General features: G+C 58.6%; 47 protein-coding genes, 1 tRNA gene, 1 pseudogene and 2 riboswitches (1 of these 51 running past the window's edge). Of the genes and pseudogenes, 23 read left to right on the top strand and 26 right to left on the bottom strand.

Going from position 1 to position 57,671, the window contains the following annotated elements:
* On the bottom strand, window positions 1-1,165 hold the 5' portion of the coding sequence (locus ACEN2J_RS12580) for a type I secretion system permease/ATPase (RefSeq protein WP_442106286.1). 572 nt of this gene lie to the left of the window's left edge; only the first 1,165 of its 1,737 coding nucleotides appear in the window; the start codon lies at window positions 1,163-1,165; its stop codon lies beyond the left edge, outside the window.
* Window positions 1,166-1,853: 688 nt separating this feature from the next.
* On the opposite strand from ACEN2J_RS12580, the gene ACEN2J_RS12575 reads away from it, so the two are divergent.
* From ACEN2J_RS12575 to ACEN2J_RS12565, 3 genes are all read left to right on the top strand, one after another.
* Window positions 1,854-2,066, top strand: coding sequence for a hypothetical protein (locus tag ACEN2J_RS12575; RefSeq protein WP_442106285.1), 213 nt, complete (start codon window positions 1,854-1,856; stop codon window positions 2,064-2,066).
* 131 nt (window positions 2,067-2,197) lie between these two features.
* A complete protein-coding gene (ftsH, locus tag ACEN2J_RS12570) occupies window positions 2,198-4,168 on the top strand; it encodes an ATP-dependent zinc metalloprotease FtsH (RefSeq protein ID WP_442106283.1) in 1,971 nt (656 codons plus the stop codon).
* A complete protein-coding gene (locus ACEN2J_RS12565) occupies window positions 4,165-5,979 on the top strand; it encodes a PHA/PHB synthase family protein (protein ID WP_442106281.1) in 1,815 nt (604 codons plus the stop codon). The genes ftsH and ACEN2J_RS12565 overlap by 4 nt, the downstream gene beginning before the upstream one ends.
* A 365-nt stretch (window positions 5,980-6,344) precedes the next feature.
* Here the strand turns inward: ACEN2J_RS12565 and ACEN2J_RS12560 are convergent.
* Window positions 6,345-6,434: transfer RNA gene (locus ACEN2J_RS12560), tRNA-Ser, on the bottom strand.
* Between the two features lie 203 nt (window positions 6,435-6,637).
* Here ACEN2J_RS12560 and ACEN2J_RS12555 point away from each other — a divergent pair.
* Window positions 6,638-7,153 (top strand): chemotaxis protein CheD, encoded by a 516-nt coding sequence (locus tag ACEN2J_RS12555; RefSeq protein WP_442106280.1) that lies wholly within the window; start codon window positions 6,638-6,640, stop codon window positions 7,151-7,153.
* A gap of 20 nt (window positions 7,154-7,173) precedes the next feature.
* Here ACEN2J_RS12555 and cobF read toward each other — a convergent pair whose 3' ends face one another.
* The 7 genes from cobF to cbiE all read right to left on the bottom strand — a co-directional run bounded on the left by cobF (window position 7,174) and on the right by cbiE (window position 13,342).
* A complete protein-coding gene (gene cobF, locus ACEN2J_RS12550; RefSeq protein WP_442106278.1) occupies window positions 7,174-7,923 on the bottom strand; it encodes a precorrin-6A synthase (deacetylating) in 750 nt (249 codons plus the stop codon).
* Window positions 7,924-7,983: 60 nt separating this feature from the next.
* Complete coding sequence (locus tag ACEN2J_RS12545) at window positions 7,984-8,652, bottom strand: energy-coupling factor ABC transporter permease (RefSeq protein ID WP_442106276.1); 669 nt, start codon at window positions 8,650-8,652, stop codon at window positions 7,984-7,986.
* Window positions 8,653-8,685: 33 nt separating this feature from the next.
* A riboswitch (cobalamin riboswitch) is annotated at window positions 8,686-8,901 on the bottom strand.
* A gap of 83 nt (window positions 8,902-8,984) precedes the next feature.
* Window positions 8,985-9,707 carry a uroporphyrinogen-III C-methyltransferase gene (gene cobA / locus ACEN2J_RS12540; protein WP_442106274.1) on the bottom strand — a complete coding sequence of 241 codons (723 nt, stop codon included), beginning with the start codon at window positions 9,705-9,707 and terminating at the stop codon, window positions 8,985-8,987.
* The gene (locus tag ACEN2J_RS12535) at window positions 9,704-11,026 is read right to left on the bottom strand and encodes a cobyrinate a,c-diamide synthase (protein WP_442106273.1); all 1,323 of its coding nucleotides are present in this window, start codon (window positions 11,024-11,026) and stop codon (window positions 9,704-9,706) included. The genes cobA and ACEN2J_RS12535 overlap by 4 nt, the downstream gene beginning before the upstream one ends.
* On the bottom strand, window positions 11,023-11,808 hold the full coding sequence (cobM, locus tag ACEN2J_RS12530; protein ID WP_442106271.1) for a precorrin-4 C(11)-methyltransferase: 786 nt from the start codon (window positions 11,806-11,808) through the stop codon (window positions 11,023-11,025). Before cobM ends, ACEN2J_RS12535 begins: the two co-directional genes overlap by 4 nt.
* Window positions 11,805-12,161 carry a cobalamin biosynthesis protein gene (locus ACEN2J_RS12525; RefSeq protein ID WP_442106270.1) on the bottom strand — a complete coding sequence of 119 codons (357 nt, stop codon included), beginning with the start codon at window positions 12,159-12,161 and terminating at the stop codon, window positions 11,805-11,807. Before ACEN2J_RS12525 ends, cobM begins: the two co-directional genes overlap by 4 nt.
* Window positions 12,158-13,342 carry a precorrin-6y C5,15-methyltransferase (decarboxylating) subunit CbiE gene (gene cbiE / locus ACEN2J_RS12520; RefSeq protein ID WP_442106269.1) on the bottom strand — a complete coding sequence of 395 codons (1,185 nt, stop codon included), beginning with the start codon at window positions 13,340-13,342 and terminating at the stop codon, window positions 12,158-12,160. The genes ACEN2J_RS12525 and cbiE overlap by 4 nt, the downstream gene beginning before the upstream one ends.
* Here cbiE and ACEN2J_RS12515 point away from each other — a divergent pair.
* Window positions 13,341-14,084 carry a cobalt-precorrin-6A reductase gene (locus tag ACEN2J_RS12515; RefSeq protein WP_442106267.1) on the top strand — a complete coding sequence of 248 codons (744 nt, stop codon included), beginning with the start codon at window positions 13,341-13,343 and terminating at the stop codon, window positions 14,082-14,084. The genes cbiE and ACEN2J_RS12515 overlap by 2 nt on opposite strands.
* Here ACEN2J_RS12515 and cobJ read toward each other — a convergent pair.
* The 7 genes from cobJ to ACEN2J_RS12480 are packed head-to-tail and all read right to left on the bottom strand — an operon-like array spanning window position 14,060 to window position 22,044.
* Window positions 14,060-14,794: a precorrin-3B C(17)-methyltransferase gene (gene cobJ / locus ACEN2J_RS12510; protein WP_442106266.1), complete on the bottom strand. Its 735-nt coding sequence runs from the start codon at window positions 14,792-14,794 to the stop codon at window positions 14,060-14,062. The two genes, ACEN2J_RS12515 and cobJ, sit on opposite strands and share 25 nt — an antisense overlap.
* Complete coding sequence (locus ACEN2J_RS12505; RefSeq protein ID WP_442106264.1) at window positions 14,791-15,516, bottom strand: precorrin-2 C(20)-methyltransferase; 726 nt, start codon at window positions 15,514-15,516, stop codon at window positions 14,791-14,793. The genes cobJ and ACEN2J_RS12505 overlap by 4 nt, the downstream gene beginning before the upstream one ends.
* Before the next feature lie 2 nt (window positions 15,517-15,518).
* Entirely contained in the window at window positions 15,519-16,148 is a 630-nt protein-coding gene (locus ACEN2J_RS12500; protein ID WP_442106263.1) for a precorrin-8X methylmutase, read from the bottom strand.
* The gene (gene cobG, locus ACEN2J_RS12495; RefSeq protein WP_442106262.1) at window positions 16,138-17,352 is read right to left on the bottom strand and encodes a precorrin-3B synthase; all 1,215 of its coding nucleotides are present in this window, start codon (window positions 17,350-17,352) and stop codon (window positions 16,138-16,140) included. Before cobG ends, ACEN2J_RS12500 begins: the two co-directional genes overlap by 11 nt.
* On the bottom strand, window positions 17,349-20,603 hold the full coding sequence (gene cobN / locus ACEN2J_RS12490) for a cobaltochelatase subunit CobN (protein ID WP_442106261.1): 3,255 nt from the start codon (window positions 20,601-20,603) through the stop codon (window positions 17,349-17,351). The genes cobG and cobN overlap by 4 nt, the downstream gene beginning before the upstream one ends.
* Before the next feature lie 3 nt (window positions 20,604-20,606).
* Window positions 20,607-21,641, bottom strand: coding sequence for a cobalamin biosynthesis protein CobW (gene cobW / locus ACEN2J_RS12485; RefSeq protein WP_442106260.1), 1,035 nt, complete (start codon window positions 21,639-21,641; stop codon window positions 20,607-20,609).
* A complete protein-coding gene (locus tag ACEN2J_RS12480; protein ID WP_442106259.1) occupies window positions 21,634-22,044 on the bottom strand; it encodes a DUF1636 family protein in 411 nt (136 codons plus the stop codon). Before ACEN2J_RS12480 ends, cobW begins: the two co-directional genes overlap by 8 nt.
* 84 nt (window positions 22,045-22,128) lie before the next feature.
* Window positions 22,129-22,335, bottom strand: a riboswitch (cobalamin riboswitch).
* A gap of 126 nt (window positions 22,336-22,461) precedes the next feature.
* Between ACEN2J_RS12480 and cobO the strand changes: the two genes are divergently transcribed.
* The 9 genes from cobO (at window position 22,462) to ACEN2J_RS12435 (ending at window position 31,212) form a co-directional block, all read left to right on the top strand.
* On the top strand, window positions 22,462-23,106 hold the full coding sequence (cobO, locus tag ACEN2J_RS12475; protein ID WP_442106257.1) for a cob(I)yrinic acid a,c-diamide adenosyltransferase: 645 nt from the start codon (window positions 22,462-22,464) through the stop codon (window positions 23,104-23,106).
* 12 nt (window positions 23,107-23,118) lie between these two features.
* Window positions 23,119-23,442, top strand: coding sequence for a Lin0512 family protein (locus ACEN2J_RS12470; protein ID WP_442106333.1), 324 nt, complete (start codon window positions 23,119-23,121; stop codon window positions 23,440-23,442).
* Window positions 23,443-23,781, top strand: a complete 339-nt coding sequence (locus tag ACEN2J_RS12465) for a Lin0512 family protein (RefSeq protein ID WP_442106256.1) — start codon at window positions 23,443-23,445, stop codon at window positions 23,779-23,781.
* A 4-nt stretch (window positions 23,782-23,785) separates the two neighbouring features.
* Window positions 23,786-25,249, top strand: coding sequence for a cobyric acid synthase (locus tag ACEN2J_RS12460; RefSeq protein WP_442106255.1), 1,464 nt, complete (start codon window positions 23,786-23,788; stop codon window positions 25,247-25,249).
* Between the two features lie 154 nt (window positions 25,250-25,403).
* Window positions 25,404-26,414, top strand: coding sequence for a BMP family protein (locus ACEN2J_RS12455; protein WP_442106254.1), 1,011 nt, complete (start codon window positions 25,404-25,406; stop codon window positions 26,412-26,414).
* Complete coding sequence (locus ACEN2J_RS12450; protein ID WP_442106331.1) at window positions 26,414-27,949, top strand: ABC transporter ATP-binding protein; 1,536 nt, start codon at window positions 26,414-26,416, stop codon at window positions 27,947-27,949. Before ACEN2J_RS12455 ends, ACEN2J_RS12450 begins: the two co-directional genes overlap by 1 nt.
* The gene (locus ACEN2J_RS12445) at window positions 27,939-28,988 is read left to right on the top strand and encodes an ABC transporter permease (RefSeq protein WP_442106252.1); all 1,050 of its coding nucleotides are present in this window, start codon (window positions 27,939-27,941) and stop codon (window positions 28,986-28,988) included. The genes ACEN2J_RS12450 and ACEN2J_RS12445 overlap by 11 nt, the downstream gene beginning before the upstream one ends.
* A complete protein-coding gene (locus tag ACEN2J_RS12440) occupies window positions 28,985-29,932 on the top strand; it encodes an ABC transporter permease (protein WP_442106251.1) in 948 nt (315 codons plus the stop codon). Before ACEN2J_RS12445 ends, ACEN2J_RS12440 begins: the two co-directional genes overlap by 4 nt.
* Window positions 29,932-31,212: an amidohydrolase family protein gene (locus ACEN2J_RS12435; RefSeq protein ID WP_442106249.1), complete on the top strand. Its 1,281-nt coding sequence runs from the start codon at window positions 29,932-29,934 to the stop codon at window positions 31,210-31,212. Before ACEN2J_RS12440 ends, ACEN2J_RS12435 begins: the two co-directional genes overlap by 1 nt.
* A 28-nt stretch (window positions 31,213-31,240) precedes the next feature.
* Here the strand turns inward: ACEN2J_RS12435 and ACEN2J_RS12430 are convergent, their stop codons facing one another.
* The 4 genes from ACEN2J_RS12430 to ACEN2J_RS12415 form a co-directional block, all read right to left on the bottom strand.
* Window positions 31,241-34,417, bottom strand: coding sequence for an ATP-binding protein (locus ACEN2J_RS12430; protein ID WP_442106247.1), 3,177 nt, complete (start codon window positions 34,415-34,417; stop codon window positions 31,241-31,243).
* A complete protein-coding gene (locus ACEN2J_RS12425; RefSeq protein ID WP_442106245.1) occupies window positions 34,417-38,499 on the bottom strand; it encodes a GMC family oxidoreductase N-terminal domain-containing protein in 4,083 nt (1,360 codons plus the stop codon). The genes ACEN2J_RS12430 and ACEN2J_RS12425 overlap by 1 nt, the downstream gene beginning before the upstream one ends.
* Entirely contained in the window at window positions 38,496-39,947 is a 1,452-nt protein-coding gene (locus tag ACEN2J_RS12420; RefSeq protein WP_442106244.1) for a hypothetical protein, read from the bottom strand. The genes ACEN2J_RS12425 and ACEN2J_RS12420 overlap by 4 nt, the downstream gene beginning before the upstream one ends.
* A gap of 135 nt (window positions 39,948-40,082) precedes the next feature.
* Window positions 40,083-40,772: a CbiX/SirB N-terminal domain-containing protein gene (locus ACEN2J_RS12415; RefSeq protein ID WP_442106242.1), complete on the bottom strand. Its 690-nt coding sequence runs from the start codon at window positions 40,770-40,772 to the stop codon at window positions 40,083-40,085.
* Window positions 40,773-41,138: 366 nt separating this feature from the next.
* Here ACEN2J_RS12415 and ACEN2J_RS12410 point away from each other — a divergent pair, with 366 nt between their 5' ends.
* On the top strand, window positions 41,139-41,546 hold the full coding sequence (locus tag ACEN2J_RS12410) for a GNAT family N-acetyltransferase (protein ID WP_442106330.1): 408 nt from the start codon (window positions 41,139-41,141) through the stop codon (window positions 41,544-41,546).
* 194 nt (window positions 41,547-41,740) lie between these two features.
* Here ACEN2J_RS12410 and ACEN2J_RS12405 read toward each other — a convergent pair whose 3' ends face one another.
* Window positions 41,741-42,094, bottom strand: coding sequence for a phasin family protein (locus ACEN2J_RS12405; protein ID WP_442106240.1), 354 nt, complete (start codon window positions 42,092-42,094; stop codon window positions 41,741-41,743).
* A 690-nt stretch (window positions 42,095-42,784) separates the two neighbouring features.
* On the opposite strand from ACEN2J_RS12405, the gene ACEN2J_RS12400 reads away from it, so the two are divergent.
* From ACEN2J_RS12400 to ACEN2J_RS12390, 3 genes are all read left to right on the top strand, one after another.
* Entirely contained in the window at window positions 42,785-44,578 is a 1,794-nt protein-coding gene (locus ACEN2J_RS12400) for a PHA/PHB synthase family protein (RefSeq protein WP_442106238.1), read from the top strand.
* A gap of 36 nt (window positions 44,579-44,614) precedes the next feature.
* A complete protein-coding gene (locus ACEN2J_RS12395) occupies window positions 44,615-45,013 on the top strand; it encodes a hypothetical protein (protein ID WP_442106236.1) in 399 nt (132 codons plus the stop codon).
* A gap of 87 nt (window positions 45,014-45,100) precedes the next feature.
* Window positions 45,101-45,691 (top strand): rhodanese-like domain-containing protein, encoded by a 591-nt coding sequence (locus ACEN2J_RS12390; protein ID WP_442106234.1) that lies wholly within the window; start codon window positions 45,101-45,103, stop codon window positions 45,689-45,691.
* Window positions 45,692-45,727: 36 nt separating this feature from the next.
* On the opposite strand, the gene ACEN2J_RS12385 is transcribed toward ACEN2J_RS12390, so the two are convergent.
* The 5 genes from ACEN2J_RS12385 to ACEN2J_RS12365 form a co-directional block, all read right to left on the bottom strand.
* Complete coding sequence (locus tag ACEN2J_RS12385) at window positions 45,728-46,759, bottom strand: YeiH family protein (RefSeq protein ID WP_442106232.1); 1,032 nt, start codon at window positions 46,757-46,759, stop codon at window positions 45,728-45,730.
* Entirely contained in the window at window positions 46,746-48,056 is a 1,311-nt protein-coding gene (hisD, locus tag ACEN2J_RS12380; protein WP_442106230.1) for a histidinol dehydrogenase, read from the bottom strand. The genes ACEN2J_RS12385 and hisD overlap by 14 nt, the downstream gene beginning before the upstream one ends.
* A gap of 185 nt (window positions 48,057-48,241) precedes the next feature.
* Complete coding sequence (locus ACEN2J_RS12375) at window positions 48,242-48,925, bottom strand: aspartate/glutamate racemase family protein (protein WP_442106228.1); 684 nt, start codon at window positions 48,923-48,925, stop codon at window positions 48,242-48,244.
* Entirely contained in the window at window positions 48,922-50,133 is a 1,212-nt protein-coding gene (locus tag ACEN2J_RS12370) for a DegT/DnrJ/EryC1/StrS family aminotransferase (RefSeq protein WP_442106226.1), read from the bottom strand. Before ACEN2J_RS12370 ends, ACEN2J_RS12375 begins: the two co-directional genes overlap by 4 nt.
* A 4-nt stretch (window positions 50,134-50,137) precedes the next feature.
* Complete coding sequence (locus ACEN2J_RS12365) at window positions 50,138-51,160, bottom strand: D-cysteine desulfhydrase (protein WP_442106224.1); 1,023 nt, start codon at window positions 51,158-51,160, stop codon at window positions 50,138-50,140.
* An 81-nt stretch (window positions 51,161-51,241) separates the two neighbouring features.
* Between ACEN2J_RS12365 and ACEN2J_RS12360 the strand changes: the two genes are divergently transcribed.
* The 5 genes and pseudogenes from ACEN2J_RS12360 to ACEN2J_RS12340 all read left to right on the top strand — a co-directional run.
* On the top strand, window positions 51,242-52,156 hold the full coding sequence (locus tag ACEN2J_RS12360; RefSeq protein ID WP_442106222.1) for a LysR family transcriptional regulator: 915 nt from the start codon (window positions 51,242-51,244) through the stop codon (window positions 52,154-52,156).
* 137 nt (window positions 52,157-52,293) lie between these two features.
* On the top strand, window positions 52,294-53,262 hold the full coding sequence (locus ACEN2J_RS12355; RefSeq protein ID WP_442106220.1) for a LysR family transcriptional regulator: 969 nt from the start codon (window positions 52,294-52,296) through the stop codon (window positions 53,260-53,262).
* 216 nt (window positions 53,263-53,478) lie between these two features.
* Complete coding sequence (locus ACEN2J_RS12350; RefSeq protein WP_442106218.1) at window positions 53,479-55,914, top strand: GcvT family protein; 2,436 nt, start codon at window positions 53,479-53,481, stop codon at window positions 55,912-55,914.
* A gap of 5 nt (window positions 55,915-55,919) precedes the next feature.
* Entirely contained in the window at window positions 55,920-57,038 is a 1,119-nt protein-coding gene (locus ACEN2J_RS12345) for a GlxA family transcriptional regulator (RefSeq protein WP_442106216.1), read from the top strand.
* Window positions 57,039-57,231: 193 nt separating this feature from the next.
* Window positions 57,232-57,671: pseudogene (locus tag ACEN2J_RS12340) on the top strand (hypothetical protein); the annotation flags it as partial.

Raw genomic sequence — 57,671 nt, 5'->3', positions numbered from 1 at the left:
CAAGCGGGCGCCAGACACCCGTCAACGCCTTGGCGAGCGTCGACTTCCCTGACCCAGAAGGGCCGATGACACCGACTGCCTGACCTGGTTCAAGCTGAAAGCTGACATTGCGCAGAATGGTTCCCTGCTCGCCGGGCGGCCCGACACTCAGGGCCTCGACTTCCAAAAGGGCGCGCGGGCGTGGCAAGGTCGTGCGCGGTTGCGATTGCGGAACGCGCGAGAGCAGGGTGGACAGCCGTTTCCAAGCTTCATGGTAGCGCTGCGCGACCGCCCATTGACCAACGAACACCTCGATCGGGGCAAGGGCCCTTCCCATCAAAATCGAGCCTGCGATCATCGCCCCCGCCGTCAACTCGCCTTGCAGGACCAACCATGCACCCAAACCCAGCATTCCCGACTGTAGGAATAGACGAAAGCTTTTTGTTATGGCGCCGAAGGCCCCGACCACACCACCCGCCGCGATTGCTTTTTGCAATGCCCTGCGCCGAGAGGCCTGCCAGCGGTCAAAACCAGCGTTGGACATCCCGAGCGCCTGTAGCGTCTCGGCTTCGTTCTTCAACTGGTCGGAAAGGCGTTCCGATTGCACCGATGCTTGGCCAGCATCTATCTGCGGTTGTCGCGACAGGACCTGGTTCAACAAGGTGACACAGATGAGCAATGCGCCGCCACCGACAGCGAGCCAGCCAAGATAGGGATGAAAGATGAAAACCGCCGCAAAGAATAAGGGTGTCCAAGGCAGATCCATCAGGGCAAGTAGGACGGGGGAGGCCAGAAATGACCGGATTGCTTCCAGATCCCGCTGCGCGACCACGGCCCCGGCATCATTCGGTGCGAGTGCCGAAATCTGCATCGAGGCGCTGAACACCCGTCGGTCGAGCCGTTCCTGAAACCGCGCGCCAACAATCGCCATCACCCGGCTTCGGACAAAATCCAGGATTCCCATAGTCAGAAACAAGCCAACCACAAGGATCGAGAGCGCGACAAGCGTCTCCTCAGAGCCGCTGCCCAAGACCCTGTCATAGACCTGCAACATATAGAGAGGCCCGGTCAGCATTAGCGCATTGACCACAAAACCGAACAAAATAGCCGCCCAGATCAGGGCGGACGCTTCCCGCCGCGCGGACCTAAGCTCTCTCGCGCCTTGCGTCAGCTTACCCTCGTCCAAACGGGCTCATCCTTTTGCTGTGCGTTGAACACGATGTGCCTACGGAGAAAACATTTGCAGAGCGTGACCCCAAATATGCGGCGTTCCGGCAGGTATTTTTTACAGCCTGCTGGCAACTGCCCCGAGGTTCGGTGGGCGTCCTGTTCACGTCTCGGGCAAGATAAATCTTCATGGTGCTCCCATAACTTTCGAGCGCGTTGATCCGGTGTCGGATTAAAAAGGGGGGCCGTCCTCGGGCGAAATGTTCGGCCTTTTGTTGCGTACACAGGACATCGAAAGCGGTGAGATCCTTGGCATTTGTGAGGCCAGCCAGCGCCACTACTATGTCTGTCACGCCATCTCCGTTCGTATCCGCCACAAGCTGGCTGCCAAACACGGGCGCCTCGGAATTGTCAGAAACACCCGTGAACGCGCCACCGCCGAGAGGCACACAAGAGCTGACCATCTACTCTGCCATAGGTCAACGCGTTGACATCACAGATCACATTCACGCCGCTGCTCCGAGCCTTTGAAGCAGGCTATCCACGCCAAAACCACCAGTCAAGGCGTTATTAAAAGCCCCGGCTTTACCGGAGGGTGTTATATCAATTGATCTGTTCGTCGGTAGGCGAGGTTTGCATCAGCGTAACGCCATTTCAGTGTTTCCCATTCGACTTATAGTTTGATCCTTTCGGCTGCAGCAGTGTTTGTGGAGATGTTTCCAGAACACGACCGTCTTTTCGGCTGTACAGTTGGTTTCATCTCGAGGGTTGGTTCTTTTATGGGCCTGACGCCGATGATCGAAAGCAGCTTGATCATGGTAACAGGTGGAGTGACCGAACTGGCATTTTATATGTCGGAAGCAGGGTTTGCTGCGGCCGCCACCCTCTGCCTCATACCGGGCCGCAGCGGCGAGCCATAGCGTGAATTGACGCAAAGCGCGCAATCTTTCCGGCTATGATCCGGAGCCAGCGTGGTTGCCTCAAGTCAGTTTTCTGATCTGCATCAATGCGCATCCCTCAAATTGCGTAAACTGTCCGTTGGGGCGATCAATTGTGGCGGTTTGGTTTCGTCGGCGCGGATATTGTAGGTAGCAGCAAGATGGATAATCACACGACACCTCCTGATAAGCCAAAGTTCGACCCGCGCATGCTGCCGGTTTGGCAGTTGGTTATTGCTGCTCTGATTATCGGCTCGTTCTTGTTCTCCATCGTTGAAAATCCATCGACATATCAGACCGTTTCTTACAGTGAAATCAAACAATTGATACGAGATGGGGGTATCGACCAAGCGACACTGGAGGCAACGGCCATCACTGGCCACCTGAAGGAACCGAGTGCCGAAGGGATGGAAACGGTTCGTGCGATCCTTCCGCAGCAGATCGACCCGACACTGCTGCCGTTGCTTGAGGAACAGGGCGTTGTGGTAACCGCAGAAGAGCCGCGTACGCCCTCCATACTTGTTTCTTTCCTGCCGTGGCTTTTGATTCTCGCCTTCTATTTCTGGCTCAGCCGCCGGATGGCGGGCGGTCTTGGCGGCGGCTTCGGTGCGGGAACACCGGGCGGCCTGAGGGATCTGATGGGAGGGCGCTCCGCCAAACCAGCGAAGAAGATCACCAACACCACCTTCGCCGATGTGGCAGGTCAGGACCAAGCCAAACGTGAAGTCTCGGAACTTGTTGAATTTCTGCGTGATCCTGAACGATTTCAGAATGTCGGCGCGACCGTGCCTCATGGCGTGCTGCTTATGGGGCCGCCGGGTACTGGGAAAACCCTGTTAGCACGTGCCTTGGCGGGTGAGGCTGAGGTGCCTTTCTTCTCAACATCGGGATCAGAATTTATCGAGGTTTTCGTCGGTGTCGGGGCGAGCCGCGTGCGCAAAATGTTTGAGGAGGCGAGAAAACAGGCACCCTCGCTGATTTTCATAGATGAGCTGGACAGCATTGGCCGCACCCGTGGCACGGGTGTGGGTGGGGGCCATGATGAGAGGGAGCAGACCCTGAACCAGATCCTTGCCGAAATGGATGGTTTTGGCGACCGCGAGGCCGTGGTGGTTCTGGCCGCAACAAACCGTCCGGACGTGCTTGACCCTGCGTTGCTGCGTCCCGGTCGCTTTGATCGGCACGTGACCCTTTCGCTGCCAGATAAAGTCGCCCGCCGCGCGATCCTTGATGTCCATGCGCGACACCTGTCTATGGATGGCGATGTAGATCTGGATCAGGTGGCGGCCGGGACCCCCGGATTCTCGGGTGCCGATTTGAAAAACCTGCTCAACGAGGCTGCGATAACAGCGGCGCGACGCTCTGCCAGAATGATCATCATGACTGATCTGGACGAGGCACGCGACAAGGTCATGATGGGGACTGTACGCACTTTGGCGATACAACCCGACGAAAAACATCGCCTTGCCGTGCACGAGTCAGGGCACACTGCGGTTGCGTATTACACCCCCAATGCAGATCCGCTTTACAAAGTATCGATCATTCCGCGCGGTCAAAGCCTTGGCAACACTCAGATGTTGCCGACCAACGAACGGCATACACTGCCCGAAGCACATTTGCGCGGTCAGTTGCGTACGCTCTTGGCTGGGCGGGCAGCAGAAAAGCTGCTGCTTGGGTCAGTCAGTTCCGGCGCGGACGACGATATCCGCCGCGCCACAGAAATTGCGCGCGCGATGATCTCGCGCTGGGGCATGGATCCGGAAATCGGCCCGGTTGATCTGCGTCAGAGCGTCGAACACCCTTTCCTTGGCCAACAGATGGCCCAGCCTCGCAGCTTTGCCGACGAGACGGCCGCTAGGGTTGATCAGGCGGTCATGGACCTTTTGCACACGGCCGAAAATGAAGCGCTCCATCTGATCGAATCCCATCGCGACGCGGTTGATCATCTTGTCGCCAGACTGGAAGCGGAAGAAACGTTGGATCTGGCCGCTATCAAAAGCTGCCTTGATCCGAAAATTCCCTCAAAGACCTGCCCCAAAACGACGGGCACAGCAGGCCAACCTGCATTGGAAAGTTCCGAATGACCAAAGGCAAAAAAGCAACCAAACCACAGCCCGAGGCACCTGCGCGGTCCCAATTGCCTGCGGTCATCGCATCCAGCCAGCAGGCTCGCCAGCATGAGAACCATCCACACGAAAATCTGGACCGAGCTTCTCGTGCGGCGGCTGCCATGATGACTGGGGGAATTTCGCCACATGCATTTATAGAAGCCTGGAGCGACTGGGCGCTTCACATCGCGCGTGCGCCGGGACGGCAACTTGAACTGGCCGAGCACGCACATGAAAACATAGCGAAACTGATGAAGCAGGCCATCAGTCCAAAGGCGGATGTCGCCCCCGCCTTCAGCCCCAAACCCTATGACCACAGGTTCCAGCATCCGGGCTGGGACAAGGCACCTTTCAATGCCTGGAGCCAGGGTTTTCTGGCGATGCAGGACTGGTGGGATTACGCGACCGACCATCTGCGCGGATTGCGACCCGAAGATGCTGACCGGACCCGTTTCATGGCACGCCAGATGCTTGACCTTATGTCACCATCCAACTTTCCGGCGCTCAATCCCGAGATCATCGAACAAACGCTGGCCTGCAAAGGCAAAAACCTCGCAGAAGGCGGCGCTCATTTTCTACATGATTACATGAGCACTATCGCGCAACGGCATGAGCCTGCGCCTGAAGGCTACCAGATTGGCAAAGATCTGGCCTGTACGCCCGGCGAAGTGGTGTTTCGCAACGATCTGTTCGAACTGATCCAATACGCGCCCCAGACCGATAAGGTTCAGGCCGAGCCGATCCTGATCGTGCCTGCATGGATCATGAAATACTACATTCTTGATCTGAGCCCGCATAACTCCATGGTCCGCTATCTGGTTGAGCAGGGCTACACTGTCTTCATGATCTCATGGTGTAACCCGACCTCGGATCAGGCGGACTTGTCACTGGAAGACTATCGCAAGAACGGCGTGATGGCCGCACTTGATGCGGTCAATGCCATAGTCCCCGAAAAACAAGTCCATGCCGTTGGTTACTGCCTTGGCGGAACAATGCTGGCGATCGCTGCGGCGACCATGGCGCGCGACAACGACACCCGACTGGCCTCGATAACCCTTATGGCAGCACAGATTGACTTTATGGAAGCGGGAGAGTTGCTCTTGTTTCTGGACGAAAGCCAGATCTCCTTTCTTGAAGATATGATGTGGGAGAAAGGCTATCTTGACCGCCCGCAAATGGCGCGTGCCTTTTCTGCGATACGATCCGAAGATCTGATCTACAGCCGCGCTGTGCGTCGTTATTTCCTCGGCAAGGAAGATTTGCCGACGGATATGGGGGTCTGGGTGACCGATACCACCCGTATGCCCGCCCGTATGCATTCGGAATATCTGCGTGGCTTGTTTCTGGAAAACCGGTTGACCGCTGGTCGCTTTGCCGTTGAAGGGCGGGTGATCGCGATGAAGGACATAGCGGCCCCCATTTTTGCCGTAGGCACCGAAACAGACCATATTGCGCCTTGGCGTTCCGTCTACAAGACGCAGCTGTTCACTGATGCCGATCTGACCTTTGTGTTGACCAGCGGTGGGCATAACGGTGGCATTATCAACGAACCCAGCGCCGAACGCGGCCACTTCAGGTGCTCCTTGCGACCTGCCGGTGCGCGCTATGTTGGTCCTGACGCCTGGTTTGAACAGAACACGGCCCTGCCGGGATCGTGGTGGCCTGCGTGGGTTGACTGGCTGAATGCAAACAGCAGCGGCGTCACGCAGCCACCCGCAACTGGCGCACCAAAGAAGGAGTATCCAGTGCTCGCGACAGCGCCCGGCACTTATGTATACCAGATGTGAGGGCTGCCCCAAAGTGACGGCGTCAAGAGAATGTTATGACAACATTTCCGCTTGCAAATCGCTCTATCAAACGCAGCGATGACAAAGACTAAGGCTTGCATTTTCAAGGGTATGCCCGCCATCACCGTGAATTACTGAAACTTACCCCAAAAGGAAGGCGAATACCTCCAACACGCAACCACCGCCGCCCCAGCCGGACCATCAACGGCCACATGCGCGCAAGGGCGCGACATTCTGACGCACCCCTGCCCATCCTATCGTGATGGAGTCGCCAACAAAACCAACACGGCCAGCGCCAAGAGGTTTAGGGGCTGGTTAGGGGCTGGGCCGTGATGTCCGGAATTATTTAATGATTTCAATAGTATTGGCGGATGGGGTGGGATTCGAACCCACGGTACGGTTCCCCGCACGCTAGTTTTCAAGACTAGAGCCTTAAACCGCTCGGCCACCCATCCTATACGTCGCCCTAATACCATGGCCATTGGGGATTTCAAGCCCAAGTCTCAGCATTCTTGCATAAGATCTGAGCGATAGTGGCTTTGATTTACTTTTGATTAGGGTGACTTGGTTAGGTTGGTGATCTTGGGGCATTGGATCAGCCTGCCTAAGCGTTTGGAATTCGGCAAACGCTGCCCTACCGCGCAAAGGAGTGCAGATGGTGAGTGAGGTTTTTAGTGTGCCCCGTGTCCTGCATGTGGTGCCGGGACAAGTTGCTGTATCGGCAAATCCGGATGTGACGTTTACAACCATCCTTGGGGCGTCCGTTGCAGTCTGTCTGTATGATCCTGCGGCAAAACTTGGGGGAATGGCGCATTTTCTGTTTCCGGACGGTCTGGCCTATTCCCCACAGGACAGGCGGTTTTGCAATCAAGCGATCTCAAACTTGATTGCGCAGATCGAAGAGAAGGCTGGAAATGTACGGCGCGTAAAAGTCAGCCTTTTCGGGGGTGCCAAGATCCATGACGGGCGGCGAGATATCGGCAAGCGCAACGCCGGTTCTGCGGTTGGTTTTCTTGCACGACATGATTTATCTATCGTGAAACAGGGATTAGGTGGCGATCAGGTGCGGCGTATTCGGTTTTCGCCGTCAACAGGGGCCTGTACCGAACGCTCAATGAGCGATGGTCTGCCGCATGAGGCCCTAGCCTCTTATAGCGGAGGGGGGCACGCGTAGCAAAAGCTGGTTTTCGCAGCTTAACCGGAACGATCCAAGATGTAGATATCCATGATCCAGCCATGCTCGGCACGCAACGCTTTGCGCGTTTCAATTATGCGTGGCGCAGTTTGTAAAAGCGGACCCGAGAGAATGGTCTCATGCGGCATACCCGCATAGGCGGCCCACCAGATCTGCGTATTATCTTGGGGCAGGCTTTGGAAAGAGCATTCGCCATCAAGCATGACCGCAATACGGTTAATGCCCGTTGGCCAACCGTTATCGCGGAGCTGCCGCCCTGTGGTTACAGTAAATGGTGCCGCTAGATCATTCAGTGCAATTGCATGCGCAGCCGTTAGGGCTTGTAGTGACGTGATGCCGGGGATGACTGTTATGTTCGGATTGGGAGACAGCCGCGCAGCAATGCGCAACGTACTGTCATAAAGGGATGGGTCCCCCCAGACGAGCAGTGCGACTGTATCCTTGGGGCCTTGGGTTCCTGCCAGTGCTTGGGCCCAAACTTCGGCGATGCGGTCATGCCAGTGTTCGACACGTTGAACATAATCAGGCAGGGCCTCATCACGTGTGGGCAGGTCAAATTCAACGATGCGGGTGGCTGGGTTGGTCAGCACCTCGGCACAGATGTCACGGCGCAGCGCGGCGAGGTCGGCTTTGCCATCGCCCTTTCGTGGAATCAAAATAACATCAACGGCGTTCAGTGCGCGAATTGCTTGCAGGGTTAGATGTTCGGGGTTGCCAGTGCCGATACCAATCAGGAAAAGTTGTTTCACCTTGGATGCTCTCATAAAAAAACAGCCCCTAAGGGGCTGCTTTTGTTGTCGTTTGTCAGATTAGGCTGCGTTGTGCAGGCGCGGTGTGACGAGATTGGAATCTTTAAGGTTTTTCGCAATTGCCAGAACAGCCAGATCAACCAGCGGCTCTAGCAAGATCACCGACATGTAAGCGATGCCGAAGGTCGCAACGCTGGCCAGATTGGCAGCAGCAAAACCGTTGCCAAGGATCGCCCAGAACGCCACCCAAGCCACAACACCAGCTTGATACGTGGTCGAAAGCATCAGCGCTTGCTTATAGCTCAGGTCAACATAGGCGGTGTTGGCCGAAATTGTGCGCGCAGCAATGGCCTGAATGGCGAACAGGGGCACCAAAAGGGTGGTCATGTTCATGCCATATTGCGGCAGATCGATCGGTGAGAAAAACATGCCTTGGAACAGCAGGCCAAGCGCAAGGCCAATCGCGGCCGGCGCGGCACCCAGCAGCAAGAACAGCGTCGAGCCGAGGATAAAGTGAACCTCAGACACGCCGACCGAGAAATGCGGCATAATTTGGAAAAACACAAAGACCGAAACGGTTGAGATCATCGCGCGGGCGGCAAGCGACAGCACACCCTTTTCGCGCAGCGACTCTGCGATCAGTTTTACGGAATAGGTCGCAGCTGCGGCAGCGGTGCCATAGCTGAACAAGATTTTGGCGCCGGTTACGATGCCTGGTTCGATATGCATGGTCAGTCTCCTATGCCGTCACACCCGACGGCGTTAATGTTTCTTGCGCAGGCCGGTCTCCTGACTCGCGGGTCGTTGCTGCTTTCCGCCTTCCCAACCGGAACCCCGGTCAGTGGCAATTTGGAAAGCCGCTCGCCGCATACAGTCGCGGGGGCGGTTGGGGTTTGGGCGCCGCATTTGGTCCGCCCGTTCCCATTCCCGTTTCAGTTCGGGCGCTTTGCGCCGATCGAACACCTTGCACTTTCATTTGCCGCCTTTGGGGCGGTTTGGTCAAGGTAAATTGCGGCGAACTGGTGCAGTTTCACGACCTCGGGGCGTTTGTGTCAATGAAACTATTCGCTTTCGGCCAATGGCCCGATCATAATAAGGGCAGGGCCGTCATTACCCTCATCGGCCACGATTTGGGCAAGTGTGCCAAGCGTGCCGCGCGTCAGGCTTTGATCGGGTTTTGAGACGTTTTGCGCAAGCAAAACCGGGGTGCTGGCGGCCATTCCATGCGCTTGTAATTGGGTCGCGAGTGCCGCGCTGGTGCGTTTGCCCATGTAGACCACTGTTGTCGCATCAGGGTCTGCCAGTGCCGCCCAGTTCAACCCTTTGGGCAATGCCCCTGTCACATCGGCACCGGTCAAAAACTGCACGCGCCGCGCGGTCAACCGACGGGTCAGCGGGATTTTTGCCGCCGCAGCGGCGGCCGAGGCGGCCGTCACACCGGGGATAATTTCGAAGGTGATGCCCGCTGCGCGCAAGGCAGTAATTTCTTCTTCCAACCGACCAAAAACGCCAGCATCCCCCGATTTCAGGCGCACCACGCGCGACCCGTTTTGTGCATGTTCGACGATCAGACGATTGACATGGTCTTGCTTGGCCGAGGGCTTGCCGGCGCGTTTGCCGACGCTAATCAAGTCTGCGCCTTGCCTTGCATGTTCTAATATCGGGCCGGACGACAGGTCGTCATATAAAACCACATCTGCGCTTTGCAGCCGTTTTAAGGCGGCGAGTGTCAGCAGATCAGGGTCGCCGGGGCCAGAGGAAACAAAAGAAACAAATCCGGTCATGTCGCGCGCCCGATCAAGTGGAAATAGGTTCCGGTTGCAATGCCACCTTGTGCCTGTCTGCGCAAGGAGCCGGTTTCAGGAACGATCGCGCCGCTTGCATCAAAGACCTCGGCCAAAGGCGTGTCGGGCTGTTCTAGAATCGTGGAATAGTGAAATTCATGCCCGCGCAGGCCGGTGCCCACAGCATGGCCGGGAATGGCATTGGCCAGCCGTGCCCGCCGGTAGCCAAGGTGCATTTTGCGCTTTGCATAAGATGTCACAAGGCCCAAAAGCCCCGCCATTTCATGCCGCACACCGTCCTTATCGATCAGCCCCGCGCCCATGGCCATGTAGCCGCCACATTCGCCATGCACAGGCTTTGTTTCAGCAAAGCGTCTGATTTTTTGTAGAAAAATCGTGGCCCCTGCAATTTTTCCTGCGTGCAGTTCGGGGTATCCGCCGGGCAACCAGCAACAGTCGGCGCTGTCATCGGGGCCCTCATTGCCAAGTGGCGAAAAGGGCAAGATCGTAGCACCTGCCTGACGCCAGCTTTCAATCAGATGCGGGTAGACGAATGAAAATGCGGCGTCACGCGCAAGGGCAATGCGCGTGCCTGGCGGGGGCGATTGCGGGCTCGGGTCTGCCGCAAATGAAGCCGTGTTTGCGGCCTCAATCAACGCCGCAATATCAACATGTGCAGCAATAAATGTGGCTGCGCGCTGTAGAATCGCCTCTAATTCCGGGTTTTCCTCGGCCTGAACCAGCCCAAGATGGCGTTCGGGCAGGGTGATGTCGGGGTTGCGCGGCAGCGCGCCAAAGACCCGAATGCCGACGGTTTCCATTCCCGCGCGCACCAGCGCTTCATGCCGGGGTGATGCCACACGGTTCAAAATTACCCCCGCAAAGGGCATTTCCGACCGCAGTTTTGCAAAGCCAAGCGCCACGGCGGCGGCCGATTGTGCCTGACCCGAGACATCCACAACCAGCACCACAGGCCAGCCCATCAATGTGGCGATATCCGCGCTGGCACCACTGCCCGTTTCGCCCGGCAGCGCCACACCGTCAAACAGGCCCATTGACCCCTCGGCCAAGATCAGATCGGCCCCGGCTGCATGGGTGAGCATGTGGCCAAGCGCGCCCTTGGGCATCGCCCAGCTATCAAGGTTAAATGAGGCCCGCCCTGCGGCTGCGGTGTGAAAGGCAGGGTCAATATAATCCGGCCCGCTTTTGAACGGTTGCACCGTGATACCTTGCGCCCGCAAGGCCGCCAGCAGCCCCAGCGTGACAGTGGTTTTGCCAGTGCCCGAGGCGGGCGCCGATATGAGTAAGCCTTTTATCATTCTGCGGTATCGGGAAAGCGCGGCTCGGTGCCGACAGGGCGATAGCGGCGGTCATAGTCACCTGCGTAAAGGCGGCTTTCATCAAAGCTTTCGGCCCCAATCGCACGCCCCACAAGGATAAGCGCCGTGCGCTCCATTTCTGCGCCAATAGCGGTTTCGAGTGTTTCCAACGTGGCCTTGACCACGCGCTGGTCTGGCCAGCTTGCCCGCCACACCACCGCCACGGGGCAATCGGGCCCGTAATGCGGGGTCAGTTCTCCAATCACGCGGTCCAGCACATGTACCGACAAATGGATCGCCAGCGTCGCCCCCGTCGCGGCAAAGGCCGACAGCGTTTCACCCGCAGGCATCGCACTGGCACGTCCCGAGGTGCGGGTCAAAATCACCGATTGCGCCACGCCCGGCAGGGTTAGCTCGGCCCCCAAGGCGGCGGCGGCGGCGGCAAAAGACGGCACGCCGGGCGTCACATCATAGGGGATGTCAAGGCTGCGCAAGCGCCGCAGCTGTTCGCCCATCGCCGACCATACCGACAAATCGCCCGAATGCAGGCGCGCCACGTCTTGGCCAGCGGCATGGGCGGTGGAAATCTCGGCCATAATCTCATCCAGCGACAATGATGCGGTGTTCACGATCCGCGCACCTTCGGGGCAATGGGCCAGCAACGCTTGTGGCACCAGCGATCCGGCATAAAGGCACACAGGGCTGGCGGCGATCAGATCACGCCCGCGCAGGGTGATCAGGTCGGCGGCACCGGGGCCTGCGCCAATGAAATGAACGGTCATGCGGTTTGTCCTTGTGCAAGGGCCATGGTCGCCGTGCCGTCGGGCGCGGTGATACGGCTTTGGATCAGTATAGACCCCGGTCCAGCAGCAGCAAGCGCCGCCGCCTCGGCCACCGAAAAGCGGCCATAGCGTTGGGGTTGGCGTGGGGCAGGGGTTTGGGCGCGGTTGGTCGCCAGCGCGTCCAATGCAATTCGGTGCAGCGGTTTTTGGAGGTCATGGCTAAGGGCAACAAGCGCCGGATGATCGGCTTTATCGGAGACCACGGCCAGCGCATCAACTTGGGCTGTCCCTAACAACCCGCGCAGGCTGGTCAACGTGACCGAGGCCCGAACGCCAAACCCTGCAACGATCATAGCGCCACGCTCCACTGCACCACGGGGCGTGCGGGTTGCCAGCCGCGCATTGTGCCAAGCGGGGCGGCGCTAGCCAGTTCAATCCGCAACAAGCTGCCGCCTTTGCGGGCGTGCCACTGGGCCAGCAGCATTTCCGTTTCCAACGTCACGCCGTTGATCACCAGCCGCGTGCCTTGGGGCAGCAGGTCACACAGCGCCTTGACAAGCGCCTCATTTGCGCCGCCACCTATAAATACGGCATCGGGTTGTGGCAGATCGTGCAGGCGGGTCGGATCTACTTTGCCCTCAACCAACGTCATCTGCTGCGCCAGCCCAAAGCGGGTGATGTTGGTGGCGATATTGGCGCAGCGCTGGGGTTTTGCCTCCATCGCCACAGCACGCCCCCCCGCAAGGCACCATTCGACCGATACTGAACCCGAACCCGCGCCGATATCCCACAGCAGCGCGGCTTTGCGCGGGGCGAGGGCGGCGATGGTGAGGGTGCGTATCGGTTGTTTGGTGATTTGGCCGTCATGGGCAAAGCTGTCGTCGGGCAGGCCGGGCGCATTGGCGCGGCCCGCGTTTTGGGCGATGTGCAGCGCCACAGCGACAGGCGCCTGTACATCCGTCAGATCAAACGCATTTGCGCGGGTATGGCGCACGCGTTGGTTCGGCCCGCCGAGGCGTTCCATGATGAACATTTCGGTTTTCTCGGCCCCCTGCGCCACCAGCCAAGCGGCCAGTTCGGCGGGTGCAGTACCATTTCGCAGCAGGCAAATGAGCTGGGCGTCTTTGTGCAGATGCCCCAAAAGCTGTGAAAAAGGCGCTGCGTGCAGGCCAAAACAGTGGGTCTCTTCAAGCCGCCAGCCCAAATGGTTGACGGCAAGTGCAAAGGTGGACGGTGACGGAAACGCGCGCCATTCATCAGAGGTAAGATGCGGGGTGATCGACCCGCCCGCGCCAAACCAGAACGGATCGCCTGACGCAAGGATAACCACCTTTTGCCCGCGCAGGGCCATCACAGGATCAACGGAAAACGGAATCGGCCAAGCCTGCCCGCGTGGGCCGGCATCTGCCAGTTCCAAGTGACGCGGGCCGCCAAAGATCACCTCTGCCGCGCCAAGCGCGCTGCGGGCATTGCTTGACAAACCGGCCAAGCCGTCTTCATTCAGGCCTATGATATGCAACCAAGGATCAGCCATGCGCATTCTCCTGCTGGGCGGCACGACCGAGGCATCCAGCCTTGCCGAGGCTTTGGCCGCGCGGGACATGGACGCGGTGTTTTCCTATGCCGGACGCACCGCGCAGCCCGCCGCCCAACGCTTGCCGATGCGTGTGGGCGGGTTTGGTGGTGTTGCAGGGCTTGCAGCCTATATTCAGGCCCACAGCATCACCCATATTGTCGATGCAACCCACCCGTTTGCCGCACAGATGAGCCGGAATGCGATTGAGGCCAGCCTTGCCTGCGGTGTTCAACTTTTGGCGTTGGAGCGCAAGCCGTGGCGCGCTGCGCAGGGGGATGATTGGTTGCATGTGCCGGATATTGCAGGCGCTGTTGCTGCCCTGCCCGATGCGCCCGCCCGCGTTTTCCTTGCGATTGGCAAGCAAACCCTTGCACCTTTTGTCGCAAAACCCCAGCATTTCTATCTGCTGCGCTTGGTTGATCGGCCCGATGCATTGCCCTTGCCCAACGCCACGGCGATCATCGCGCGTGGGCCGTTTGACGTGGCCGGCGATACGGCCTTGCTGCAAGCCCATGCCATCACCCATATCGTGGCCAAAAACGCCGGTGGCAGCGGTGCCGAGGCCAAGCTGACCGCCGCCCGCGCGCTGGGCGTGCAGGTGATCTTGATCGACCGTCCGGTTTTGCCGCCACGCCAAGTTGCGGGCTCGGTGGCCGAGGTGATGGCGTGGTTGGGTCATAGCGCGGAACGCGGCGTGTAAATATGCGGCCCGATGCGGCGGGTCTGTGAATTTCCGACCAGCACGACGGTGCGCATGTCGGCCATTTCAGGCGTCGCCTCGGCCAGAGTGACCGTGTTCAACGCCTCATCCGGTGTAGAAACCGCGCGGGCAAAGATAATCAGGCGTGAGGGCTCGCAGTGTTCGCGCAAAACCTCGAGCACACGGGCAAATTGATGCGGGCGGCTGGCCGAACGCGGGTTGTAAAACGCCATCGCGAAATCACCCTGCGCCGCCAATGCCACACGTTTTTCGACCGTGGCAAAGGGTTTCAGGTTATCGCTCAGGTTAATCGCGCAGAAATCATGGCCCAAGGGCGCACCCGCACTCGCCGCCGCCGCAAGCATCGCAGTGATGCCGGGCAGAATGCGAATATCGAGGCTAAGGAATTCAGGCCGCGCCTCTAACGCCTCAAAAATAGCCGATGCCATGGCGAAAACACCCGGATCACCAGACGACACCACGACCACGCGGCGGCCCTCGGATGCCATTTGTAAGGCATGCTGCGCGCGGTCAATTTCAACGCGGTTATCGGACGGATGCAGCGTTAGCCCTGCACGCGGGGCCACGCGGGCGACATAGGGAATATAGCCGACAACATCGGTCGCCTGCGCCAGTGCGGCGGCGACTTGCGGTGTCACCAATTCATCCGCACCGGGGCCAAGCCCTGCAACAACCAGCCAACCTGTCATTCTGCAATCTCCGGCCGCCGACCATGGCCATGAACCAGAACGATGGCAAAGTACGGCGTGTCACTGTCATGCAAATCGGCCAGCTTCATCACCCGTTGTTTGGGCATCGTGCCACGTTCGACCAGCCACGCCTCATCCAGCCGCCCTGCCTTTTCGAGTGCGCGGCGCACTTTGGGCAGGTTCCGACCGGTCTTCATAATCACCAGCGCATCGGCTTGGCCCATGTGACGCACCAAATCTTCCTCGGGCAGGGTGGCCATCAGAACGCTCATTACGTCATCCCCCCAAGTGATCGGCACGCCGGTCGCATTCCAACAGCCGGTCATGCCGGTGATGCCAGGGATGACGTCAATCTCTACCCGCCCCAGCAGGCGCGTATAAAGATGCATGAACGAGCCGTAAAAGAAGGGGTCACCTTCGCACAGCACCACCACCTCACCCGGCATGGCGGCAAGCCGTTCGGCCCAATCATCGTAGAAATGCGCCAAAAGGTCGTTGTATTCTGGGCTGTTAAACGGAATTTCGGTGGTGACTGGGTATTCCATCGCCAACTCGGTCGCATCTGCGCGCAACATGCCCTCAATAATCTGGCGGGCTTGGCCACGTTTGCCCGCTTTGCGGAAATAGGCAATCACTTGGCCGCCCCGCACCGCACGGTCGGATTTAACCGAGATCAGATCGGGGTCGCCCGGCCCAAGCCCTGCGCAGATGATACGGGCCATGGTTATTCCTTTCGGCTGGCGAGGGCATTGACCGCCGCCACGGTGATGGCCGACCCGCCAAGCCGCCCCGATACCACCAAAGATGGCACGGGCGGTGCCGTGATCAGCGCCTCTTTGCTTTCGGCCGCGCCAACGAACCCAACAGGGCAGCCGATAATCGCGGCAGGGCGGGGGCAGCTTGGGTCTTCTAGCATGTTCAGCAGATGAAACAGGGCGGTGGGCGCGTTACCAATGGCCACCACAGCGCCCGCCAGTTTGGGGCGCCACAGCTCTAACGCCGCCGCAGATCGGGTATTCCCCATGTCCGCCGCCAAGCCCGCCACAGCAGGGTCACGCAGGGTGCAAATCACCTCATTTTCGCGCGGCAGGCGTTTGCGGGTAATGCCTTCGGATACCATATGCGCATCGCACAGGATCGGTGCGCCGTCTTCTAATGCGGCCCGCGCGGCAATCGCCATCCCTTGCGAAAACTGGATGTAGTGTTCCAACCCAACCATGCCCGCCGCGTGGATCATCCGCACAGCGACAATCTCTTCCTCGGGGGTGAAACGGGCCAAGTCAGCCTCGGCGCGGATCATCGCAAAGGATTGCAGGTAGATGGCGGCGCCGTTGGTCTCATAACTATGTGGCATTGGGGCTCTCGAACAAAAGGTCGGGGTTTGCAGTCAGATCGGCGACGGAATGGGTGGTGCGGGGCCTAGCGGCTGCGGGCACATTGTGCAACGGGGCAAAGCCTGCGGCGGTGGCAACAAGCGTAAAGTCGGCGGCGGCCGGGTGCGCGCATCCTTTGGCACAGCCCGAAACATGCAGGGTTTTACCCACCGGCACATGCGGGGCCAAAGCTGTGGCCAAGACGCGGGTTTCCCCCAACGCCTGCGGGCAACCGGGCGCACCGGTGCAAGCGACCACGCGCAGCATAGGGTCATCGGGGCGGGTGATCAAATCGGGCAGGGCGGGTGGCACTGCCAAGCCCCCGATTAAAATCATGCGCCACGGCGTCAACCGCAAGTCGCCAAGTTTCGCAAGGCCAGCGAGCGTTTCCGCCTGCATTTGCCCAAACGCAAAACCCAAAAGCATGCCATTTGCGCAGGGCCCTACTTGGGGTGGCTGCGGGCTGGCTGGCCGCGCAGGCTGCGCTTGAAAGGCTGCGGGCAGGCGGCTGTGGCGATCTTTGGGCGACAGACCGGCGAAAACAGTTGCCATCCGTCCGCGCCCGTTTTGGATATGCCCAGTTTGGGTGAACCAATGGGCCAGCGCATGCGCATGCTCTGCGGCTTCTTTGGCCGAGGTCGCCAGCGCACCGGTGGAAAAACCCTCGGCGCGAATGAGTATCCCGTTTTCACCAGCCTCAATACGAATATCGGCGGGGGCACTGGCAAGCAGGTTCTCGGGGGTAAGGTCGATGGAAAAGCCGAACTTTCCGGGCAGCTGCGGCGCATCTGGCGCGGCAAGGGCGGCTTCCAAGGCCTGCGCGATCGCTTGCGTGTCGTCCTTAGCCCAAAACGGAGAGACCATGATGTTGCGGCGGGCTTCGACTTCGGCGCTGGCATCAAGACAGCCGAGCACGCGCAGCCCGTCGATCAGGGCAGGGTGGCTGGCGGGCGTTACACCCCGAATTTGCAGATTGGCGCGGTTGGACAAATCCAACAATCCGTTGCCATACTGTGCCGCTAGCGCGGCAATGCCCGCCGCCTGTGCCGCCGTCAACTTGCCACCACGCGGGCGCACCCGCACCACAAGCCCGTCACCCGACATCATCGGACGCAACGCACCGGGGCACCAGCCCTGAATGATTGGGCCATGCGTGGTTAGGGTTTGCATAACAGGCAAAATCAAGGCTGTGCCTCCAACGTGGCGGCGATAGAGTTGCGGCGCGTCAGCCACAGACCTGCGTCACGCAGCGCGGTAAATTTGGCCTGCATCGCGGCCAGTGCAGCGGGGTTTTCATGCTCCATAAAGGCCACCAAATCTTCACGGCCCAAAGTCGCCTCATGGTACAAATCGAACAAATGCGGCGGCACGGCGCGGGTGAGGTGCGCAAAGGACGCAAGGTGGTCAAGCGTGGCCGCCACCTCGGCCGCACCGCGGAAACCATGGTTCATCATCGAACTGGCCCAGTTGGGGTTGGCGGCACGGGCGCGGATAACGCGGGCGATTTCCTCGGCCAAAGTGCGGGCGCGCGGGGTATCGGTACGGGTGGCATCAATGTGATACAGGGCGGGCGCTTGGCCGCCAAGGGCTGCCACGGCGGCTGCAAACCCGCCTTCGTGCGCGGCGTAATCTGATGCCACCAACACATCGGTTTCCGCCAGATCCTGCACATGCGCAAAACCGTCAGCGGCCAAAACGCGGGCCTCAAGCGCCGCACGGGCGTGGCGGGCGGTGCCTGTCGCATCAATCGCCCATTCGGAGCCTTTCAGCCACGCCTCACCTGCGGCCGCACGGCCTGCATCGGAAAAATCCTCCAGCGCGTCGGTCATGCCCATGCCGTAAAGCCCCGGTTTGGGGCCGAAAACGCGGGGGGTGCGCTGGGTGTAGGGGTTATCCTCGGGAGCCTCATCACGTTGCGAAAGCGCTTCGGCGGCGGCTTCAAACATCTGCGCAAGGCCGGGGAAAATATCGCGAAACAGGCCCGACACCCGCAAGGTCACGTCAATGCGCGGGCGGCGCAGCAGCGCCAGCGGCGTGATCTCATATCCCGATACGCGTTCCGACCCGTCATCCCAGCGTGGGGCCACGCCTGCCAAATGCATCGCCATCGCGAATTCTTCACCACTGGTGCGCATCGAGGCCGAGCCCCAAAGGTCGATCACCAGCCCGCGTGGCCAATCGCCTTGATCCTGCAAATGACGGCGCAGCAATTCCTCGGCCAGTTTCACGCCTTGGGCATGGGCCGAACGGCTGGGCACGGCGCGTGGGTCAACCGAGAACAGGTTGCGGCCCGTTGGCAAAACATCTGTGCGGCCACGGTAGGGCGACCCAGACGGGCCGGGGGCCACACGGCGGCCCGACAGCGCGGTTAGCAGCCCGACCATCTCGCCGTTCGGGCCAAAGATGTGCAGACCTTCGCCGTACTGACTTTCTTTAATATCGCAGACAAACCGGTCAATCCGCGTGATCGCCTCGGCGGGCGAGGCATCGGGGGTAAGGCCCAAATCCGCCTCAACCCCTGCAGCCTGCGCCTCGGCGCGGACATCGGCGATCAGGCGGTTGCGGCGGGCGGGGTCCAGCCCATCGGCGGTGGAATATTCATCCAGCAGACGTTCCAGCCGGACCATCCCCGCAGGCGTTTCCGATTGCGCCATTGGTGGCGGCATATGGCCCAGCGTCACCGCACCGATGCGGCGTTTGGCCTGTGCTGCCTCACCCGGGTCATTCACGATGAACGGATAGATCACGGGCAGCGCGCCAGTCAGCGCCTGAGGCCAGCACTGCGCCGACAGCGCCACCGATTTTCCCGGCAACCATTCCAGAGTGCCATGCGCGCCGACATGTACTAGCGCGTGCAGGCCTTGGGCACGCAGCCACAGATAAAACGCCACATAGGCATGGCGCGGGGTGCGCGACAAATCGTGGTAATCGTCATCGCGGGTTGCCGCCTCGCCGCGTTCGGGTTGCAACGCGATCAGGGTGTGTTCGCGTTGGACAGCCTTGAATTGAAAGGCATTATCGCTGACGGTGGGGTCCGCGTCCGGGGCGCCCCATGCGGCGGCCAGATCATCTTGCAAGGCTTGGGGTAACGATTGCAGGGCGGCTTTATAATCGGCAACCGGCCAAGACAGGGTTTTATGCGTCAGGTCCAAACCAAGTTGGTCGCCCGTGGTTGCAGCATAGCCAGCAGCCTGAAGGCTGGCCAAAATCGCCTCGGTTGAGGCAAGTGCATCAAGGCCAACAGCATGGGCAAGCTGATAGGTTTTGCCCGGATAGGTGGACAGCACCAGCGCCAGACGGCGGGCTGGGGCGGGTGTTTGCGCCAGCCGGTGCCATGCGGCCACCTTATTTACCACGGCTTCAATCAGCGCTGGATCGGCACGGTGGGTAAAGCGGGAATATTGCAGATCAGGGTCGCGTGGGGTGGGGGCCTTAAAGCTGACCGCGCCGGTGAAAATGCGGCCGTCCACCTCGGGTAAGACCACATGCATCGCCAGATCGGCGGGCGACAGACCACGGTCGGCGCCCGCCCATTCGCGGCGGCGCGCGGTTGATAGGCCAACCTGAAACACCGGACAACCGGGCGCATCCAGCGGCGAGGTGCCATCGGCACCCTTGGCTGAAAAGGCGGTGGCGTTGATCACGGCAACAGGCGCTAGGGTGGTCAGCGATTGGCGCACCCATTCGGCTGAAACGGGTGCTTTCAGCGAATTGGCGAACAGGCCGATTGCATTGAAACCCGCAGCACGCAGACGGGTGATCAACGCATCCACAGGGCTGGTATCGGCCGAGGTCAGATAGCTGCGGTAAAAGGTAACGGCGACGGTGGGGCCATCGCCAATAGGCCCCGCCACCACGCCCAAATCAGGGTCATACCAGCCGCATTCCGGCATGGATTTGTCGCCCGCCACCGGCCCCGCATAAAGCCCTGCCGCCAGCGCCAACTGTGCCAATGCGGCTTGGGCCGCCACCGCACCGCCTGCCTCACACAGCGCAGATAGGCGGCGCAGGGTGGATACAGGCAGGGTAGAAAGATCGTCCAGCCGTGCATCTGGGCGACCATCAGCAGGCACAATCGCCAGCGCAATGTTACGGCGGCGGCAGAGGTCTTGGACCTGAGCCAACCCGTAAGGCCAATAGCTCTCGCCACCGATCAGGCGGATCAGAATGCCTTTGGCGCCGGATAGGGTGTTTTCGACATAAGTATCAACGGAAAGGGGGTGCCGCAGCGCCACCAGATTGGCCAAACGTGTCGGGGGCAGCTTGCTCTGCCCCTCCGCGTTTGCACCACTATTGGCTCTGTGCCAGCCTGCCGCGAAAGCGCCCAAGTCACTGTCGGAAAACGACAACACCACCAGATCGGCAGGGCTTTGCCCCACGTCAAACGGTGCGTCCGTTTCCTCTAGCCCGTGGCTTTCGCGAAAGACGACATGCATGGGTTAGCCCACCAGAACGGCGCGAATGGCGGCCTCATCGATATGGTCATGCTCGGCAATCACCACCAGCCGCGTTTGGCGCGGCATGTCGCCCCAAGGCCGGTCATACTGCGCTCGGATACGTTCACCCACGGCCTGCACCAGCATCCGCATCGGCTTGCCCGTCACGGCGACATAGCCTTTGACGCGCAGGATGTGCTGCTCACGTGCAAGGCGTATAATCGCGGCTTGCAGTGCGTCGGGGTCGGCCACTTCGGGCAGGTCGATCACGACAGATTCGAAATCGTCATGCTCGTGGTCATCATGGCCATCATGGTGGCTGGGGCGGGCGTCGATATCATCTTCGGCGGCGGAATTCAGGCCAAGGATAACGCGCGGGTCGATGATGCCATCGGTCATTGCGATCATCGGCACCTCGCGCGGGGTTTCCGCTGCAATCACGGCACGTGCGGCAGCAAGACCGGCCTCACCGGCCAAGTCGGCCTTGGACAGCAGGATGATGTCGGCGCAGGAAATCTGATCCTCAAACACCTCGGACAGTGGCGTTTCATGGTCAATGCTGTCATCAGCGGCGCGCTGGGCATCGACGGCGGCAACATCGGGGGCAAAACGGCCAGCGGCCACAGCCTCGGCATCGGCCAGCGCGATCACGCCGTCAACGGTGATTTTAGAGCGGATCGCAGGCCAATCAAACGCCTTAAGCAGCGGTTTAGGCAATGCCAAACCCGAAGTCTCAATCAAAACATGGTCGGGGCGTTGCGGCAGCGCCATCAGCGCCTCAATCGTCGGGATGAAATCATCGGCCACGGTGCAGCAGATGCAGCCATTCGCCAGCTCGACAATATTTTCAACGGGGCAGTTATCATCGGCGCAAGATTTCAGGATGTCACCATCCACGCCCACGGTGCCAAATTCATTGACCAAAACCGCCAGCCGTTTGCCTTGCGGGTTCATCATCAAATGCCGGATCAGCGTGGTTTTGCCCGAGCCAAGGAAACCGGTGATCACGGTGACGGGGATTTTAGCTAGATCAGACATTGGGGATTTCTTTCGTCAGGGTAAGAGGGGGAATGCGCGCGATGCAATTCTTGCGAAAGTGTTGCGATCTTTCGCGCCACGGGACTAGCCCATCTGCGGCGGCTTGATAACGGGCAGCGCCATCGCGCAGGGTTTCGACATCGGTTTCGGGGTTCAAATTGCCATATACATAGGTCCAGCGGTCACCACCGCGCAGCGCAACCGTGCAGCCGCGCGTGCAATTGGACAGGCATTCAACCGCATGCACGTTTACGCCTGCGGGAATCTCACCTGCCATCAGGGCGGCATAAAGCTGTGCGCCGGGGCGGTTTTCATCATCCATCGTGGCCAGCGGATCGCTGGATTTGCAGGTGGTGCAGATCAGCAAGTCTACATCTGTCGGCGCGGCTGTTAGGTCTGGCATCTCATCGGTCCTTTTTGGCAACAGGGACCGGGGTAAATGGCGGGCGCTTTCAGTTGCCCGACACCGGGGCACCCCGCCCGGAAACGTCTTGTCATTCTGCTGGCAGGTCTCCCGGCTTGCGGATGTCAGGGGTTAGCCTGTCGGTTGCCCCGCCTTCCCGCACCTTTCGGCCAGTGGCATTGGGCGACCTCTCCGGTCACGGTCGCGGGGGCGGCTGTGTTTGGGGCGGATCGCCTTGGCACATTCCCTTTTCACCCGATCAGATCGGGCACCAGCACGGCACGTTTGGCGTAAGTCGCAGGGCGGAGTCAAGCGTCACTGTGCCGCAAGCAGCGGTGCGGCTGGGCGGCTTTGGGTTGTAGTAGGGGCTGACTGGTGCCAATGATACGCCAAGCCGACTGAAAAGGACCCGCACCCATGACCGATACCGTACCCGATACCAAAGGCGAAAAGCCGCCCGTCGATAACGCCCGCCACGCCAGTAAAATGGCTAAGAAAAAGGCCGCGCGGGATAAGATTATGGCGACTAAAGAAGGTGATAAGGGGCTTGTCATCGTCCACACTGGCGCGGGCAAGGGCAAATCCTCGTCCGGTTTCGGGATGATCTTGCGCTGCATCGCGCATGAAATGCCCTGCGCCGTGGTGCAGTTTATCAAAGGCGCGTGGGATACCGGCGAACGGCGGTTGATCGAGGCGAATTTCTCAGACCTCTGCCAGTTTTATGCGATGGGCGAAGGCTTTACCTGGGAAACCCAAGACCGTGAGCGTGACGTTGCCGCCGCCCAAGCCGGTTGGGCCAAGGCCAAAGAACTGATCCTCGACCCTGAAATTCAGTTTGTCTTGCTGGATGAGATCAACATCGCCCTACGCTATGATTATCTGGATATTGCCGAGGTCGTGGCCTTTTTGCGCGATCACAAACCGCTGATGACCCATGTGGTTTTGACAGGCCGCAATGCGAAAGAGGAACTGATCGAACTGGCTGATCTGGTCACCGAAATGACGCTGATCAAGCATCCGTTCCGGTCCGGCATCAAGGCGCAAAAAGGTGTGGAGTATTAAGTGAAAAAACGCATGCTTACCGAGATGGGGATGGGCACATCCCTGCGCCGTCAGGACTATACCGAGGCCGCTGTGCGGGCGGTCAAAGATGCGCTTTGGCACAATTCAATCAATCTGGCCGAGCTGTTTGGCCGTGATAAATCGGATATGTTGATCGATCTGGAAATTGGTGTCCAGCAGCCTGACCGCGTGGACGCGAGTGCGCTCTCGGTCGTGTTCCCGTACGGGCAGGTCACCGTGTCGGTCGTCAAAGGCGGGCTGGATGTGCCGCGCGGTGATGGGGGCTTGCCTACTGTCATCGCCAACGCCGCCATTTCTGTTTCATTCGAGGTTTAGATGCAGCGCTTTATCATTGAAATGGGCATGGGCAACGACCAATACGGTCAAGATTACACCAAGGCCGCCGCCCGCGCGATTGAAGACGCGATCCGCCATTCCTCTATCCCGATGTTCGAGGCCATGGGCATCGCGCATGATGACATGGAGGTCCGCGTGACCATCGGCGTGCAAAACCCTGATGCTGTGGATTGTGCCGCGCTGGCCCAAAACCTGCCGCGCGGTAAGGCCAGCGTGACGGCCACGCATGGCGGGTTGAACATCACCAATCCCGATAACGGCAATGTGCTGGTCATCGCCACGGCGGCGGTCGAGGCCTTTTTGCCCAAGCAAGGCTAAGCAAATGCGCGCGCTGATGATCCAAGGGGCGGGCTCTAACGTCGGCAAGTCGCTGCTGGTGGCGGGCTTATGCCGTGCGGCCAAGCTGCGGGGCCTTTCTGTGCGCCCCTTCAAGCCGCAAAATATGTCGAACAATGCCGCCGTCACCGCCGATGGAGGTGAGATTGGCCGCGCACAGGCTTTGCAAGCCATGGCCTGCGGGGTGGAACCGATGGTCGATATGAACCCCGTGTTGTTGAAACCGGAATCCGAGGTGGGCTCGCAGGTCATCGTGCAGGGCCGCCGCGTGGCCACGGTCAAGGCGCGCGAATATTCGGCGCTAAAACCCAGCTTGATGGCGCCGGTTCTGGAAAGCTTTAACCGCCTGAAATCGCAGTGTGATCTGGTGATTGTCGAAGGGGCGGGCAGCCCTGCCGAGGTGAACCTGCGGGCCGGTGATATTGCCAATATGGGCTTTGCCGCCGCCGCAAAGGTGCCGGTGGTTCTGGTCGGTGATATTGATCGTGGCGGCGTGATCGCGCAGATGATCGGCACCCAAGCGGTGCTCGATCCCGCCGATAATGCCCTGATCGCGGGGTTTTTGATCAACAAGTTTCGCGGGGATGTGTCGCTGTTTGATGACGGCTACCGCTTGATCGCCGATCGCACCACTTGGCTCGGTTTCGGCGTGGTGCCGTTCTTTGCCGATGCCGCGCGCTTGCCTGCCGAGGATGCGCTGGACCTGCCGCGCGGCGGTGGCACGGGCGGCTATAAAATCGCCTGCCTTGCCTTGTCGCGCATCGCCAATTTCGACGATCTTGACCCGCTGGCGCAGGAACCGGGTGTCAGCCTGCGCATGATCCGCGCGGGTGAGGTGGTGCCGGGCGATATCGATCTGATTATCATCCCCGGCTCTAAATCTACGCGTGGCGATTTGGCCTATCTGCTCGCTCAAGGTTGGGATGTCGATATCGCGGCGCATGTCCGGCGCGGTGGGGCTGTGCTGGGAATTTGTGGTGGGTATCAGATGCTTGGCGCATGGGTGCGCGACCCGCACGGCATCGAAGGCGCGGCAGGCGATACGCCCGGTCTTGGCCTTTTGGACATCGAAACCGTAATGAGCCCCGATAAAACCCTGACCCGCATTTCCGCCACCCATGTGGAAACAGGTTGCCCGATTTCAGGGTATGAGATTCACATCGGCCGCAGCGAAGGGCCTGCACGGGCGCGGCCATTTGCAACCGTGAATGGCACGCCCGAAGGCGCGGTCTCAAACGATGGTCGCATCATGGGCAGCTATCTGCACGGCCTCTTTGCCGATGACAGCTTTCGCACGGCGTTTCTGGCGGCGCGTGGGGCGGCGGCGTCGACCATGTCTTATGGCGCGGCGGTTGAACAGACTCTGGATGCCTTGGCCGCGCATCTGGAGCAGAACATCGATGTTACGGGGCTGCTTGCCTTGGCTAAGCAGTCACCCGCGGGCGCTTAAAAATGACGCACTAAAATAGGAACCGCCCTCATTTTATGCGAAAATGCCGAGGGCTGGCTGCTAAAACAAAAGTTAACGTGCTTGCTTGTGGCGAATCGCATTCTCGCTTTACCATCTGGTCAAACATGAAAAACAAACAGGGATAGGATAAGACATGCACAAGATGATGTATTCGACGTCACGCCGTAGCCTTCTTATGGGGGCAGGGGCTGCACTTGGCGCGGGCCTGCTGCCACGCCTTGGCCGCGCGCAAACCCCGATCAAGGTTGCGGGCATCTATACCGTGCCGGTTGAACAGCAATGGGTCAGCCGCATCCATGTCGCGGCCGAGGCGGCCAAAGCGGCGGGGCAGATTGACTATACCTACTCCGAAAACACCTCAAACACCGACTACCCGCGCGTCATGCGCGAATACGCCGAAAGCGGCGTGCAGCTGATCGTAGGTGAGATTTTCGGCGTCGAGCAAGAGGCCCGCGAAGTGGCCGCCGAATACCCCGATGTGGCGTTTCTGATGGGGTCAAGCTTTATGCCCGATGACGCGCTGCCAAACCTTGCGGTGTTCGACAATTATATCCAAGACGCCAGCTATCTGTCGGGTATCATTGCGGGTGCGATGACCAAGGGCAATATCGGCATGGTTGGCGGTTTTCCGATCCCCGAGGTGAACCGCCTGATGCACGCCTTTATGGCCGGTGCCAAAGAATCCAATCCCGAGATCACGTTTCAGATCAGCTTTATCGGCTCGTGGTTTGACCCGCCCAAGGCCAAAGAAACCGCCTTTGCGATGATCGAAAATGGCGCGGATATGCTTTATGCTGAACGCTTTGGCGTGTCGGATGCGGCGATGGAAAAGGGCGTGCTGGCAATTGGCAATGTGATCGATACGCAGGCCGATTACCCCGAAACTGTAGTCGCCTCGGCGCTGTGGCATTTTGAGCCGACCTTCAACGCAGCTGTCGCCGCCGTGCAAGCTGGCAACTTTACAGCCGCCAATTTCGGCACCTATTCCTTGATGAAAGAGGGCGGTTGTTCGCTGGCACCTTTGGGTACCTTTGAAGGCAAGGTGCCTGAGGCCGCACTGGCACTTGTGGCCGAGAAAGAGGCCGCGATCAAATCGGGTGCCTTTACGGTTGAGGTAAACGATGAAGAGCCAAAATCGTCGTGATAACAAAAGCTTCTGGGGCGCAGGACATTGTTCTGCGCCTTGACCAAATCACGAAACGTTTCGGCGCATTAACCGCGAATGACGCTATATCAATGGTCTTGCGGCGGGGTGAAGTTATCGCGTTGCTGGGTGAAAACGGCGCGGGTAAGACCACGTTGATGAACATCTTGTTTGGCCAATATACGGCTGATGAAGGCACGGTTGAACTGTTCGGAAAACCCTTGCCCCCTGGCAATCCGCGCGCGGCTCTGGCGGCGGGTTTGGGCATGGTGCATCAGCATTTCACGTTGGCCGATAACCTGACTGTGCTGGAAAACATTCAGCTTGGTACAGTGCCGCTGTGGCGATTTGGCCTGAAAGGTGCGGCGGCGCGGGCCAAGCTGACCCAGCTTATGGATGATTTTGGCCTAAAGGTTGACCCCGACGCATTGGTCGGCAGCCTGACGGTGGGCGAGCGGCAGCGGGTTGAAATTCTTAAGGCACTGTACCGTGACGCCAGAATTTTGATTTTGGATGAGCCGACAGCCGTGCTGACCCCGCAAGAAAGCGAGGCGTTGTTTGAGACCCTGCGGCGGGCGGTGAAAACCGGCCTGTCAGTGATCTTTATTTCGCACAAATTACATGAGGTTACGGCCTTATCTTCGCGCGTTTTGGTGCTGCGGCATGGGCGCTTGGTCGGCGAGGTGGCTACCCATGATACCGACCGCCACGCGCTGGCTGAAATGATGGTGGGGACCGAGGTCACGCCGCCACAAGTTTCGCCCGCCATGCCCGGCCCGGCGCTATTAACCCTGCGTGACGTAACCACCCGCAACATTGGCGCGGCCCCCGGCCTGAAATCTGTGTCACTGGCGCTGCGGGCGGGGCAGATTACGGGCCTTGCTGGCGTGTCGGGCAATGGCCAATCGGCCCTGTCTGACCTGATTTCAGGGCTTGTAACGCCCGAAAGTGGTGTGCTGGAAATGGCCAATAGCACCGCTGGTTGGTCTCCCCGCGCGGCCGTTGCAGCGGGGATCGCCCGCATCCCCGAAGACCGGCATAAAACCGGCACGATCGCCGATTTTTCACTGACCGAGAACGCTATTCTGGAAACCTATGCACAGGCCCCGTTCAGCCGAAATGGCCTGATGAACTGGCGCGCCGCCGAGGACCATACCCGCAAGCTGATTGATACTTATGACGTGCGCTGTCCCGGCCCCTCGGGTCCGATCCGCCAGCTTTCGGGCGGTAACATGCAAAAGCTGATTTTGGGGCGGGTGTTAGAGCTGGAGCCCAAGATCGTGCTGGCCAATCAACCGGTACGCGGGCTGGATATCGGTGCGATCACCTATGTTCACGGGCGGCTGTTGGCGGCACGCGATGCCGGTGCCGCTGTCTTGCTGATATCAGAAGATTTGGATGAAATCATGGGCTTGTCGGACGTAATCCACGTGGTTTCTGAGTGGAGACTATCACCCGAGTTCAAGCGCGGCCAGCTTTCGGCAGCCGAATTAGGGCTGTGGATGGCAGGGCAAGGGTTTTCACATGCGGCTTGAACCGATTGCCAACCCCAGCGTTGCGCGCAGCCTTGGCTTTACAGCATTGGCGATTTGCGCGACGGTGCTGATTGCATCGGGTTTGGCGGCCGTTGCGGGGGCCAATCCGCTGCTGACTTTGGGTCTGATTATCAAAGGCGCAGCAGGGTCGAAATTCGCGCTGTTGGAAACGCTGAACCGTGCGACCCCGCTTATCTTTACCGGCCTTGCGATTGCTGTCGCCTTTCGGGCAAAGTTGTGGAACATCGGGGCCGAGGCGCAGCTTTACGGCGGCGCGATTGTGACGGTGATCCTTGGCACCTCGGCGCTTTCAGGCATGGGCGGGGCTGCTTTGCCGATTATCGCTTTGGGGGCGATGGTGGCAGGGGCGGTGATCTTGCTGGGGCCTGTCGTGCTGAAAACCCGATTTGGCGTGGATGAGGTTGTCACCACGCTTTTATTGAACTTTATCATGCTGTTACTGGTGTCTTACCTGCTGGAAGGCCCGATGAAGGACCCGATGGGCATGGGCTGGCCCAAATCGGCCCCGCTGGACAAAGACCTGCGTTTGCCGCGGATCGTGGCGGGTCTGCGCCTGCATTGGGGGTTTGGTTTGGCACTGATTTCTTCGGGGCTCATCTGGTTTGTGCAAACCCGCACCACGTTGGGGTATGAGATGCGGGCCGTTGGCCTGAACCCGCAGGCGGCGCGGTTTGCGGGCATTCCGGTGAACCGTGTGTTGGTGAAAACTGCGCTTTTGTCGGGCGGGTTGGCCGCATTGGCGGGCTTTTCCGAGGTGGCGGGGCTGAAGGGGCATCTGAGCCTCGATCTGTCGCCGGGGTTTGGCTATACGGGGATTATCGTTGCGATGCTGGCGCTGCTCCACCCGTTAGGCGTTGTTATTTCAGCCATTTTTGTCGCAGGTATTTTTGTGGGCGCCGATAGTATGAGCCGCGCAGCACAGGTGCCGACCTATATCGCAGATATGCTGCTCGCCACCGCGCTGCTGTTGATGGTGCTGGCGATCGGCCTGACCAAGTTTCGCGTGGTGCGAGGATGAGCGCGCTGTTTGACATTTTGCTGACCGCCAGCTTTTGGGCAGCCGCTGTGCGTATCGCCTCGCCGCTGATCTTTGCCACGATGGGAGAGTTGATTTGCGAACGCGCAGGCGTGCTGAACCTTGGGATTGAGGGGATCATGGTCATCGGCGCGTTTTCGGGTTGGATGGCGGTGTATCTGGGCATGGGCCTGTGGGGCGGGGTTTGTGTGGCAATGCTGGCGGGGATGCTGTTTGGCCTGCTGCATGCCACGCTGACCGTGCCTTTTGGATTAAGCCAACATGTGGTTGGGCTTGGCGTCACTCTTTTGGCCACTTCGACCAGCTATTTCGCCTATCGGCTGATCTTGCCCGAGGTGACAAGCCCACCAAAAATCGAACCTTTTCAGGCTTTGGAAATTCCCTATCTTGTTGATATTCCATTGCTGGGCCCCGCGCTATTTGCACAAACCGCACTTACCTATGCTGCCTTTGGCGTGGTGGCGCTGACGGCGCTTATCCTTTACCGCACGCCGCTTGGCCTTGCCATTCGGGCAGCGGGCGAAAGCCCGAATGCGGTTGCGGCCCAAGGGCTTTCGGTCACGGGCCTGCGGATGGGGGCGGTGATTGTGGGGTCGGGGCTGATGGCGGTTGGTGGGTCATTCCTGACGCTGTCTGCGTTCTCCAGTTTTTTCTTTGAAATGGTGAACGGGCGCGGCTGGATCTGTATCGCACTCGTGGTTTTCGGCGCATGGCGGCCGGGCAAGGCGATGCTGGGCGCGCTGCTCTTCGCGGGCTTTGACGCTCTGCAGATCCGCTTGCAGCAAACACCCATCGGTCAAGCCGTGCCGTACCAAGTGTTCCTGATGGCGCCGTATTTCCTATCTATCCTTGCGCTGATCGTGATGTCACGTCGCGCCCAAGTGCCTGCCGCACTGATGGTGCCATTTAACAAAGGGGAACGTTGATGTTCGATCTGCTTATCAAAGGCGGCACGCTGCCTGATGGCACCCGCGCCGATATTGGCATAACTGGTGACCGTATTGCGGCGATGGGGAACCTGCCTGATGCGGCTGCGCAAACCATTGATGCAACGGGTGATTTGGTGTGCCCGCCCTTTGTTGACCCGCATTTTCATATGGATGCCACGTTGTCCTATGGCACGCCGCGGCTGAACGCCTCGGGCACGCTGCTGGAGGGGATAAACCTGTGGGGCGAGCTGCGCGATATTGCCAGCGTAGATGAAATGATCACCCGCGCCATTGAGTATTGCGATTGGGCGGTGTCGATGGGTCTGTTGGCCATTCGCAGCCATGTTGATACCACGCCCGACCATCTGCGCGGCGTCGAGGCGATGCTGGAGGTCAAGCGCCGCGTGGCACCGTACCTTGATTTACAACTGGTGGCCTTTCCGCAAGACGGGCTGTACCGCACCAAAACCGGCCGCGAAAACCTGATCCGCGCGTTGGATATGGGCGTCGATGTAGTGGGCGGCATTCCGCATTTTGAACGGACAATGGCCGAGGGGGCGGCGTCCGTCACCGACCTTGCGCAGATCGCGGCAGACCGTGGTTTGATGCTGGATTTGCATTGCGATGAAACCGACGACCCGCTGTCGCGCCATGTGGAAGTGCTGGCCTATGAAGTGCAACGGCTGGGGTTGGGTGGCAGGGCTGCGGGCAGTCACCTGACATCAATGCATTCGATGGATAATTATTATGTGTCAAAACTGCTGCCTCTGATCGCAGAAAGTGGCATGTGTGCTATTCCCAACCCGTTGATAAACATCACCCTGCAAGGGCGGCACGATACATTCCCCAAACGCCGTGGCCTGACGCGGGTAAAGGAAATGCAAGCGCATGGCATCACCGTGGGTTGGGGCCAAGATTGCGTTTTGGACCCGTGGTACAGCCTTGGCACCGCTGATATGCTGGATGTTGCGTTCATGGGGCTTCATGTGGCGCAGATGACCTCACCTGCGGATATGGCGCGCTGTTTTGATATGGTGACCACGCAAAATGCGGGCATTATGAACCTGCCCGATTACGGGCTGCGGGTCGGCGCACAGGCCAGCCTTGTGGTGCTGGATGCCGGCGGTCCGGTTGAGGCGCTGCGCTTGCGGCCAGATCGGCTGGCGGTGGTGTCAAAGGGTAAACTGGTGGCCGAGCGCGCGCGCAATGATGCACAGCTTTCTTTGCCGGGGCGGCCTGCGACGATGAACCGCCGTCACCCGACGGGCATGGCTTAAACGGGCAGGGCCTAACCGCAAGATACGGCTAAAGCTGCGCCTCAATCCGGCTTTGCAAGATTTGCATCCCTTCATCTTGCGCCAGCTTTGCGGCACGGCGCAGGGTGTCGGCCCGCAAACTGCGGTCTTTTGTCAAAAGCGCCTCGCAGGTCAGGGCACGCGCCTCGATGAGGCCTGTGCCATCGCCTTGGAAATTTGCACGGAAATAGGCCAGGTCTGCCGCCGCCAACTTACGCGCCTTGAACCGCATGAGGATTACTGTGGCGATGTCTTTTAACCCCAGCTTTGGTGCAGGCTGTACCCGGCGGTCAGGTAAATCGGGCGAGGGCGGCGGCTCTTTCATTAAGCCTGCGACTTTTAACAGTATTTCTGCGCGTACCAAATGAAAGTAGCGGCTGAACACTATATTCCCGCCCGCACGGGTGCGTTCAAGCACATCGCACAACCGACCCCAGCCAGTTTTCACCATGCCAAGTCGCAAATGATAGATAGCGTCGATCAGCTCAGCGCCTTGAATGATATTGTAGTCGCTGTATTTTCGGGACAGGTCCAACACTTCATCCAGTGTCGCCCGTGCTTTTTGGGGGCTGCTGCCTAGCACAATATTTGCCGCCCAAAGTGATTTTAGCACATGCGTATCTGCCGTGCCTGCCAGGGAAAGCGGCATCGCCTCCTCGGCCATGTGCACGGCGGTTTCGTGCTCTTCGGCGACTTGATGCAAAAGGGTTAAGGACCAAGCCGCAAAGCCTTGGCCGCGCTTGTCGTTTTCAGCAGTCGCGAAATCGCGCAGGGCAAGGCTGCGTTCGCGCGCCGCATTCATTTTCCCGTTGGATCGGAACTGCGCCGCCTGTAAATAAATGATCTGCATTTTCAGGCGCGTATCGCCAAGGCTTTCGGCGATACGCAAGGTGTCATTCGACAATTGCACATAGGCTTCATAGGAAATCGCGTTGGTTTCTTCATAGGCGCGCAGCAATGGCAAATGCAGCCACGCGGCCGACATTTTATCGCCGCGCATATGGGCCTGTTGAATGCCGTTCAGCGACAGTTCGATCGCTTGTGGATAGTCGCGGGCATGGGCCAAAGCCGTAGCATAATGTGAGACGGTAATTTCAATCGCGCGTGCCGTGCCGCCGGCCTGAAGCTTGGGCAAAAATTCGCGGCCCACCTCAATGGCGCGGGTGAAATCACCTTTCAGGCTCATGGCTTCCATCCAGACCATGACCATTTGGTCTATTTTAGGCTGCTCAATCAGATCGGGTTTGGCATCCAGCATGTCGCGCACCAACACCAAAAGGCGATCTACTTCGTTCAGATCATAGACGTGCAAGGCCTTGCGGGCGGATTGGATAAGGTAAGGGGCCGCACGTTCAGGGATTTGTGCGGTTTGAAAGTGAAAGGCCAGTGTTTCCGACACTTCATCAAGCTGCCCCCCGTTCAGGCTTTCAATAGCGGTACCAATCATCAGGTGCATCGGGCCGCGGTTGTCTTCCAGCAGGCTGCTGTAAATTGCATCTTGCAGCAGCGCATGGCGAAACCGCCATCTTTCCCTATTCCCGCCGGGTGCGACCTCAATCAAACCGCGATCTGCGGCTTCTGCCAGATGGTGCGATATATCTTGCCCTTGTTGAACGGCTTTCAACACATCTTGGCTGAACTGGCGGCCCTGAACTGCCGCATAGCGTAGCGTTTGGCGCATCGGCGCGGGTAGGGCATCGACGCCGGTCATCACAAGGTGCTGTAGGTTGCCACTGGCAAGGTCGGTGCCTGCGCTGTCTAATATGGTCAGGCCATCTGGGCTGTCTTTCAATGCATCCGTAGAGCCAAGGTAACGCAATATTTCTTCGATAAACAAAGGATTACCCTCTGATTTATCGAATAGTTTTTGCACCAGCGCAGGTGACAGCTTTGCGTTGCGCAACCGGCGCGACGCCAATGACCGTGTCTCGGTCTGGGTGAGGCTGTCCAACCGCAGCGTTTTGGCTTTGCTAAGCTGCGCCCAGTTTTGCACCCCCTCTGGCCGACTAGACAGTAAAATTGGGCAAGCCGTGGTGACGATTTGATCGCCAGTTTGCAGCAGTTCGTTAATCAGGCTGCGGCTGGACCCGTCGATCCAATGCACATCTTCTATGACCAACAGGCAGGGCAAGGTTGCATAGAGCCGGGCTAAAGCCTGCTTTAGGGTTTCACGCAGTGCTTGGGCCTGACGTGTGGCTGTCGCCGGAGCGTCAACATCTTTGCCGGGCAATAGAACATGGCGCAACGGTTCAAGGTCAATACTTTGGCCTAGCACCTGTTGCAGCCCCGCCAAGACGGCGCTTTGCCCTTCGGCGGGATCAACTTGGCTTGCGGCGATAATGATATCGGCAAACGGCTGGTATGGCGCTTGCGATCCTGCGCGGCACTGGCCCTGAAAAACCTGCCGGTCGCCTTGCAGCGAAAACCGCAGATCGTGCAGAAGGCGTGATTTTCCGATGCCGGGGGGGCCTTTGATTACGGTCAAATTCCACCCGATGGCTTTGGCTTCAATCGCGCGGTGCAATGTTCTGAGTTGGTTGCGGCGTCCAACCATATCTACCAAGCCGCGCCTGATCCGCCCTGCAAACCGCTGCGCGGAGTCCAGCGTTCTGTGCAGCGCAAAAACAGGCGATTTTCCGGCAATGCCCCTAAGCGTTTGCGGCCCAAGGTTGGTAAACTCAACCTCTCCGGCAACTTGTTCGAACACCGCCTCGGATAAAACGATCTGGCCCGGTTCGGCCAGCTCTTGCAGCCTTGCGGCGGCGTTTACGGGTTGGCCCATAATGTTCAGGTCCATGCCCGCATTAGGCCCCATGCGGCCGACCACCACCATGCCGCCGCTTATGCCAATCCGGAACGTCGGGCGTATCCCGTAGCGCTGCTCGATTGCGTCGGTTTCATCGGCAACGGCAGATTGAAAGGCAAGTGCCGCGCGGCAGGCCCGCAACGATGCATCCTCGACTGCAACAGGGGCACCAAAGGACGCAAGCAGACTGTCACCGCCAAAGGTTAGGGCCGTGCCGCCCTCATCCTCGACCACGCGAACGGCCATGGCAATCAGCCGCGTCAGCAGTTGATAGGCCTTTTCGGTGCCAATCTGTTCGGTGATCGCCGTTGAACCTGCCATATCGGCCATCAACACAGCGGTCCAACGCCGCTCGCCGCCTGGTGGCGCCATGTCCCGCATCAGGCAAGATTTCCTTGGCCGCGGGCTGAAAGCCGGTCAAGCAAGTACGGGAACACATCTTGATGTGCGTGCTTGCCGATAAACATGTCCATATGGGCATAGTCTTCAAACACGCGCCGCGTGAACATTGCGTCAGGCGCGGCTTTATGGGTTGCGCGTAACCAGCGCAGGGTGCGCAGCGTGGTTTCTGGTAGAAAGATCCGGTTTTGACCGCCAGCCAAAAAATCTATCGGGATATCAATGTTCTCGGGTTTATCCATGTAAGTGTTGCCGCCCCCTGCATCCACCACACGGCCATAGCGCAAGATTTGGGCCAGTTGCAAGAACGGTTCGGTTGAAATCTCGCCGAACACGCGCCCCAATGCGTTATGGGTTGCCTCATTCAACTGATCATGCGCATAGGACGCACCAAAAACACCAAAAACGCGGTGGCAGACGGGGTTATAGCACGGGGTCTCACCCGGAAACGGCACATGCCACAGCATCGCGTCCAAGGCCTTGGCCGCCGTATAGTTGGGTGCTGTAGGGTCGCAGACCGAGGTCATATTGATGGTTTTCAGCCCGTGTTCCAACATATCCGTTATGGCGGGCGGCAGCCCCATTTGGCCCAGCACCCCCAGCATCGACTTTGGTACCCCATGCGCCAACAGGCTGGCCAAATGCGTATCGGCCTTGGCATAGTTGAACCAACTGGTGATCGGGTGCAGGCTGGTCTGGCTGGAAATGACCGAGCGCACACCCTTTAGCCCCGCAAGCAGGGCCATCAAAACAGAGGTCGAGGCAAAGCAATGCGCGATGATTTGCACATCCGCCGCACCCGTTTTGTCGCGCACCATTTTAACCGCCGCAGGCCAATCCTCATGCGCCAAGTCGTCAATGCTAAACGGTTCGCGCGAGGCATTCAGTGCAGGGCTGCCGCGATAGTCGAAGAGCCAGACGTCATAGCCCCGCGCCACCAAAAATTCGGTCAGGTTTTCATCGGTGGTGTCCAGCGTATAGGACGCCGCCGTCACCCCAAATCCGGGCGCAAGGATAACGGGTCCCAGCGTGCCGCCCTTATACCGCGTCAACCCCAGCGCCTTACCCCCGGCCATGGGCGTGTGGACCTCAGGCGTGGGCAGGCGCATGACGCGGTGGATCGCGGTCTTATCCTCTTGCGCGGGAAAGTTGTTCAAATAGGCGGTCACCCCGCCATAGCAGCGAAACACCAGCCGCGCGAACATGCCGCCAAAACGCATCGCCTCATTTTGCTGCACGATCGCCAGCAGTTTGCCGTGGCCCATCCGTGCCGCAATCATCAACCCTTCGCGCAAAATCTCGGCCCGCAGCTCCTGATCTTGCAGCCGCTTGGCCAGATCGCCTTGCCACTGCGCGGCGACGAGCTTGGCGATAATGTCAAACCCGCTTTCCCAGATATTTTGGGCCATTGGCGTCTGTATCGTGGTCGCCTGCTGCACCAAATCCTGCAGCCCCAAGGTCATAATCCCTTTGAACGCAGGCAAGCCTTGGTCACCGGGGCCTTGCCATATATCAACATTTAACGTGGTCAGATCGGTCCACCAATTTGACCCCGGGCGGCGCTTCAGGGTTTTTACACCTTTGAAATACCACGTCTTTTCACTGAACAGCCCACCGGTTTTCAGCCTACCGCAATAGACCATATTCCAACATTCCACCTCGCCCTCATTCGCGCGCAGCAAATCGAAGGTGGCGCCTGTGTCCAGCACCAACCGCCCACCCAAAGCAGGGCAATCGACCGTGCCGGTTAGCGCGGCTTGGTGGTTGGGGTCTTGCAACAGCGCCTCGATACTGCTGGCCGAGACCGTGAAATGCCCGACAATCGCCGCCTGCGGCCCCGCCAATGCGCCGCGCCGTTGGGCAATGCGGTACGGGTCAGAAATAGGGTGGCCAAACTGCGGGCCGGTGGCGGCAATCGCCCCCGCCATCCTTTCATCAAAGCGCAGGCCGGGGGTGAAATCTCCGACGGCATCCTCAACCACCGCCAAGGCACCGGCAAAATCCTTGGCGTCCAGCTTGGCATCAACCGCCTCTAACAGCGGCAAAAACTCGCCAAACACCTCGGCCAGCGACTGCATCAAATTGTCGGTCAGCATCAGCCGCAACACCCCCCAAGACGGCGCAAGCGGGCTGTCGACATCTGCCGTCACCGCCTCATAGGCTGCCTTAAAGATCGTGCGGGCGGCGTCATAATTACCTGCATCAATCAACGCCTTACTGGCCTTCATCGCGTCGATCACGTCTTGCAACTGGTCGCCAATGGTGGGGCCGGGGGGCGGCACGACCGGATCAGACACAAAACATTCGGCGGGCAGGGGTCTTTGCCCCGTATAATCCACCACCCAACCGCGCGCCTTTGCCAGTTCCTCAACCGCAAACTCGGCCACGGCGGAAATCGTCAGCAACGGATTTACCCCCAGCGCGCCGGGAATGACCGCGCCGTCGCAGACATAAAGGCCCGCATGGATGCCGCCTTGGCCGTCAAACACTTGGCAATGGCCGTTCACCACGCCCGTCTCGGCGCTGTCGGCCATAACGCAGCCACCGATAGGATGTACCGACACCAGCTTGCGCCCCATTTCGGTTTGCCACAGCGGGTTGGGCTGAAAATCGGCCCAAATCGCATCGGACGCCGCTGCAAGGATATCATTGTCGCGCAAAATCGACGGGTCTTTGCCCACGCCCGGCCAGCGCACCACCGCCGCATCATGCTGCAACGCGATTTCGCCGTCCGAGCTGTCATGGCTCATCACCAGATAGGTTTGCGTGCGCGCGACCGGCCCATCATAGGCGAATTTGCCCAAGGACCCCGGATCGTTGGTGATCGCACCGCCAACTGCGGCGGCATCATTCAGGCGCAAAATCGTATCGCCAAAGCGGAAAGGTTCGCCGGTAATAGCCTCATTCAAAAAGAACATTGCCGAAAACCCCATGGCAAGGCCGCCGGGCATCACGCCTTCTTCAATCACCATACCTTCGGTCACGGGGGCGTCAGGGCTGCGGTAGTCGATGATGCCCGTGATGCAGGGGCCGGGCTGATACTCGGGCTTGTCGGGCGCGTTGCTGCCCGCGCCAATGCCGCGCAGCAAGGGGCGGGTGGCTGCCGCATCGGTATCGCCGTTCAGGTTGGCGTTATAGCCAAAGGCCAGCACATCGCCATTGCCCGAAAACCGCGTGCCCAGCTTTTGCGACAGCCCCAAGCCCTTGGCCCGACTGCGGAGCAAAATCTCGGTAGACCCCAGCGTGCCTGCGCCCAAAACCACCAGGTCCGCCGCAAGCACCCGCGCCTCGCCGCCGCCCATAGGCTGCACATGGACGTTCCAGCCGGCGGCTGTTTTCTCCAGATGCCGCACCTCGGCGCCCGTAAAAATCTGCGCCCCATGCGCGCGGGCATCGGGAAGGTAGTTCATCAGGGTCGTGTTTTTGGCGCCGTAATTGCAGCCCGTGCAGCAATCGCCACACAGATTGCAGGCGTTTTGGTCAAAGCCAAAGGCGTTTTTGCCATCCTTAAACGTCACATTGATCGGCGGGCGGTAAAAGGGTTTGCCCAAAGCCGCCGCCGATTGCTTTAGCGCCGCCAGTTTTGGCAAGTCGGGCGCGGTTTCGGGGTAGGGGGTTGACCCCAGCGCCTTGCGCGCGCGGTCATAATATGGGGCCAGCAGGCCGGGCCTATCGCGGTAAACGGCGGGCCATTGGTGATAGTCGATCAGCCTTGGGTCGCTTTCTAGTGCTACATTGGCGTTGATCAACGAGGTGCCGCCCAACCCGCAGCCGACCAGCACGCTCAGATCCTCATTCAGGTGAAAGTCGAGCAAGCCGTCAGCCCGCCCCAACCGCTGGCCTGTGCCTGCGACTTGCACCTGCGCATCGCCCGCAATCTCTAGCATCGACCGTGGAAAATCGCCGGGCCGTATCTCACGCCCGCGCTCTAAAACCGCCACCGCGCGCCCCGCGCGTGCCAGCCGCGAGGCCGCAATTGACGCGCCATAGCCTGAACCGATGACAACCACCTCATAGCCGGATTTGGCGGCCGTCAGTGGTTTGGAAAGCTGGATGCGGGTCATAGCACACCTCCGTGTTCATGCGCGGCGTGGTCGGAACGCCCCAAAAACGATAGGATCAGGTTGCGCCGGATTTCATATTCATCTGCGGCTACCTGTGCGAGGTCGGCCCAGATCGCGGCATCTGCCGCTACAAAACCTTCAATCTCAGCCGCAAAAGCCGCGCCATCGGTCGTGTGATGGGATGCAAGTCGCACTTCGACAGGGCAAGGCGCGCCATTGATCGGGGTGGCAAAGCACCGCACCGACACCACATTCAGCGCATCATCCACCAACACCAGCGACACCCCCTCGCGGCCATTTAGGCGCGGGCTGTCCAAATACCAGCCACCCGTGTTGCAGACCTGCAAAACCGGCCCGTTGGCAGGGACCACGGTGTCAATAAACGGCTTATGCGTGTGGCCAAAGATAAACGTCACCTCGGGCGGGATATGCCCCAGTTCGTCCTGCAACTGCCCGCACACCGGCCCGTCAATATAGGACATCAGTCCAGTGACGCCGCTGTCGGACATCACCTGCGCAATCGACGCCCGCTCTTCATCGGAAAACTTGCCAAAGCTGACGTCAAGTGCGGCCAAGACCCCATGGCGCAGGGCCGCTTTCATATTGTTTTGTCCGGCCATTGGCAGTTTTGGCCCTATGCTTTGGGCAATGCTGCGGGCTATGCGTTGGCGCAAATGATGCGCCTCAGAACTGAACGAAAGGCCGGAATACAGGGTGACCAAATCACGGCTTAAATCCGAGGCTTGGCCGAATGAGGACCAGCCGAAATCTATCCAATTCGCGTTTTCATCGGCCAGTTCTGCAACGGTTAAATGCGTCCGTGGCAGGCCGGTCAGCATGTCATGCGCCATGCTCATCGCGCGGTAGGTGCCTTCAATGAAATGGCCGTGGTGAAAGACCACACAGCGTCCTGTGTCTGCGTCATTTACGGCGAAATTGGGATAGCGGATCTGTACTTGTCCGGTCACGGATGCCCTGTGGTTCAGGGCCGTCACCATCACTGCGGGCAGTGCTGCACCTGCAAGGGCTGGCGTACACAGGGGCAATTGCGCCGGCCCGCCCGCCGCAACCGAGGCCGCCTCGGCCGCCATGCGCGCCGCTGTCCATAAGGAATGATCATGGTTGCCAGGCAGTAAAATCATATCATCGGCAAAGAGCGCGGCTTGGTCGCTAACCAGCCCCCGCAGCCAACCCACATAGCTTTGCGCCGCCCCATCGCGATTGCAAAATGCCAAGTCCATGATATCGCCTAAAAGAATAATCTCGGGGCGCCCTGCGGGGGCAGGTTGCCGCCCCAGCAAGGCCCGCACCGCCGCCCCAAAGGCTGCCGCAGTCGGGCTTGGAATCGCAGGGTCGCTTGGGGTGCCAAAGCGGTCAACCGCCGTTGCCAGTGATAAAACCGCCCCGGCATGCATATCCGAAACCACGACATAGCGAATACGGCCCATATCCCCCCCTAGGAAACCCGTTACAGTATCATGCAAGCCGTTAAGTCTTTGCAGAGCTTGCATAACAAAACAAGCTTTGAGACGATGGCGCAGGCGGCTCTCGATTTCCGCTGTTGCCGTGGCTTTGGTTGGCTGTTAGCCCTGTGTTTGGTCCCAAAAGGCTTGGTCCAAAGCTGCTGCAATCAATTGCGCTGTGCGGATATCTTCGCCAATCGGCGGCAATAGAGTGCCGCGAAACTGCGCCTCCTCCAAGGCTTGCGGGATGTCTTGGACAACATGCCCCGCCCGCAAGGCAAAGAACGGCAGGCAGGTTGCGTCGGGCATGTCGCGGGCGACGTCGGCCAAAAACGGGGCCTCTTCGACAAAGCCTGCCTTGATGGGGCCAATGCCCAACCGTTCCAACTGTTTCACCATTTCATAGGTGGTGTCAGATGACGTTTTGGACACTTTGCTTCCATGCGCGGCGATCAGCAGCCCTTTGCTTTGGGGGCTGGATGTTGCGGCTTTGGCCATCATTGCGATCAACGCAGGGTCGGTGCCAAAAGGCGCAAGCTGTATCAGGTCGGCATGATCTGCCGCGGCAAGTCTGCGGGGCAGGTTGGTACGGGTGAACCAGCCCTCGGCCATGAAAAACGGGTAAATGAACGGCTTGTCCGCCTTGGCCAAAGCGGCTTCCAACGCGCCCTCTTGGGCCAACGTTGCCCCGATGATCTGCCAACCCGGCAGCCACATTGCAACCCGCACGGCAAGGGCCTGCATCGTGGCCGCTTGTGGCAATGGCTCTGCAGGCGAGCCATGCGCCACCAAAATCGCAGATTTTTTCATGCTTCGACCTCACGTATCTGACGCGCCCCAACCCGAGAGGCTTTGCAAGCTCATATAGTCTGTGTGCTAAGGTTTGCCACACCGCGTCTTGGGTTTGATAACCGCCGCAGACGCGTGTCGCAAGCGCGCTTGCTGGGGCGCGGCACAGCCTGTGGGGCCAAAGCGTGCCCGAAATTTCGCCGCCTTCCGCGTTGCGTCTTTGTGTAATTGGGGGCATCTTGGCCCTATTCGCCCAAGACGACTGCTTCCAATCCGAAGCCGTTTGCGATATCGCGTTTTTTCCTAATATTTGTTGAGGTAAATGTGTCTAAAGCTTCAATCTCTATCGCGGCGGAGAGCCCTCTCGGCGCGGATTTGCGTTTATTGATGGAACGCCATACCGCCGATATGCACGCCGACACGCCCCCTGAAAGCATCCATATGATGGATGCCAGCCAGTTGGCGGTGCCCGAGGTCACGTTTTTTGTGATGCGAGATATTGGCGTCCCCTTGGGCATGGGCGCATTTAAACGGATTGAGGCCGATCATGCTGAAATCAAGTCGATGCATGTGCTGGCAGAAGCACGGGGCCGTGGGCTGTCCAAGCGGCTGTTAACCCATCTGATTGATGAGGCGCGGGCAGCTGGATTTGCACGGCTCAGCCTTGAAACTGGGATACAGCCCACCTTCACCGCAGCGCGTGCGTTATATGCCAAGGCGGGCTTTATCGAATGTGGGCCATTTGTCGGGTATGAATTGGACCCGAACAGTCTTTTTATGTCTCTCGAACTCTAAGCGTTTCCCCTCGCTGTCGGGCAGCGCCTGTATGTGCGAGGGGCGATGGGCATACAGGCTTTTGCAACCCGATGTGACCGACGTTCTGTTCGAACCGACATCACACCAGATTGCGCTGCAATAGGAGGTAGGGCCTCGTGTTGTTTGGCCGCGAACGCCAAACGCCCTTTAGACCCTGTCTGGCCAGATCCAGCCTAAAGCGGCACATCATCATAGCTGCGCTTTGTCGATGAGACTGCGGCCGCGCCGGCGTCGGATGCAGTTGCCGACATGATCTCCATGATTTTGGCCGTTGCGTCGCGATAGTCTGCAAGCGCTTTTGTGTAAAAATCAGCCTGAAGTTTTTGAAGGCTTTCCAAGTCTTTGCATGACAACATTGCTTTCTGGGCCTCAATATCTTGCTGCATACGAGACGATAGAAACTGAGCCGTTTCGGTGCCCACAGCCAGCATTGCTTTCATCCCAGCGCCTTGCATCGGGTTAAAAGCGGCCATGCCATCCTGGAGGGAGGTCATCGGGTTTGCTTTGGTCGTTGATGTTTTTGTCATTGCTTTTCCTTTGTATCATTTTGCGAAAAGGACTCTGCGGCCAAGGTGGTCGCGATAAATGCAAGCTGCACACCTAAGGTCACTCATTAAAGGTACAGTTTACCTCTTTGAAAATGGTTTTGCTTTGATCCCTGTCAATTTCCAAACGCAATTTGGCTGAGTGGCGTAAGCGCACAATTGGTTTAGGCCAAGATCACCCATCAGGGCTGTGCCGCTGGGGGCCTTGAGGCAGGAAACCCTTGCCAAGCGGTGTTGCCGTCAGGTTTAGGGCAGGCGGGCCGCTTCGGTTCCTGTCAAAGCGATGGCAGCACCGCGTCCTTGGGGCAATTTCAAGTGGTGAAGGTGCAGCAAAATGTCATCTGTAAAGAAAATGCTAAGAGCGTATACTCGCAAATTAGGCATGAGTTTCTGACATCTGAGATGTGTTACAATGACGGGTGCAACGTAAATTCTGACGCGGCCTACGTGCGAATTAACAGCGTAAGGTTGCGGTATTTTATGCATGAATTGGCTTTATGGCACGTTACGAACGGTGCAGAGCCGTGACAAATGGCAAAAGGACTTTGACCAATGGCCGAAAAAACGACTCCAGTCTTGGTACAGCGCGATCCCCAAAAGCCGGTTGGTTCCAGTGCCGCGCCGGCCTCTTCGATAGCAATTGATCATCCAACGACAGCGCAAGGCGGTCCGATGACCAAGCCCACCCAAAAACCTGATGCACTGGCGCAAGCTATGGCCCTGCGGCGCGAGTTTGAAAAGGTCACGCCATTTGCCGAGGCGCTTAATCACACAGCGCAAAGCGCGGTTGCGCGTTTCACCCAAGGGATTTCGCCTGCCGCTTTGGCAGGGGCATGGTTCGATTGGGCGACCCACATCATCGCGGCCCCCGGCAAGCAGTTTGAGTTGCTTGAAAATGCCGCAAGCAAAATCAGTCGTCAAAGCCGGTTCGCCCAGGCCTGTGCGACCACGACAGATGGGGCCGCGCCCTGTATTGCGCCGCTGCCGCAAGACAACCGGTTCAGCAATGAGGCGTGGCAGACCAAACCGTATAACATGATCTATCAAGGCTTTTTGCTGCAACAACAGTGGTGGCATAATGTGGTGACAGGGGTTCCGGGGGTAACGGCCCAGCATGAGCAAGCCTTGCAGTTTGTGACGCGTCAGTTGCTTGATATGGCCTCGCCGTCCAACTTCTTTTTGACCAACCCCGAAGTGCTGGCAAAAACCCGTGAAACCAACGGGATGAACCTGATTCAAGGGATGCAGAATGCGCTGAAAGATGCACAAGATATGATGGCAGAGGCACCGCCTAAGGGCAGCGAGGCCTATGTGCCGGGGCAGGATGTGGCGCTGACCAAGGGCAAGGTTATCTATCGCAACCGGCTGATTGAGTTGATCCAATACACGCCATTAACCGACACCGTGCGCCCCGAGCCTATCTTGATCGTGCCCGCTTGGATCATGAAGTATTACATCCTTGATCTGTCACAACAAAATTCAATGGTGCGCTATTTGGTCGAGCAAGGGCACACGGTTTTCATGATTTCATGGAAAAACCCCGATGCGGATGACCGCGATTTGACGCTGGACGATTACCGGCAGCTTGGCGTGATGGCGGCACTGGCGGCGATTGCGAACATCGTACCAGATCAAAAAGTCCACGCGGCGGGCTATTGTTTGGGGGGCACGCTGCTGTCGATTGCGGCGGCGGCGATGGCGCGTGATGGCGATGATGGGTTGGCGACCATGACCCTGCTTGCCAGTCAGGTTGATTTCACCGAACCGGGTGAGTTGCAGCTGTTTATCAATGAAAGCCAGCTTGCTTTTTTGGATAGCGTGATGTGGAAACAAGGCTATCTGGACACGAACCAGATGGGTGGGGCGTTCCAAATGCTGAACTCGAACGATCTGATCTGGTCGCGGGTTATTCACAATTATCTCATGGGGGAAAGCCGCCCTATGAGTGATCTGATGGCCTGGAATGCCGATGGGACGCGCATGCCCTATGCGATGCATTCGCAATATCTGCGCAAGCTGTACCTGAACAATGATCTGGCCGCAGGGCGGTTTACCGTCGATGGCCGCCCGGTTGCTTTGCCCGATATCCGGCTTCCGATCTTTGCTGTCGGAACGCTGAAAGACCACGTCGCACCTTGGCAGTCGGTTTTCAAAATTCGATTGCTGACCGATACCGAAGTGACCTTTGTTTTGACCAGTGGCGGCCATAACGCGGGTATTGTGTCAGAGCCGGGTCATCCGCATCGTTCATACCGCGTGGAAACCAAAGGTGCTTTGGATCGCTACGCCGATCCAGAGGCGTGGCTGGCCGAGACGGAGGCGCATGATGGATCTTGGTGGGAAACATGGGCTGGGTGGCTTGCGGCCCATTCCGGGGCTGTTACGGCACCGCCGGAAATGGGCAATGCGGCCTCGGGCTATGGCCCGCTATGTGACGCCCCCGGTACATATGTGATGCAGAAATAGGGTGCAGCGCGCCCAAAATGTAAAAGTGGATAAGCCATGAAAACGCGTAGCAAAAGCCTGACAATGGCCGCGATTGTCGCACTGATTTTTGGCGCATTGACCGTATTTTCAGGCGGTCGCGCCTTGTTTGGCGGGGCCGAGGCCGCAGCAGCGGTTGGCAATGCCGTGGGGTTCGTGTTGTGGTTCAATTTTCTGGCCGGTTTTGCCTACATGCTGGCTGGGATTGGGCTTTTCTTGCAGCACCGGCCCGCAGTCTGGATCTCGGTCGCGATTTTTGTCAGCACCGCGTTGGTCGGCCTCAGCTTTGGGTATCATGTGCTGCAAGGGGGCGCCTATGAGATGAGGACTGTCGGTGCGATGATTTTGCGCACGGGTGTTTGGGCGGCAATTTCTGTGGTCGCAGCGCGGCACATCGCGAAAGCACGCGCTGCCTAAAGCCATGCTTTGGCCCGCTAGGTGACGAAAGCGCATTTTGCAGCTATGCTGATGATCGGAACGATCACTTAGCAGGAGGGAAAAGTCATGAAAGCCATCGCATTGACAATAGCACTCGCGGTCGCGGCAGGCCCCGCAATCACGCAAACTGTGGTTGGGATTACCAAGGATATGCCGACTGCCACCATTGAAACCGACAGCGGCCCCCTAGAGATTGGCAGAATCCAAGACCCAACGCATGAAGTCACCGGCGAATGGGCGTTGACCTCTCGTCCGTGCCCAGATTTTTGCATCCAGCCGCATAGCCCTGCCGAAGGTGTCACCACAATCGGCGAGCTAGAACTGATTGCGATGTTGCAAGACCCCGAGGCCGTGGTGGTCGACAGCCGCACGTCCAGCTGGTTTCAGGGCGGCACGATCCCTGGTGCGATTAACATTCCCTATACCTATGTGGTGGATGAGCTGGCCCAACTGGGCTGTGAACCCGGTTTTGATGGCTGGGAGTGTGAGGCGGCCAAGCCCGTTGCGCTGTTTTGCAATGGCGTTTGGTGCGGCCAGTCGCCCACCGCGATCCGCAACATGATCAGTGCCGGATATCCTGCGGACCGCATCTTTTACTACCGTGGTGGCATGCAGGTCTGGCGCCTGCTTGGCCTGACGGTGACGGGCGGGCAATAGGGGCATAGACCGGCTATGCCACCATTGCCCCAACCATCACAGCAAGAAAATATGGGCAAAGATAATAGCTTGCACCAACAAGAACAGCGTATCAATCGCGATCAGCACCAAGCCTTTTACCCCCGGCGCGAATAGCTTTTTCAGCGAAGTTTTCACCCCCAGCGCGGAAATCGCCACCACCAACAAGAACCGCGAGGCATCGTTGATGAAGTTGAGCAGACCTTCGGGAAGGGGGACGAAATTGCGCACTGCCATCAGGATGATAAAGGCGATGACAAACCACGGAAGGCCTGCTGTGCCGCCAGCTTCCTTGCGGAAGGTCACGGCAACAACCAACAGCACAACCGGCAACAGGGCCACGCGCAACAGCTTGGTAAAGGTGGCGATATCGCCCGCTGTATCACTAACCGAATAGCCAGCGCCGACGACTTGGGCGACATCATGGATGGTCGCCCCGATCATATAGCCGCTTTCAACATCGGCAAGGCCAAGCCAGCCAAACAGCATTGGGTAGAGAATCATCGCGATGGTCGACATCGCAGTGACACCGACCACGGTTAGCAAGACATCTTCTTCTTGCAGGTACTTCTTCGGCAGAACCGCCGCGATTGCCATCGCCGCCGAGGCCCCACAAATCGCCACCGAGCCGCCCGTCAGCAAGCCAAAGGCTGTTGTGCGGCCAAACAGGCGGGCAAATATAACGCCGCCGATCATGGTCAGCACGAGCATAACAGCCACGCCAATAATCGGCGTGATACCCAGCTGTGACACGTCGGCAAAGGTCAGGCGCAGGCCCAAAAGCGCCACACCCAACCGCAGCAAATCCCGTGAGCAAAAGGCGATGCCAGAGGCTGCGCGCGGCGTGTCGTTCATAAAGTTGAACGCCATGCCAATCAGCAGTGCGAACAGCATGGCCGGCGCGCCATAATGCTCGGCAAGAAAGCTGGACGCAAGGGCGACCGTAGTTGCAAGCGCGATGCCGCTACGGTTGGTGTCGATCCAGCCCAGCACCCGTTGTGGCGCTGAAATGGCTGCGGGGGAATGCCCGCTTTGTTCAGAGTTTGTCATCAACCGCGCTCAGATCAAAGGTTTCATTGGGGAAGAATTTGGCCAAGCGAATATCGGCAGATCGGGCGTGGCCTTCCATGCCTTCCAGCCGCGAAATGCGGGCGGTTGCCTCGGCCAGCGGCTTTGCAGCCTCTCTGGTGGCACGTTGCCAAGTGACTGTTTTCATAAACTTATGCACAGACAGGCCGCCGGTATACCGCGCAGCACCCGAGGTTGGCAAAACGTGGTTTGGCCCTGATGCCTTGTCGCCAAAGGCCACGGTGGTTTCTTCGCCCAAGAACAGCGAGCCGTAAGAGCGTAAACGGTTCAGCCACCAATCCAGATTTGCAGCTTGGATGTGCAGATGCTCTGGCCCGTATTGGTCGCAGACCTGCGCCATATCTTCGACGCTGTCGCACAGCATCACCTCGGCATAGTCGGCCCATGCGGCCTGGGCGCTGCTGCGGTTCGGTTCGGGCAGGGTTTCGATCAGACCGGGAACGATCTCCATGACGCGCTCGGCCAGCGTGCGGTCGGTCGTGGCCAGCCAAACAGGCGAGTTATAGCCATGTTCCGCCTGACCCACCAAATCCATCGCGACCATTTCGGCATCGGCGGTGGCGTCGGCGGCGACCATGCTGTCGGTCGGGCCTGCAAACATATCAATGCCGACATGACCGAACAAAATCCGTTTCGCTTCGGCCACATATTGGTTGCCGGGGCCGACAAGGATATCAGCCTTTTGCAGGCCAAAGAGGCCATTCGCCATCGCGGCAACCCCTTGCACGCCACCCATTTGCAAGATGACATCGGCGCCGCACAGGTCCATCGCGTAGATGATCGCTGGGGGAATGCCTTGGCCCGGACGGGGTGGGGAGCAGGCCGAAATATGCCCGACGCCCGCCACTTTGGCGGTGGTAATGGTCATAATCGCGCTGGCGATATGGCTATAGCGCCCGCCGGGCACATAGCACCCTGCCGCCGAGACCGGAATTTGCTTTTGCCCTGCAATCAGGCCGGGCAGAATTTCGACTTCGCAATCGGTTACGGTGGCGCGTTGTGCCTCGGCAAAGCGTTTGATGTTGGCATGGGCGAATTGGATATCGGCTTTCAGTTTTTCCGGAACCAAGGCCGCCGCCGCCGCGCGTTGTTCTGGTGAGACGATGATATCGCCTGCCCATTTATCCAGATCGCGGGCATATGCGCGCGCCGCTTCTTCGCCGCCTGCTGCAATCTCGTCCAGCATTTTGACGACAAGATCATGCACATCACCCTGATCGGTTTCGGCAGTACGAGCGGCTTTCTTTAAGTAGATCATTCTTCTGGCTTTCTGGTTACATGCGGCCCGTTCAGGGCAAGAGGCGGCGCACTTATATCGAGGTCTCAGGTTTGGCGAAGGCAAAGCCGTTATCGGCCATAGCCAAAGCAGCGGCGTACATCAGGGGTGTTTTGAAATATTTGGTCATAGTGACCGCCTAATTGAGAATGCGGGCGTTTTGCCCGCTATTGGGTTGCTTGGGTAATGATCGCTTTGACCAGTTGGTCCAGTGTGTCAAAGGCGTTTGCTTGCGCAGATACGGCCTCGGGGATAAGCGAAAATTCGGTACAGGCGATCAGTTGCACGGTGGCGCCGCGCTGCACCAACTCTTCAGAGGCGGTTTTTAAAATGGCGCGCGCCTCGGGGCTGGGGCCTTTGGATTTCAGCAACCGGATGGCAGCAAGGGTTTGCGCCTCATCCTGCGCATATAGGGCTGTTAGCCCGTGGCGTTTCAGCGGGCCATCAAACAGCCCCACTTTGCGCACGGCAGGCGAGCCGAGCACACCGACAATGCCGTTGTCTGACAGGCTGGCCGCATGGGCGCAGGACAGCTCAATCATATCCAGCATTGGCACGGTTACTGCCGTGCGAATGGCGTCTGCATAGTGATGTGCTGTGTTGCAGGGCATCGCCAAAATCTCGGCCCCACCTGCGACCAAACGCCGTGCCATATCGGCAAGGGCAGGGGCGGGGTCAACCGTGCCGCCCTCTAGCAGATGTTTGATCCGCGAGGGGACTTGGGTATTTTGGTCAACGATAAGCGGGAGATGGTCGCTGTCATCTTGGGCCGCCACGCCCGCAAGGATTTTCTGCATGATCAGGATGGTCGCCTCTGGCCCCATTCCGCCCAAAATGCCAACACGTTTCATGTTGCTTCCCCCGTTTCGGGCAGGGCGGCCACGGCGTCCAGAATGTGATCAGCCAGCAGCGCGCAATCCTCTAGGGTAAAGGTCAGCGGCAGGCGCATATCGAACAGGCCCGACAGAATTTTGTCGGTCTGCGGCAGGTCTTGTGCGGCCACATAGCGCCAGCTTTGATGCGCCGAGGTAAAGCCCACGGGTTGCGAGGCCCCGAACCACTTCACCTCAACCCCAACAGCGGCCAGACCGGAAACGAAGGCCAGTGCTTGCGCTTGGGTGATTTCGGGCAGGCAGAACTGGATGGACGAGCCGACATAAACCTCGGCCGCGGGGCGTGTGGCAAGGTGAATGCGGTTCGACGCCGACAGCATGTCAGCCACCATATCATGGCGTGCATTCCAATCGGCGATGCTCTGTTCAATCTTGCGTAGCTGCGGGCGCAGAATGGCGGCGCGCAAGTTATCCATGCGGGCCGAGCAATTCGGCGTATCCAGCCGAATATCGGTATAGACATCCTCTGCAGGCCCCGCGCCGTGGCGAGGGTAAAGCATGTAGGAGCCCGACAAGATCGTCGCCCGCGCCATAAATTCGGGGTTATCCGAGGTCAGCAAGCCGCCTTCGCCCGAGTTCATGTGCTTGTAGGTTTGGGTGCTAAAGCAACCAGCAAGGCCGAAAGAGCCCGACAGCTTGCCATTCCAGCGCGCGCCCATCGTATGGGCGCAATCCTCGATGATTGTCAGGTTATGCGTGGCCGCGATTTGCATCAATCGGTCCATATCGCACAAATGCCCGCGCATGTGCGACAACAGCAGATAGCGCGCGCCAGTTGTCTTGGCCTTCAAGGCCAGATCATCCAGATCAATCACCAGATCAGGCGTGATTTCAACCAGCACCGATTTGCCCCCCACGGCGGCAATCGCACCCGGAACCGGGGCCAGCGTAAAGCCGTTGGTCAGCACCAGATCGCCCGGCACCACACCGGCGGCACGCATTGCAATCGCCATCGCTTGGCCGCCAGATGCCACGGCGAGGCAATAGGGTTGGCCTTGCCAGACCGCAAACTCGCGCTCCAGCTCCATCGTTTCACTGTCTTCACCCGGGGCGGTGTTGTAGCGGTGCAAACGGCCCGAGCGCATAACCGCAATCGCCGCTTCAATCGCGTCGTCAGGGATTGGCAATTGCTGGGTAAAGCTCTTTGAAAAATGCGCTCGGGCCATGGGATTAGTCTACCTTCAGGGCTTGGTTGCCTTCGGCAAATACGGCGTCATAGCCGAACAGTGCCGCAGAACCGCCAGTGTGCAAGAACACAATCCGCTCGCCCTTTTTGAAATTGCCTTTGCGGCAATAGTCGATCAGGCCAGCGGCACCTTTGCCGGAATAGACCGGATCCAGCAAGATACCTTCAAGCTGTGCAAACATGCGGATCGCTTCCAGCGTGTCTTCGCGCGGGATGCCGTAGCCTGCGCCAACATAGCTGCTATCCGCAACCACATCGCCGCGGGAAACCACATCGGGGCAACCCAATTTGGCAGCGGTTTTCTGGGCCAAAGCAAATACGTTTTCTTCTTGCTTGTCCTTGGGCGCACGCACGCCGATACCTGTCAACGGGATGCCTGCATTGATTGCTTTCAGGCCAGTAATCAGGCCCGCTTGGGTGCCTGCCGAGCCGGTTGCTGTGACAAGATGGTCGATAACCAAGCTGCGGTCATTTGCTTGGCCCACCAATTCAAAGGCGCAGTTCACATAGCCCAAAGCGCCAGTCGCGTTGGAGCCGCCACCGGGGATCAAGTAAACCTTGCGGCCCTCGGCCTTTAGCTTTTCGGCAACCATTTCCATTTCGGCCTGCATATCCTTGCCGCCGGTGCGCTTGGATGTGGTCGCGCCATGCAAATGATCCAGCAACACGTTGCCGTTGTCATTGTAGTTGTGGTTGTTCGAACCTGTGCGGTCCTCAAGCAGGATATGGCAAGCCATGCCCAGTTTGGCCGCAAACGCCGCGGTTTGGCGGGCGTGGTTCGACTGCGTCGCACCTTGGGTCATAACGGTGTCTGCGCCCATGGCCAGTGCTTCGGCCATCAGGAATTCGAGTTTGCGGGTTTTGTTGCCGCCAGTGGACAGGCCTGTGCAATCGTCGCGCTTAATCCAGATTTCCGGCCCTCCCAATTCTTTGGACAAACGGTCCATCTTTTCCAGAGGGGTCGGAAGATGGGCGAGGTGGACGCGCGGAAAACGGGCGAGATGCATTGGGAGTTCCTTAGGTAACTTGTGTGATTTGAGTTTTAGTCCTCCTAAACAGCTATGCAAGTGCGAAATTTTTGATATATTGTGCAAAATTTGCAAGTTGGGTCTGCTGTGCGGTTGGAATGGCTTGAAGATATATTGGCAATTGCCGAGACTGGGTCATTTAGTGGCGCGGCCGATCGGCGTCTGCTTACGCAATCAGCATTTTCGCGAAGGATTAGGCAGATTGAAGATTATGTTGGCGTTGAACTGTTTGACCGAGAGCATAAGCCGATTCGACTAAAGCCAACGACGCAGGCCCAACGCGATCAGATTGTGATGCTGACATCCGCGCTGCGGCAGTTGAGTGTTGATTTGCGGCGCGGCGAGCGCATCACCAGCAACCGTGTTGTCATTGCCTGCCAACATTCGCTGACCGCAAAACTCGTACCAGCGTTGCTGCAAAAACTGCCGGTCGAGCGGGATGGCATCTATGTGCGGTTGCGATCTGCCAATTTTGACGAATGTGTGGGGTTGCTTTTGTCGCGTCAGGCCGATGTGGCAATCGTATACCGGACAACCGACGACATGAGTGACCCCGCTGCAGATTTTATCGAAGAGGTGACAATCGGCGCGGATCGGCTGATCCCTGTGTTCAACGCGTGCCTGCCACAGCTTGCAAAGGCGCAATTCACAGAAATCCCCTATATCTCCTATCCGCCCGATGTCTTTTTGGGACAGGTGATGGAGCGTAAGATCTTGCCCATGCTGAACCCGTTGTTTCAGCCTTTGCCCAAGGTTGAAACCGCGCTGACGCTTGCCGCGGTCGAAATGGCAGCAATCGGGGTTGGGGTTGCTTGGGTTCCCGAATCCTTGGCGCAGGACAAGTTGGCGACGGGCGATCTGTTGGATTTATCAGCGGCACTGCCAACCTGCGCTTTGCGGGTTGTCGCCATGCGTGTGCAGGGGGCCCCCAATTCTGCCGAAGATCTTATATGGTCGCATCTGCAAACGGCCTAGCCGCAAGACCTGCCTTGGAGTGTGCCAAGGCGCTTTACAGCATTTCCAAATCCGGAAATATGTGGGCTATATTTACAAAAATACGAATGTTACTTTGAACAGATGTGAATTACTGCGCGGGGGGCTGGAACATGGCGATGTCTTATTCACGTAGGGATCTGAGCTTTAAGTGGCTAGAGCTTTTCCAGATTTGCGCAAACAAAGGGTCATTGCAGGCGGCAGCGGATGAGACCGGCCTATCGGTTAGTACGGTTTCACATCACCTTAAAAACCTTGAGGAACATCTGGGCGTCGATCTGTTTGACCATAGCCGCCGTCCAATGTTGTTGACCCCGACGGGCCGCAACTTCCTGCGTAAGATTGACGGTGCGCTGCACGCGATCAGGACGGCCAAAGCCGAGGCTGCATCGGGAAATATTGATAACGCCAGCTATCTGCGGCTTGGGCTGATTGAAGATTTTGATGCCGACATCGCGCCGCAGCTGGCCGTGTATTTGTCCAAGCAGATGCCGCAATGTGATTTTTCATATTTGACAGATTCAAGCCATTTGATCATTGGAATGTTGCGGAAAAAAGAGCTGGATTTGGGCGTGGTTGCCTATTCATCGGAAAACCTGTTTGACCTGCACGATCAACCTTTTCTGCGCGATCCGTTCCTGTTGATAAAGCCAAAGGGCCATGCGTTCAACGGGGCGCAACTGACAAAGGACGCAATGACACTGCCCTTTTTGCGGTTCTCAAGCAGCCTTTTCATCAGTCGTCAGATCGAATCGCATTTGCGCCGTCTTGGCATTTCCTTGCCCAATCATTTTGAATGCGCCAACAGTGATATGTTGATGGCAATGGTGGCGGCGGGGGCAGGGTGGTCTATCACAACTGCGCTGCTCTATTCGCACGGCAAGCAGTTCCAAGATCAGGTCGAGGTGCATCGTTTTCCGGGGAAAAGCTTTGCACGCACATTGTCTATCGTGTCCACACCGGATTGTTCGCGCTCTGTGCTGATAAAAGTGCGCAACAAGTTTACTGAATTGCTGGAAGAAACCGCTATTCCGATGCTTCACGAAAAGCTGCCGTGGTTGCAAGATAGCTTTACGCTGATTGAGTAGCGCCCAAGGCAGATTGTTAAAAGTACCGCATGGTATGATTGGCCTGCTTTGATACGGGGATGATGCGGCCACACATTCCGACTGGCCAAATTGTAGGCAGGTCTATTTGCATAAGTCGGAATTAAGTTCTTAAATTTTCGAAATAGAAATGGATGCGTTGCCAGCACAGAGAACACTCGTTCAGAAATGATGAAATGCATTTCGGAGGCCGCACGCATGAAGTCGAGAACCAAAGTCGTTGTCATCGGAGGCGGTATCGCCGGCTGTTCGACACTGTATCACCTGACGCAAGAAGGTTGGACCGATGTTGTCCTGATCGAGCGCGACGAGTTGACGTCGGGCACGACGTGGCACTCGGCCGCGCAGGTCACCAATTTTGGCATGACCCAAACGATGGTTGGGCTAAAATCCCACTCGATCGCGCTGTATAAAAAGCTGCGCGATGATCCGGAATATCCGGTCGGTTATCACCACGGTGACGGCGGCATCCGCCTTGCCAACACGCCCGAGCAGATGCAAGGCTACCGGCACTTTGCGTCAATGGCACGCGGCATGGGTGTAGAGTTTGAGGTGCTTGACGCGGAAGAATGTGCGCGCCGCCACCCGCTGATCTCGACCGATAACCTGTTGGGCGGGCTTTGGGATGGCGCAGATGGCGACATCGACCCTGCACAGCTGTGCCAAGCGCTTGCCTTTCATGCGCGTAAAGCTGGCGCCGAGGTGTACCGTAACACGGCTGTCACCGCGCTTACCCAGCACAAGGATGACACTTGGACCGTTGAGACAACGCAAGGCAACATCGACGCCGATATCGTTGTAAATGCCTGCGGCTACCGCGTGAACGAAGTGGGCGCGATGATGGGCGTTCACCACCCCGTAGCCTCGATGGAACACCAGTATTTCGTGACCGAGGATATCCCGGCGATTGTTGAGTCGGCCCGCCGGATGCCACTGCTGCGCTGCCCGATCAGCGACTACTATTGCCGTCAGGAAAAGAACGGCCTGCTGATCGGTTTCTATGAGCAGGACTGCAAAACATGGGGTATGGACGGCATCGACCCCAAATTCACCAACGCGCTGTGCCCTGATGATCTGGAACGGGTTATGGACGTGCTGGAAGGGGCATTTGCCCGTATGCCAGCCCTGACCGAGGTTGGTATTAAACGCGTCGTCAACGGCCCGATCACCTATACCATCGACGGCGCGCCGCTGGTTGGCCCGATCCCCGGCAAGCGTAACGCATTCTGCATCATCGGTCTGCGTGCGGGCTTGGGCGAAGGCGGCGGCCATGGCTGGTTGCTCGCGCAACAGATCGTTCATGGCGAGGCGTGCTATGACACATGGGTCATCGATCCGCGCCGCTTTACCGGCCATACCAACGTCGAATTGACGGCTCTGAAGTCGATCGAGGACTATCAAAACGAATTCCGTTTCCACTTCCCGCATGAGCACCGCCCTGCCGGTCGCCCTGCCAAAACCACACCTTTGACGCCAATCCTTGCCGCTGAAGGCGCTGAATTTACGGTTGTGAACGGTTGGGAGCGCGTCGATTACATCAAACCAACGCCTGATTTCCACCCGACCCTTGGTTTCAACTTTGACGAGGCGTTTGATATCGTCGGCGGCGAAGTGGCAAACGTTCAAAACAATGTTGGCCTCTGCGAAGTCAACGGTTTCAACCGCTTGGAAATCACTGGCGATGATCGCCACAGCTTCCTTGACCGTATGATTTGCGGCGCTGTGACCAAGAAAGACGGTCGCGTTGGCCTCGGCTACTTGTTGAACGACCACGGTATGGTCAAAGGCGAAGCAACTATCGCCAACATTCCTGCTTCGGATCGTGGTCCAGCGCGGGTTTGGTATGGTTCTGCTGCAGCAAGCGAATTCCACGATATGGATTGGCTGAAAAACCACATCCTGCCCGGCGAGAATGTCCAAATCCGCAGCCTGACCAATGACCAGACCATCCTTGTTCTGGCGGGCCCTAATGCTCGGGCAGTTCTGCAGGCCTGTTCGCGCGGCGATTGGTCCAAGGCGGCGTTCCCTTGGCTGTCTGTACGCGAATGCTTTATCGGCTTTGCCCCGGCAACGGTACTGGGCGTCAGCTTCTCGGGTGAATTGGCCTATGAAATCCACGTTCCCAACGCCTCGCTTTATGCGGCTTGGCTGGCGCTGCGTAAGGCAGGTGCAGAGTTCGGGCTGAAGCTCTTTGGTGCGCGGGCTGTTGACTCGATGCGAATGGAGATGGGTTTCTTGCATTGGAAAGCCGATCTGCTGACCGAATTTACACCGTTTGAAACCGGGCTGGATCGCTTTGTGAAGCTTGGAAAAGGTGACTTTATCGGGAAAGCCGCGCTGGAAAAGATGCATGCAGCGGGCGAACGCAAGAAGTTCGTAAGCCTGAAAGTTGATGCAACGCACGCCCCTGCGCGCGGTGGCTCATCGCTGATGGTCGGCGATAAGGTTGTCGGTACGATTTCTTCGGGTGATTGGGGGTACCGCGTTGGTATGAACATTGCCTATGCCTTTATCGACCCAGAGTTTTCGGCAATTGGCACCAAGTTGGAACTGGATATGTTCGGCGATATGGTTGCGATCGAAGTGATCGCGCCATCGCCATATGATCCCGATTTCAGCCGTATCAGAAGCTGATAAAAATGGCCGATACGCGGGTAGTCATTCTGGTCGAGACCGGTTTTGTCGCAACCGAACTTGCACTTGTGCTGGATATCTTGCGTATCGCCAACCGGCTGGGGGGGCAGGATCGGTTTCAAACGCAGATCTGTTCCTCCTCCGGCAGCACCATGATCGACAGTCTGGATGACGGAATGAGCGTGCGCGCGACCCCCTTTCGCGCCATGCTGGCCGTGCCGCCCGACCATGTTGTCGTGCTTGGCGGCAGCGGCATTCGGGCAAGCCTTGGCCAGTTTTGCGCAAAATTTCGTTGGCTTGAACGCGTCGGCAGCCACATTTTGTTGCTGTCGGATGCGGCCTATGAATGGAAAAGGCTGAACGCCGAGGATGGCGCCTTTACGACGCATTGGGAAAACCAACAGCTGCTGCGTGATACTTTGGTTGATCTAGAGGAAAGCCCGCCGCTCTATCTGCGAAATGGCCGGATCACGACTGCGGCTGGCATGATTGCAACCGCTGATGTGGTGCTTTCGGAAATCGTGGCGCCGCTTTCGGAAAAGCTGGCGCAAGCGACCAGTCAGATGTTGGTGATGAACGGCGTGCGCGAGGGCAATGCCCCCCAGCCGTGCAGCGAAAATGACATAGATTTCTTGCGGGTTTGGCGGTTGGAAGCCGTCATTCGGCATATGGAGCAAAACGTTGAGACGCCGGTGTGCATGTCGGGCCTTGCCCGTGTTGCCGGAACGTCTGTACGCCAGCTTGAGCGGCGCTTTGTTAAGGCCATCGGGCAGACCCCAGTGGCGTTTTATCGCACGCTGCGCTTGCGGCGCGGCAAGGTGATGGTCGAGCAAACCTCGGCGTCTATAGCCGAGATCGCAATCGCATGCGGTTTTAGCTGCTCGTCCGCATTCTCGCGCGTGTTCTTGCGCGAATTTGGGCGCTCGCCAACGCAGCTTCGGCTGCAACTCATTGCGCGGCCCGCAAAGCCACGCGAGACGAGGGCTGATGGCAGCGCGCCTTTGGCGCAGCCGAGAGTAAAACTACCGACAGCATCGGATGCTTCGATTCGGTTGAACCGCGCAATGTCGTTCAGCAGTCCAGTCGCCGAAGGTCGCCGGTCTTGGCCTGCGCCTTTGACCTGATTTCAACGCGAATAAGCGGTTTCAGGTGTAATCTGCCAAGTCCTGCACCCACATGACCCTGTAATTGGCGTGATGATAAGCTTGGACAGCGCATAGCAGGGGCTTGATATCGCATATCAAAGCGAATTCTGGGAACTATATGGTGGATACCGGAGTATGCTTCGGTAGTGATCTGATCCTGAGAGGACGTTTTATGAAGCGACTACTGAATTCAACCGCAGCCTTGTCCGTTGCCTTGATGCATGTGCAGCCCACCCCGCTGTGGGCGCAAACCGTGACGGACACGGGGTCTATCATTGCCGTTGATGGCTCTGTTCTGTGTGAACCGAGTGCCGATACAGTGTGCGACCCCGCGAATGCCGACCTGATTGCGCAGGCGCAAAAGATCGAAGAACAGATCGCAGACGCACAAGCCAAGGCTGACGCCGAAGCTGCCGCCGCTGCCGCAGCAGATGCGCAAGCTAAAGCTGATGCCGAGGCCACTGCTGCCGCTGCAGCAGATGCGCAAGCCAAAGCTGATGCCGAGGCCGCTGCCGCTGCCGCAGCAGATGCGCAAGCTAAAGCTGATGCCGAGGCCACTGCTGCCGCAGCAGATGCGCAAGCTAAAGCTGATGCCGAGGCCACTGCTGCCGC

The sequence above is a fragment of the Pseudorhodobacter sp. W20_MBD10_FR17 genome (genome assembly GCF_052119765.1).
In the GTDB taxonomy this organism is placed as follows: Bacteria; Pseudomonadota; Alphaproteobacteria; order Rhodobacterales; family Rhodobacteraceae; genus Pseudorhodobacter.
Note: the sequence above shows the minus strand (reverse complement) of the source record. Positions and strands in the feature narration are given on the sequence as shown.

Excerpts from the sequence above, each read along its gene's own strand:
- ACEN2J_RS12455 (WP_442106254.1), top strand. The coding sequence starts at position 25,404 with ATGCACAAGATGATGTATTCGACGTCACGCCGTAGCCTTCTTATGGGG.
- ACEN2J_RS12385 (WP_442106232.1), bottom strand. The coding sequence starts at position 46,759 with ATGACAAACTCTGAACAAAGCGGGCATTCCCCCGCAGCCATTTCAGCG.
- ACEN2J_RS12545 (WP_442106276.1), bottom strand. The coding sequence starts at position 8,652 with ATGCATATCGAACCAGGCATCGTAACCGGCGCCAAAATCTTGTTCAGC.
- ACEN2J_RS12410 (WP_442106330.1), top strand. The coding sequence starts at position 41,139 with ATGGAACGCCATACCGCCGATATGCACGCCGACACGCCCCCTGAAAGC.
- ACEN2J_RS12355 (WP_442106220.1), top strand. The coding sequence starts at position 52,294 with ATGTCTTATTCACGTAGGGATCTGAGCTTTAAGTGGCTAGAGCTTTTC.
- ACEN2J_RS12415 (WP_442106242.1), bottom strand. The coding sequence starts at position 40,772 with ATGAAAAAATCTGCGATTTTGGTGGCGCATGGCTCGCCTGCAGAGCCA.
- ACEN2J_RS12535 (WP_442106273.1), bottom strand. The coding sequence starts at position 11,026 with ATGATAAAAGGCTTACTCATATCGGCGCCCGCCTCGGGCACTGGCAAA.
- ACEN2J_RS12350 (WP_442106218.1), top strand. The coding sequence starts at position 53,479 with ATGAAGTCGAGAACCAAAGTCGTTGTCATCGGAGGCGGTATCGCCGGC.
- ACEN2J_RS12525 (WP_442106270.1), bottom strand. The coding sequence starts at position 12,161 with ATGATCGTTGCAGGGTTTGGCGTTCGGGCCTCGGTCACGTTGACCAGC.
- ACEN2J_RS12480 (WP_442106259.1), bottom strand. The coding sequence starts at position 22,044 with ATGCCAGACCTAACAGCCGCGCCGACAGATGTAGACTTGCTGATCTGC.
- ACEN2J_RS12470 (WP_442106333.1), top strand. The coding sequence starts at position 23,119 with ATGCTTACCGAGATGGGGATGGGCACATCCCTGCGCCGTCAGGACTAT.
- ACEN2J_RS12440 (WP_442106251.1), top strand. The coding sequence starts at position 28,985 with ATGAGCGCGCTGTTTGACATTTTGCTGACCGCCAGCTTTTGGGCAGCC.
- ACEN2J_RS12565 (WP_442106281.1), top strand. The coding sequence starts at position 4,165 with ATGACCAAAGGCAAAAAAGCAACCAAACCACAGCCCGAGGCACCTGCG.
- ACEN2J_RS12500 (WP_442106263.1), bottom strand. The coding sequence starts at position 16,148 with ATGCCACATAGTTATGAGACCAACGGCGCCGCCATCTACCTGCAATCC.
- ACEN2J_RS12425 (WP_442106245.1), bottom strand. The coding sequence starts at position 38,499 with ATGACCCGCATCCAGCTTTCCAAACCACTGACGGCCGCCAAATCCGGC.
- hisD (WP_442106230.1), bottom strand. The coding sequence starts at position 48,056 with ATGATCTACTTAAAGAAAGCCGCTCGTACTGCCGAAACCGATCAGGGT.
- ACEN2J_RS12435 (WP_442106249.1), top strand. The coding sequence starts at position 29,932 with ATGTTCGATCTGCTTATCAAAGGCGGCACGCTGCCTGATGGCACCCGC.
- ACEN2J_RS12395 (WP_442106236.1), top strand. The coding sequence starts at position 44,615 with ATGAAAACGCGTAGCAAAAGCCTGACAATGGCCGCGATTGTCGCACTG.
- ACEN2J_RS12515 (WP_442106267.1), top strand. The coding sequence starts at position 13,341 with ATGCGCATTCTCCTGCTGGGCGGCACGACCGAGGCATCCAGCCTTGCC.
- ACEN2J_RS12445 (WP_442106252.1), top strand. The coding sequence starts at position 27,939 with ATGCGGCTTGAACCGATTGCCAACCCCAGCGTTGCGCGCAGCCTTGGC.
- ACEN2J_RS12365 (WP_442106224.1), bottom strand. The coding sequence starts at position 51,160 with ATGCATCTCGCCCGTTTTCCGCGCGTCCACCTCGCCCATCTTCCGACC.
- ACEN2J_RS12460 (WP_442106255.1), top strand. The coding sequence starts at position 23,786 with ATGCGCGCGCTGATGATCCAAGGGGCGGGCTCTAACGTCGGCAAGTCG.
- ACEN2J_RS12400 (WP_442106238.1), top strand. The coding sequence starts at position 42,785 with ATGACCAAGCCCACCCAAAAACCTGATGCACTGGCGCAAGCTATGGCC.
- cobJ (WP_442106266.1), bottom strand. The coding sequence starts at position 14,794 with ATGACAGGTTGGCTGGTTGTTGCAGGGCTTGGCCCCGGTGCGGATGAA.
- ACEN2J_RS12505 (WP_442106264.1), bottom strand. The coding sequence starts at position 15,516 with ATGGCCCGTATCATCTGCGCAGGGCTTGGGCCGGGCGACCCCGATCTG.
- ACEN2J_RS12390 (WP_442106234.1), top strand. The coding sequence starts at position 45,101 with ATGAAAGCCATCGCATTGACAATAGCACTCGCGGTCGCGGCAGGCCCC.
- ACEN2J_RS12370 (WP_442106226.1), bottom strand. The coding sequence starts at position 50,133 with ATGGCCCGAGCGCATTTTTCAAAGAGCTTTACCCAGCAATTGCCAATC.
- cobA (WP_442106274.1), bottom strand. The coding sequence starts at position 9,707 with ATGACCGGATTTGTTTCTTTTGTTTCCTCTGGCCCCGGCGACCCTGAT.
- cbiE (WP_442106269.1), bottom strand. The coding sequence starts at position 13,342 with ATGGCTGATCCTTGGTTGCATATCATAGGCCTGAATGAAGACGGCTTG.
- cobO (WP_442106257.1), top strand. The coding sequence starts at position 22,462 with ATGACCGATACCGTACCCGATACCAAAGGCGAAAAGCCGCCCGTCGAT.
- ACEN2J_RS12420 (WP_442106244.1), bottom strand. The coding sequence starts at position 39,947 with ATGGGCCGTATTCGCTATGTCGTGGTTTCGGATATGCATGCCGGGGCG.
- cobW (WP_442106260.1), bottom strand. The coding sequence starts at position 21,641 with ATGTCTGATCTAGCTAAAATCCCCGTCACCGTGATCACCGGTTTCCTT.
- ACEN2J_RS12430 (WP_442106247.1), bottom strand. The coding sequence starts at position 34,417 with ATGCGGGACATGGCGCCACCAGGCGGCGAGCGGCGTTGGACCGCTGTG.
- ACEN2J_RS12375 (WP_442106228.1), bottom strand. The coding sequence starts at position 48,925 with ATGAAACGTGTTGGCATTTTGGGCGGAATGGGGCCAGAGGCGACCATC.
- cobN (WP_442106261.1), bottom strand. The coding sequence starts at position 20,603 with ATGCATGTCGTCTTTCGCGAAAGCCACGGGCTAGAGGAAACGGACGCA.
- ACEN2J_RS12345 (WP_442106216.1), top strand. The coding sequence starts at position 55,920 with ATGGCCGATACGCGGGTAGTCATTCTGGTCGAGACCGGTTTTGTCGCA.
- cobM (WP_442106271.1), bottom strand. The coding sequence starts at position 11,808 with ATGACCGTTCATTTCATTGGCGCAGGCCCCGGTGCCGCCGACCTGATC.
- ACEN2J_RS12405 (WP_442106240.1), bottom strand. The coding sequence starts at position 42,094 with ATGACAAAAACATCAACGACCAAAGCAAACCCGATGACCTCCCTCCAG.
- ACEN2J_RS12465 (WP_442106256.1), top strand. The coding sequence starts at position 23,443 with ATGCAGCGCTTTATCATTGAAATGGGCATGGGCAACGACCAATACGGT.